Here is a 53,783-nt window from a genome sequence, read left to right as displayed (position 1 = left end):
CCACCCGATCACTCTAGCCTCAACGCCTCCGCCGCCCCTGGCCACAGTCGATACGTCGGACCTTCCGATCATCATGCCGCTTAAGTAAGCGGCATTGCCCTTCGGGCAGGCCATACGGGGAGGACGGAAAAGCCCAAAAGCGGGCGCGCTGCGCGCGCCGGAAGATCGAAAGCACGCGCTGCGCGCGATCGGGGCTGGGTCGAGTGGTTCTGGTGGGGCGGCGAAAGGCGGGTGGTGCCGCGTGGGGGAGGCCAGGGCCCCGCCGTTGGTCCTGGCCTCCACAGTTGACTACGGGATCACCCTAATAACGGTTCAATCCGTCACTCTGCGTAGCTGAGATCAACAGGCTGAGACCGGGAGATCACCCCGAGTGGCGGTTCGACCGTGCAGCACCAACGATTAGGTCACGTGCGGGCCGCCACGTGCGCAGTGGTCATTACTACGGGGTACGGTTCGCCACTCGGAACCCGACAACGCCGTCGGGAATGTCTGCTCGATGAGCAGGGAGGGAGACGAGCCGTGCGTCGTCGAATGCGTGGCATCGCGGTGGCCGCGATCGCGCTGACCAGCGTTCTGTCGATGGCCGCCTGTGCGAAGGACAACGGGGGCACCGGAACCGGGTCGACCAACAACGCGTCGGGTGGGTGCAAGCTGGCGGACAAGCCGGCTGCCGCCACCGCGACCTCGGGCAGCACGTCCGCCGACGAGAAGGTGGACGGCAGCGCCCTCAAGGTCGGCCTCGCCTACGACATCGGCGGCCGTGGCGACGCGTCGTTCAACGACTCCGCCGCGGCGGGCCTGGACAAGGCCAAGTCCCAGCTGGGCATCAAGGAGGTCAAGGAGCTGACCGCCGCGCCCAACGAGGCCGAGGACGCCAAGCAGACCCGTCTGCGCCAGCTCGCCAGCGAGGGCTACAGCCCGATCATCGGTGTCGGCTTCGCCTACGCCGAGTCGCTGAAGGTCGTCGCGCCGGAGTTCCCGAACGTCAAGTTCGCGATCGTGGACGGCGTCGTCGAGGGCGCCGCGAACGTCACCCCGCTGGTGTTCGCCGAGGAGCAGGGCTCCTTCCTCGCCGGTGTCATCGCCGCCTACCAGTCGAAGACCTGCCACGTGGGCTTCGTCGGCGGCGTGAAGATCCCGCTGATCGGCAAGTTCGACGCGGGCTTCGAGCAGGGCGCCAAGACCGCCGCGCCGGACATCAAGATCGAGAAGAAGTACCTGACTCCGGCCGGTGACTTCACCGGGTTCCAGGACCCGACCAAGGGCCAGGAGGCCGCGAAGGGCCAGATCGAGGCCGGCGCGGACGTGCTCTACCACGCCGCGGGCGCTTCCGGCAAGGGCGTCTTCTCCGCCGCGAAGTCGGCCAACGTCAAGGCGATCGGCGTCGACTCCGACCAGTACAACCAGGCCACCGTCGCCGAGTCCAAGGACGTGATCGTGTCGTCCATGCTCAAGCGCGTCGACGTCGCCGTGTTCGACTTCGTCAAGGCGGTCGCCAAGAACGACCTCGCGAGCCTGCCGAAGGTCTTCGACCTCAAGGTCGACGGCGTCGGCTACGCCGAGTCCGGCGGCAAGATCGACGCCGACCTGAAGGCGGTCCTGGAGGGCTACAAGGCCCAGATCATCGAGGGCAAGATCAAGGTCTCGGACAAGCCGACGAGCTGATCCTCGCCGTGCGCATGGGCCTCGCGAGCACCCACTCGCGAGGCCCATTGCGTGGTTTTAGGAGCCTGAATGAGCACTAGCACCCCTGCCGCCACCGACGCCGGCACGCCCGCCGTCGTGCTGTCGGGCATCACGAAGCGGTTCCCCGGCGTGGTCGCGAACAGCGACGTCCACCTGACCGTGCGGGCCGGTGAAGTGCACGCGCTGTGCGGTGAGAACGGCGCGGGCAAGTCCACGCTGATGAAGATCCTGTACGGGATGCAGCAGCCCGACGAGGGCACGATCGAGGTGGCGGGCTCCCCGGTCCGCTTCCGCAGCCCGGCGGACGCCATCAAGGCCGGCATCGGCATGGTGCACCAGCACTTCATGCTCGCCGACAACCTCACCGTGCAGGAGAACGTCGTCCTGGGCGCGGAGTCCCTGCACGGCATCGGCGGCAAGGCCCGCAAGGTGATCCAGGAACTGGCGAAGTCCACCGGGCTGACCGTGGACCCCGGCGTGCTGGTCGAGCGGCTCGGTGTCGCGGACCGGCAGCGCGTGGAGATCCTCAAGGTGCTCTACCGGGGCGCCAAGGTGATCATCCTGGACGAGCCGACGGCGGTGCTGGTGCCGCAGGAGGTCGACGAGCTGTTCACCACCCTGCGCGCCATGCAGGCGCAGGGCTTCACGTTCCTGTTCATCTCGCACAAGCTGGACGAGGTGCGCGCGATCGCCGACTCCGTGACGGTGATCCGGCGCGGCACCACGGTCGGCACGGCCGACCCGAAGGCGGTCAGCTCCCGCCAGCTCGCCGAGATGATGGTCGGCAGCGAGCTGCCGAGCCCGGAGACCCGCGAGTCCACCGTCACCGACCGGGTGGTGCTGCGCGTGGAGGACCTCGGCCTGGTCGCCGAGGAGGGCACCCGGCCGGTGCTCGACGCCATCGACCTGGTGGTGCGCTCCGGCGAGGTCGTCGGCATCGCGGGGGTCGAGGGCAACGGGCAGACCGAGCTGGTCGAGACGATCATGGGCATGCGCAAGGCGCACCACGGCCGCGTGCTGCTCGGGGACCGCGACCTGACCAGGCTGGGCACGCTGGCCCGGCGCGAGGCCGGCATCGGGTACATCCCCGAGGACCGCCACCGCCAGGGGCTGCTGCTCACGCAACCGTTGTGGGCCAACCGGATTCTCGGCTACCAGACCCGCACGCCGGTGTCCAAGGGCCAGTGGCTGGACCTCGCGGGCGCGAAGAAGGACACCCGGCGGATCGTCGACGAGTTCGACGTCCGCACCCCCGGCATCGACGTGCCCGCCGCCGCGCTGTCCGGCGGCAACCAGCAGAAGCTCGTGGTGGGCCGGGAGCTGTCCGGCGACCCGGTGCTGCTCATCGCGTCGCACCCGACGCGCGGCGTGGACGTCGGCGCGCAGGCGCTGATCTGGGACGAGATCAAGCGCGCCCGGGCCCGCGGGCTCGCGGTGCTGCTCATCTCGGCGGACCTGGACGAGCTGATCGGCCTGTCGGACACCATCAAGGTCATGCTGCGCGGCCGGTTGGTCGCCGACGCCGACCCCAGCACGGTGACCCCCGAAGACCTCGGCAGCGCGATGACCGGCGCGGGCGCCACGAGCCCCGCGGTGGAAGCCGTTCGCGGCGCGGACCTGGAAGGCGAGTGATGGGAATCCTGCGCGGCAAGCTGCTGCCGCCCGCCCTGGCGATCCTGTTCTCCGCACTGCTGTGCGGCATCGCGCTGGTGGTGTCCGGCGCGAACCCGGCGGAGGCGTTCGGCGCCATGGTGTCCCAGGTCGGCGAGGGCACGACCGCCGTGGACATCGTCAACAGCACCGGCACGTACTACATCGCGGCGCTCGCGGTGGCGATCGGGTTCCAGATGAACCTGTTCAACATCGGCGTCGAGGGCCAGTACCGGGTGGCCGCCGTGGTCGCGGCGGTGTTCGGCGGCTCGTTCGCCCTCCCGCCCGGCCTGCACGCCCTGGCGATCATCCTGGTGGCCGCGCTGGTCGGCGCGCTGTGGGCGGCGATCCCGGCGATCCTCAAGGTCACCCGGGGCGTGAACGAGGTCATCTCCACGATCATGATGAACGGCCTGGCCCTGGGCCTGGCCGCCTACCTGATCCGCGAGGACGTGTTCGGCGAACTGCGCGGCAACAACATCCGCACGCCGGAGATCCACGAGAGCGGCTGGGTGCCGGGCATCTCGTTCGGCGCGTCGGGCACGGTGTTCGGCCTGGTGTTCCTGGCCGCCGCGCTGGGCATCGGCTACTGGGTGATGATGAACCGCACCCGGTTCGGCTTCGAGCTCAAGGCCTCCGGCGAGTCCTCGACCGCCGCGGCGGCCGGTGGCGTGTCGGCGAAGAAGATGGTGTTGATCGCCATGCTGCTCTCCGGCGGCATCGCGGGCCTGGTGTCGATGCCCGAGATCCTCGGCCGCGACCACACCTACAACCTGAACTTCCCGGCGGGCATCGGGTTCTCCGGCATCGCGATCGCGCTGCTGGGCCGCAACCACCCGGGCGGCATCGCGTTCGGCGCGCTGCTGTGGGCGTTCCTGGACAAGTCGGGCCTGGCGTTGGACAACGTCGGCGTGCCGAGGGAGATCGTGACGATCATGCAGGGTGCGATCGTGCTGTCGGTCGTCGTCGCGTACGAGGTGGTCCGCCGGGTCGAGCTGGCCGCCGAGCAGCGCCGGGTCGGCAAGGAGCTGGGGACGGTGGCGGCGTGAGCGAGCTTGCGAGCGAACCAATGAACACAGTGCTTTGTGCTCTTGATCCGGCGAGCGTCAGCGAGGCGGCATCATGAGCACGTCTCTGATGAACCCGTCCGAGGCCCCGACCACGGTTCCGCCGCCGCGCAAGGCCCGGCGCATCCCGGGCTGGGCGACCGCGATGATCGGCGTGGCGGGTGCGGTGGTCCTGCTGTCCACCACCTCCTACCTGACCGGTGTGCCGCAGTTGACGTCCACCGGCACCATCCAGACCGCCGTGCGGCTGGCGCTGCCGATCCTGTTGGCCGGTCTCGGCGGTCTGTGGGCCGAGCGCGCGGGCGTGGTGAACATCGGCCTCGAAGGCATGATGATCATGGGCACGTGGGGCGCCGCGTGGGCCGGCTACCAGTGGGGCCCGTGGGCCGCGCTGCTGGCGGCGGCCGTGTTCGGCGCGCTGGGCGGCCTGCTGCACGCCATCGCCACGGTCACGTTCGGCGTCAACCACATCGTGTCCGGCGTGGCCATCAACCTGCTCGGCGCGGGCCTGACGAAGTACCTGTCCACGCTGATCTTCTTCCCGCTGTCGAACAACCCGCGCGAGTCGCCGTCGGTGCCGAAGTTCGACACCTACTCCGCCGCCGGGTTCTCCGACTGGCTGGGCGAGCTGGAGGCGCAGCAGCGGGTGGGCCTGTCCGACGTGGCGGGCATCCTGCGCGGCCTGGTGACCGGCGTGTCCCCGTTGACGATGCTCGCGGTGGCCCTGGTGATCGGCAGCTACCTGGTGCTGTGGAAGTCGCGGTTCGGCCTGCGGCTGCGCTCGTGCGGCGAGAACCCGGTGGCCGCCGAGTCGCTGGGCGTCAACGTCTACCTCTACAAGTACATCGGCGTCATCGGGTCCGGCGCGCTGGCCGGCATGGGCGGCGCGGCGCTGGTGCTCAACCCCGGCCAGCCCGGCTATCTGGAGGGCCAGACCAACGGGCGCGGCTTCATCGGCCTCGCCGCGATGATCTTCGGCAACTGGCGGCCCGGCGGCCTGCTCGGCGGCGCGGCGCTGTTCGGCTACGCGGACGGGTTGCAGCTGCGCAGCGGCGGCAAGACGTTCCTCGCGCTGATCTACGGCGCGGTGCTGCTGCTGGCCGTGATCGTGATCTGGCAGCTCGTGCGGCGGCGCTGGTTCGCGGCGGCGGGCGGCGTCGTCGCGGCGGTCGTGCTGTACGCGGTGTACTACAGCGTCGACGAGGTGCCCAGCGAGCTGACCACCTACGCGCCGCACCTGGTGACGTTGATCGTGCTCGCCGTCGCGTCGCAACGATTGCGGATGCCCGCGGCGGACGGTGTGGTGTACCGCCGTGGTTGACGTCGACTGGGACGACCTGAGGGCTCGGGCGGTCGCCGCCGCGCAGGCGGCGTACTGCCCGTACTCGGGCCTGAAGGTCGGGTCGGCGGCCGTGTGCGACGACGGGCGGGTCGTCGTCGGCTGCAACGTGGAGAACGCGTCCTACGGCGTGGGGCTGTGCGCCGAGTGCACGATGGTGGGCCAGTTGCGGCTGACCGGCGGCGGCCGGTTCGTCGCCGTGGCGTGCCGCGGCGGCGACGGCGAACTGCTCATGCCGTGCGGGCGCTGCCGCCAGCTGCTCTACGAACTGGGCGGCCCGGACTGCCTGGTGGACACGCCCTCGGGCGTGCTGCCGATGAGCCGCGTGCTGCCCGACGCCTTCGGACCAGGGGATCTGCCATGAGTTTCACCGCGGTCGACGTCATCCGGGCCAAGCGGGACGGCGGCGTGCTGTCCGACGCGCAGATCGACTGGGTGGTGGACGCCTACACCCGCGGCGCGGTCGCCGACGAGCAGATGTCCGCCCTGGCCATGGCGATCTTCCTCAACGGCATGACCGCCGCCGAGACCGCGCGCTGGACCCGGGCGATGGTCCTCTCCGGCGAGCGGTTGTCGCTGGACGTGGGCCGCCCGACCGTGGACAAGCACTCGACCGGCGGCGTGGGTGACAAGATCACCCTGCCGCTGGCCCCGCTGGTCGCGGCGTGCGGCGCGGCCGTGCCCCAGCTGTCCGGCCGGGGCCTGGGCCACACCGGCGGCACGCTGGACAAGCTGGAGTCCATCCCCGGCTGGCGCGCCCAGTTGTCCGTGGCCGAGGTGACCGCGCAGCTGCGCGACGTCGGCGCGGTGATCTGCGCGGCGACCGAGGGCCTGGCGCCGGCGGACAAGAAGCTCTACGCGCTGCGGGACGTGACCGGGACGGTCGAGGCCATCCCGCTGATCGCCAGCTCGATCATGTCCAAGAAGATCGCCGAGGGCGCCGAGGCGCTGGTGCTGGACGTGAAGGTCGGCTCCGGGGCGTTCATGAAGACCGAGGAGCAGGCGCGGGCGCTGGCGCAGGCGCTGGTGTCCATCGGCGTGAGCCACGACCTCGCCGTCTCGGCGGTGCTGACCGACATGTCGGTGCCCCTGGGGCGGGCCGTGGGCAACGCGGTCGAGGTCGCCGAGTCGGTGGACGTGCTGCGCGGGTCCGGCCCGGCCGACGTCGTGGAGCTGACCCTGGCGCTGGCGGCGGAGATGCTGGCGCGGGCCGGCGTGTCCGCCGACCCGGCGGCCGTGCTGGCTGGCGGTGAGGCGTACGAGGTGTGGTGCCGGATGATCCGGGCCCAGGGCGGCGACCCGGAGGCCCCGCTGCCGGTGGGCGCGCACAAGCACGTCGTCGAGGCCCCCGAGGACGGGTACCTGGTGGCGCTCGACGCGTACGCGGTCGGTGTGGCCGCGTGGCGGTTGGGTGCGGGGCGTGCGCGCAAGGAGGACGCGGTGCAGGCCGGTGCGGGGATCCTGTGCCTGGCCAAGCCGGGTGACCGGGTGTCGAAGGGCCAGCCGCTGCTGGAGTTGCGCACGGACACGCCGGATGCGGTTCCGGCGGCGTTGGAGTCGCTGGAGGGCGGCTGGTCGATCGGCGAGTCGGCGCCGGCGGGTCGGCCGCTGGTGATCGACACCATCCGGGGTTAGTCGTCAGTTCGCCGGACTGGTTCACCCGGCACGTCGGTGCGCCGCGCCGGACCGTCTCGGCCGGCGAGTCGATGGGCGGGGTGCGCCCCGCCTTCACCACCCACCCGACCGCACTGCCGCCGCGCACACTGCCGTTCTGGCCAACCGCCGCACACGCGAAAGGCCCGGCTTGCTCCCCTCCCAGGGAGGCCGGGCCTTGTCAGCGCGTCCAGGGGCCGGTCAGGCGCCTTCGGCGGTCAGATCGTCGTCGTCCACGTTCCGGTTGTCGGTCGGCTTCGGGCCGTTCTTCCGGGTGCGCCGCTGCGGGCGGGGCAGGGCGGTGGGGGGCGGGGGCGGGGTGGGGGAGCCGCCGCCGAGGATGAGTTCGGCGAAGGTCGCCATGGCCTCGTCCAGTTGGCCGCCGATGCGCAGTTCCGACTCCTGGTTGCTCTTGCGCACCATCTGCGCGAGCGAGTCGGAGTCCGGGCGCGCCGACAGGGTGCCCTCGACCTTCGCGATGCCCTGCTCCACGACACCGGTCAGCTCGCCCAGGCGCGCGGCGAAGTCGTCCTCGACCGCGTCCAGGCGGGTGGTCATGGTGTCCAGGCGCGAGGTGACCTGCTCCAGGCGGGCCGCCAGGGCCTCCAGGCGGTCGGTCGCGTCGACCTGCTCGCGGGTCTCGTCCAGGGCCGCGTGCAGCGCCTCGCGGGCCTCGTCGAGCTTGCCGTGGACGGTGCTGCGGGTGTCGGCCAGCGACGCCGCCAGGGTGTCGCGGGTCTCCGCCACCGAACCGGCCAGCGCGTCGCGGGTCTCCGCCACCGAACCGGCCAATGCGTCGCGCGTCTCGGCCAGCGAACCGGCGAGCTGCTCGCGGGTCTGCTGCAACGACGTGGAGAAGGACTCGCGGGTCGAGTTCAGGTTGTCGCGGGTCTCGTCCAGGCGGCCGTGCAGCGCCGACGACGAGTCGGCCACGGACCGGGCCAGCGCCTCGCGGGTGCCGTCGAGGTGCTCGTGCACGCCCTCGTCCACCTCGTCCAGGCGACCGCGCAGCGCGACCTCCAGCGCCTCGATCCGCTCCCGCAGGGGACCGGTCACCGCGCCCGGCACGGCCTCGACCTTGCCGTCCTGCTTGTCCAGGTGCAGTTCGAGGTCGTCGAGCCGCTTGTGGATGTGGGAGAGCTTGTCCTCCAGGCCGTCCATGCGGCCCGCGACGCCCTCGAACCGGCCGGCGACGCCGTCGAGGCGGCCGTCGAGCTGGGCGAACGGCTTGGCCAGCTTGTCGACCAGCCCGTCCACCGCGCGGCCGATGCCCTGCACGGCGTTGTCCTGGGCCTCCAGCTTGGCCAGCGCCTCGTCCAGGCGCTCGGCCAGCACGCTGACCTCGGTGCGGTCGGGCAGCTCGGACAGGCGCTTGCGAACGGAACCCAGCGACTCCAGCGGGGACATCCGCGCGTGGATCTCGTCCAGTGCATCGAAGATCTGCTGCTGTTCGCTCTCACGGATCTCCGCGGCGCGCGTCAGCATGTTGCGCATCCGATCGAAGGACATCGTGGAGTTGTTGTTCTCGTTCACGGCTTCGAATGCCTTCGTCCAGGGGAGGGGAGACCTCCGGGAGCCTAACCGCGTCGGGGGCCCCGGCTGTACCACCCCCCGGCCCGAACTGCCTCCTCGGCACAGGTCCGTACTCCGTTCGGGTGACGCAGGCCGACCCTACTCGAAGGTAACCGGAGGCGCACCCCCGAGTGCTGTGGGTGACGATCCCCCGGGCGAGTGACTCAAGCCCGTGGATCGGTCGCGGAAAGTTCTGCATCACGAGTGCACAACACCGAAAGGGCCATCCGAGAGGGTGGTTCTCGCCACGCGGGATGACTCCGCGATGATCATACCGGGCATGATCATCGCCACGGTGGAACCGTCACGGCGTGTCGCGGGTACGGTGACCGCCATGCCAACCCCGCTTTCCCCGGAGGCCCTCCGCCGCGCGCCCAAGGTCGTGCTGCACGACCACCTCGACGGTGGCCTGCGCCCCCAGACGGTGATCGAACTGGCCGAGGCTTCCGGCCACCAGGGCCTGCCGACGACCGACCCGGTCGCGCTGGGCGCCTGGTTCCGCGACAACGCCAACTCCGGCTCCCTGGTCCGCTACCTGGAGGGCTTCGCCCACACGTGCGGCGTCATGCAGGACGAGGCCGCGCTCGTCCGCGTCGCCTCCGAGGCCGCGCAGGACCTCGCCGAGGACGGCGTCGTCTACGCCGAGATCCGGTACGCGCCCGAGCTGTTCACCGGGAAGGGCCTGTCGCTGGAGCAGGCGGTCGAGGCCGTCCAGGAGGGCTTCCGCCAGGGCGAGGCCGCCACCGGCCACCGCATCCGGGTCGGCACCCTGCTGTGCGCGATGCGCCAGAACGACGGCTGGCAGCGCATCGCCGACCTGGTGGTCCGCTACCGCGACCAGGGCGTGGTCGGCTTCGACATCGCCGGGCCCGAGCTGGGCTTCCCGGCCGACCGCGAACTGCCCGCGTTCGAGTACCTGCGCGAGCAGAACGCCCACTTCACCATCCACGCGGGCGAGGCCGACGGCCCGGAGTCGATCTGGCGCGCGGTGCAGCACTGCGGCGCGGAGCGCCTGGGCCACGGCGTGCGGATCGCCGAGGACATCGACGGCGACAAGGTGGGCCACCTGGCCGCCTACGTGCGCGACCGGCGCATCGCCCTGGAGATGTGCCCGACCTCCAACATCCAGACCGGCGCGGTGGCCTCGCTCGCCGAGCACCCGATCAAGCGGCTGGCGGACCTGGGCTTCCGGGTCACGGTCAACACGGACAACCGGCTGATGAGCGACTGCACCATGTCCGGCGAGTTCGGCGTGGTGGTGGAGCAGTTCGGCTTCGGGTGGGACGACCTGCGCCGGTTCACGGTGGACGCGGCCGACTCCCTGTTCCTGCCGCTGGCCGAGCGCAAGGCGCTGATCGAGGACGTGATCACGCCCGGGTACGCCGCCCTCCAGCAGTAAGGGTCCGCTCGAACGACGAAGGGGCTCCCGCCGGTCACGTGGCGGGAGCCCCTTCGGGAGCGCCTCTAGTGGACGCGGAGCCGGTCTAGTGGACGCGGAGCCGGTCCTCGAAGGCCGCGACCAGCGTGCGCCAGGCCGCCACCTCCTTGTCGAACGGCGCGCTCGGCGCGAGCCGCGTCGGGTCCGGCTTGAGCACGTAGGACACCAGCCAGCCCAGCGACTCGGACTGGTTGAGCGCCACCTTCACGGTGTCGTCGTGCGCCCAGTCGCCCGCGTCCTCCAGCAGCTCCACCGCGAGGTCGAGCTGGGTCGGGTCCACGGCGTCCGGGCCCTCGGCGATGTCCTCGTCCAGGCCGGTGAACACGTACACGTTGTCCGGGTCCACCTCGACCTCCAGGTCGCCGCCGGTGGCCTTGACCACCAGCTCACCCCACGTGGACACCTCGGCCAGGTCGCTGTCGTCGGCCTCGACCACGAACCGGGACAGCGCGCGCGGCGAGCCGAACACGTCGATCTTGCCCTTGCGGCCCAGGAACAGCGGCTGGTCGTCGAGGTAGCAGCGCAGCGTGTAGTACTCGCCCGCCCCGGTGATGATCTTGATGGGGTCGATGCCGACCTCACCCCAGAAGCCGACCGGCTCGTCGCCGTCCTCGTCGTCCTCGTCGTCGTCGGAGTCCGAGGCGACCGCGACCGCGTTCTCCTCCTCGAACGCCGCGAGTTCCTCCTGCGCGACCTTCAACGCCGGCTCGTCCACGTCGGGTGCGGTGACGACCTCGTCGATCGCGTCGAGGACCTCGTCCCACTTCTCCGCGACGACCTCGGCCAGCTCCGTCCACAGCGCCTGGCCCTCGCGGCCGGTGAACGGCAGCGTGCCCTGCGGCAGCAGCGCGAAGCCCTCCGCCGAGTCGAGGATCTCGTGGACCTTCTCCAGGTCGCACACGTCGGCCAGCGACCGCACGATCGACACCACGTCGGCCAGCTCGCCGATGACCCAGGTGTCGGGCTCCTCGGCGACCAGCTCCGGCACGCCCACCAGGTCGAACTGGTGGTTGTCGTCGGGCGACAGCTCGCCGACGGACAGCCCCGGCACCACGTGCCACGCCGGGTGGTCGGTCAGGTCGTGCTCTTCGGCCGTGCGCACGAACGCCGCGAGGTGCGCGGCGTCGGGGAAGGCGTAGAGGTCGTCCTCGTGCCCGAGGAAGGCCTCCCACTCCTCGCCCTCTTCCCGCCAGCGGGGAGCCCACAGGGTGACCACATCACCCTGGGTGAGTCCCAGCTCGATCGGGACGATGTCCTGAGCCATCCGACCTCCCGGTCACGCCATGCCCCTTTGGATGCGGCCCAAAGCCTACGGGGTCGAGATCCACCTACCGCCGTTGACCACGGAAAGGGTCGGCGAAGAAGTCGTCATCGTCGTCGTCCTCGGGCGGCGGAGCCGGTCGGGACCTCGGCGCGGACGTCTGCTGCCCGGCCCACGGCGGAGTCGGGCGGCCCTGCTGAGCGGGTGCTCCCCGAGGCGGCTCACCCGGGATCGTCGGTGCCGCGTGAGACGATCGATCCGGGGGCCGGAGGCCGCCGCCCGGTGCGAACCCCGGCTGCGGCGCGAACCCGGGCTGCGGTGCGAACCCGGGCTGCGGCGCGAACCCGGGCGTCGGCGGTCCGGCGTGCTGCTCGGCTTCGGCTCGGCGGGCGAAGGGGGGCGGTCCGGCGAAGTCCTCGATCGCCATCGCCATGCTGTCGCCCAGCGACTTGGCCAGCTCGTTGTAGCTGGTCTGCACGGCCGCATCGACCGCCAGTCGCGCGGTCTCCGTCACCAACCTGCCCACGGCGTCCGGTCCGTGCCCCAGCGCGGCCGGCTGGATGCGGACCGCCTGGAGCGCCCCCACCGCCGACGCCGTCACGGTCACCAGCCCGGACGGGTGCGTCGCCGTCCCGACCACCCGCGCCAGCACGTCGGTCAGCCGGTCGGCCGCCGAGATCCGCTCCTCCTGCGCCGAAACCCCCGGCACGCTCACCGCGGCCCCCTCAGGTACGAGTCGCCGAAGTCGTCCTCGACGCCGCCCGCCGGGAACCCGATCTCGGTCAACGCCTTCGACGTCGCCGGGTCCACCAGCCGCGCCAACGACTGGTGCATGCGGGCCGCCGCGTCGGCCGCCGCCCGCGCCGCCACCCGCACGATCTCGGCGCCCAACGCGTCCGCGCCCATGTTCAGCGCGGCGGGGGAGATCCGCACCTCCCGCGGTGGCGCGCCGGGCGCGGTCACCACGGTCACCGCGCCGTCCGAAGAAGACGCCCGGCCGAGCACCGGCCCGGTGCGCGCGATGTGCCGCGACACCTGTGCTTCCACGTCCGCGACCCGCCGGGCCGCGCGCTGCGTCTCGTCCACGTCCTCAGCCCGTCGGTCGGTAGAAACCCATGAAGCCCATGCCGATGTTGTCCGTGCGGATGGGGTTCACCTGGACCGGGTCGCCCGCCTCCACCATCTGCCCGTTGCCGATCACCATGGCCACGTGCCCGTCCCACACGACCAGGTCGCCGGGCAGCAACTGGCCCGGCGGCACGGACGCGCCCATCGCCTGCGAGGACGCCGGCCGCGGGATGTCGAACCCCGCCTGCCCGTACGCCCACTGGGTCAGGCCCGAGCAGTCGGTGCCCTGCGGCGGGTTCGCGCCGCCCCACACGTACGGGGTGCCCAGCGCGGACAGCGCGGCCCGCACGGCCCTCGCCGCGGTCTCGTTGGGCGCTTCGGCGCTGCTGCCGTCGGGCAGGTTCACGCCCACGCCGGTGCCGGGCTGCGGCGGGATCGCGACCGGCAGGCGCGGACCCGACGGGCCGCCGCCCCCACCGCCACCCCCACCGCCGCCACCACCGCCGCCGCCACCGCCGCCGCCGGAGCCGCCACCGCCGCCGGGGGTGCCGGGCGAGGACGGGTCGCGCCCGCCGTCGTCGACCGACGACACCTTGGTGTCACCGCCGGACTCGACGCCCAGCGGGTCGCCCAGCCCCTTGAAGTCCGGCTCGGGCAACGCCTTGAGCCGGTTCGCCACGTTCGTCAGCTCGGTGCGGACGCGGTCGAGCTCCTGCTTCGACCTGCCCTCGTACTCGCGCGCCTTGGCCACCACGTCCGCCGCGACCGCGAGCACCGCGCCGATCCCGCCGAACAGCGACGCGGCGACGGCGGCGGCCAGCCGGGGCTGCGCGTAGCCGGTGAAGTCGTCGATCAGGCCCTGGATGGCGGTCTTGCCGGAGTTGACCGCGTTCACCGCCGTGGTGGCGGCGTCCTGGGTCGCGGTCGCGTTGCGGGACAACAACTGCACGCCGCTGGAGAACGACGTGACGCGCCCCTGGAACGCGGTCGCCTTCTCGCCGTACCAGGTGCCGAGCACGGTGTTGGCGGCGCTGGTGTGCCGCCCGTCGACCTCGGTCAGCGCCGAGGCGGCCCGCCCGAAGGAGTCCGCGGCGCGCGTCGCGCCACCGGTGTCGCCCTCCAGCTTGGCCAGGTCGTCCTTCATGGGCTGGATCAGGGAAGCCAGGAACCCGGCTACGTCGAACATCCGCTAGACCCGGTACGCGCGGTTGAGTGAAGCGCCCTGCTGCGCCTCCTGCTCGGTGTAGGCGGTGGCGGCCTTGGACACGGCCGTGGCGAACGCCGACAGCCCGCTCGACGCGGCGGCCACACCGTCCACTTGGGTCTGCGCCGCCTGCTGGAACGCCGCCCCCAGACCGACCTCGTCGCCGATCCTGCCGAAACTGCCCGCGGCGAGCGACGTGGTGCCGGCCAACGTGGACGTGCCGATCGCGCCGACCTCGCCCGCCAGGCCCGAAGCGGTGCCGCTGTAGGCCGTCAGCGCCGCGGTGTCGACGGCGAAACCCGAGTTCACCCAAACCCCCCTGCTGGTGCTGCTGACGACCGCGATCCTGCCCGATCCGACCCGGTCCCGTCGGGCATTCGGGCAGATCCTCCCCTGATGGGCGGTACCCCGCGCGCCGTCCGCACCTGATCATGGGTGCGTGGGAGCACTGCGCCATTGGGAGCGGATCGTGGCGTGGCTCGCCGACCACGCCACCTCGACCGCTGCCGCGTTCATCGCCCCCGAGGACGCCGCCGCCGTCGAGGCGCTGGAGGTGGCGAGCGGTCTCACGCCGCCCGAGGACCTGCGCGCGTGGTGGGCCGTGTGCGGCGGCACGCAGAACCTGGCGTTCGCCGAGGTGCTGCCCCCGTTCTACACGCCGCTGGGCCCCACGAACGCGCTGCGCTCGTGGCGGCTCAAGGAGCGGTTCTGGCCGGTCGACCTCGACTCCGAGGCGGGCACCCCCACGGTCGGCTTCCACCCGAAGTGGCTGCCGATCGCCTTCGACGGCTGCGGCGACGCCCTGGCGGTGGACCTGCGCCCCGGCGTGCTGTCCGGGTGCGTGGTCGAGTGGGACCGCGAGCGCGGCGAGATGCTCAAGCCCGAGTGGACCAGCCTGGACGAGATGCTCGACCAGGTGGCGACGGCCCTGGAGCACCGCGGCCGGCTCGGCCACTGCGAGCCGGTGATCACCACCGACGGCCGGTTGACCTGGCGGACGGACTGACGGCGGACACCACGTTCCGGTATCATCGAGGTTACGGGTTTTCGCTGGTCAGGCGCTGTGGGGGCGGGTATGGCGGACGTGCACGACGTGGCCGCGGCGGTGCTGCACGCCACCGGCCCCGAGTCGCCGATGAAGCTGCAGAAGCTGCTCTACTACGCCCAGGCCTGGCACCTCGCGAAGTACGACGAGCCGATGTTCGACGCCCGCATCGAGGCGTGGCGGCGCGGGCCCGTGGTGCCCGAGGTCTACCACCGGCACCGCTTCCAGACCCGGGTCGGCGAGTGGGACGAGGGCGACCCGCGCGGCCTGTCCGACCGCGAACGCGCGGTGGTGGACGACGTGGTCGACCGCTACGGCAAGTTCAGCCGCCACGAGCTGAGCGACATGGCCCACGCCGAGGGACCGTGGCGCGAGGCGCGCGGCGACCTGCCCGAGTCCGAGCCCAGCAGCGCCCCCCTGTCCAACGAGGCCATGGCCCGCTACTTCCGCCGCCTGTTCCGCGACCCGGAGCAAGCGTTTGCGGACGCCGTGGCCAGCGTGCGCCTGGAAGGGTTGGACGTCCCGGCGGAGACCGAGCGCACGATGCGCGCGGTCGCGGCGGGCGAGTTGACCGTCGAGGACGCCATCGCCCGGGAAATCGAGGCCATCCGCAACCGGTGACCTCGGCCGACCCCTACACCGACCCCACCACCGGCGTCCTCCGCAACCACTTCGGCCTCACCGACCGCGCGGAGTGCGACCGCGCCGAGGCCCGGCTGAGCGCCCTGCGCCTGGGCGAGCTGGCCATCACCCCGTTGCCGGGGCTGTACGACCTGGCCCACCTGCGCAAGTTCCACCGGCACATCTTCGGCGACCTCTACCCGTGGGCGGGCGAGGTGCGGCGGGTGAACATCACCAAGACCGCGACCTTCGCGGCGTGGCAGCAGGTCGAGCCCTACGCGCACTGGCTGTTCGGCGAGCTGAAGAAGGAGCAGTACCTGCGCGACCTGGCCGGACCGGCGTTCCTCGACCGGTTCACGCACTACTTCGCCGAGGTCAACGCGCTGCACCCGTTCCGGGAGGGCAACGGCCGCACGCAGCGGGCGTTCTTCGGGCAGTTGGCGCTGGAAGCGGGCTGGGTCGTCGGTTTCGGCTCGCTGGAACCGACGGCGTTCGGGTCGGCGTGCCGGGAGTCGATGAGCGGCTCCGCGGAGCCCCTGCGGGGGTTGCTGGCCGAGGTGACCCGCCCGGCACGGGCACAATGATCGCCATGCCGAAGGTCTTCGTCGCCGGACCCGTGTCGTGGAACCGCCTGGTCGAACTCGACCACCTGCCCGAGCCGCGCCCGCACACGGTCTTCGCCCGCGGCCACCGCACCACGCTGGGCGGCACGTCCGCCGGCAAGGCCCTCAACCTCGCGTACCTGGGCGCGGAGGTCACCCTGCGCACGGTCATCGGCGACGACGAGGAGGGCCGCCGGATCACCGAGGTGCTGACGTCGGCCGGGGTCGAGGTGATCGCGGAACGGGCGCCCGCCAGCGAGCAGCACCTGAACCTGATGACCCCCGAGGGCGGACGGCTGTCGATCTACCTCGAACTGCCCTCGCTGACCACCGCCGAGCACGACGCCCGCGCCCTCGCCGCCCTGGCCGCCGCCGACGCCGCCGTCATCGACCTGGCCGACCCGGCGCGGCCGTTCCTGGCGGCGGCCCGGGAGCGCGGCGTGCCGGTGTGGTGCGACGTGCACGACTACGACGGGAAGTCCGCGTTCCAGCAGGACTTCGTGGCCGCCGCCGACCACCTGTTCCTCAACGACGACGGCATGTCCGAGGCCGAGCTGCTCGCGTTCCTGGCCCGGCACGGCCGCGCGGTCGCCACCCAGGGCGCCAAGGGCGCGACGGCCGTGGTGGCCGGCGAGACCCACCACGTGGACGCCGTGCCGGTGCCCCGCATCGTCGACACCAACGGCGCGGGCGACGCGTTCTTCTCCGGCTACCTGGTCGCCCACCTGTCCGGCGCGGACACGCCCACGGCGCTGCGGGCCGGCGCGGAACAGGCCGCGCGCTGCCTGGCGTCCCCCGACCTCGCGCCCGCGAAGCCGGGGGACTGACCGGTCACACCCCGATCGGGTGCCAGACGGTCTTGGACTCGACGAACGCGCGGATGCGGGACAGGTCCGGCTCGCGGGTGAAGTCCTCGGCCGGGCGGGCGCGCAGCACGCGCTTGACCGTGCCCGCCGCCGACTGCTCCAGCTCCGCCCGCAGCGCCTCGGGCGCGCCGGTCAGGTCCAGGGCGTTCACGTCGGCGTGCGAGGCCAGCCACGGCGCGATCTCCGCCGTGCGCCCGGTCAGGACGTTGACCACCCCGCCCGGCAGGTCGGAGGTCGCGAGCACCTCGGACAGCGTCACCGCGGGCAGCGGCCGGTCCTGCGAGGTCACCACGACCGCGGTGTTGCCCGCCGCGATGACCGGCGCGACCACGCTGATCAGGCCCAACAGCGACGACTGCTGCGGCGCGAGCACCGCCACCACGCCGGTCGGCTCCGGCACGGAGAAGGAGAAGTACGGCCCCGCCACCGGGTTCGACGCGCCGAGCACGGTGGCGATCTTGTCCGTCCACCCGGCGTACCAGACCCACCGGTCGATCGCCGCGTCCACCAGGGCCTGCGCCTTCTTGACCGCCACGCCCTCGGCCGCGGCGACCTCGGTGGTGAACTGCTCGCGCCGGCCCTCCAGCACCTCCGCCACCCGGTACAGCACCTGGCCGCGGTTGTACGCCGTCGCGCCCGACCAGCCCGGGAACGCCTTGCGGGCGGCGGCGACCGCGTCCCGGGCGTCCTTGCGGGAACCCTGCGCCGCGTTGGCCAGGAAGGCGCCCTTGGTGTCGGTCACCGGGTACGAGCGGCCCGACTCCGAGCGCGGGAACGCGCCGCCGATGTAGAGCTTGTAGGTCTTCGCCACGGAAATCCGCTCAGACATCGAGGTACGCCTCCAGCCCCGTGCGACCGCCCTCGCGGCCGAAGCCCGACTCCTGGTAGCCGCCGAACGGGGCGGTGGGGTCGAAGCGGTTGAACGTGTTGGCCCACACCACGCCGGCGCGCATCTTCTGCGCCGCCCACAGGATGCGCGACCCCTTCTCGGTCCAGATGCCCGCGGACAGCCCGTAGGGCGTGTTGTTCGCCTTCGCCACGGCCTCGTCCGGCGTGCGGAACGTCAGCACCGACAGCACCGGCCCGAAGATCTCCTCGCGCGCGATCCGCATGGCCTGCGACACGTTGGAGAACACCGTGGGCGCGAAGTAGAAACCCTTGTCCGGCAACGGGCACGCGGACGTCCACCGCTGCGCGCCCTCGGCCTCGCCGGACGCGGTCAGCTCCTGGATCTTCGCCAGCTGCTCGCGCGAGTTGATCGCGCCGATGTCGGTGTTCTTGTCCAGCGGGTCGCCCACGCGCAGCGTCGAGACCCGCACCCGCAGCTTCTCCAGCAGCTCCTCGGCGACGGACTCCTGCACCAGCAGGCGCGACCCGGCGCAGCACACGTGGCCCTGGTTGAAGAAGATGCCGTTGACGATGCCCTCGACGGCCTGGTCCAGCGGGGCGTCGTCGAACACGATGTTCGCGGCCTTGCCGCCCAGTTCGAGGGTCAGCTTCTTGCCGGTGCCCGCGAGCTGCCGCTGGATGACCTTGCCGACCTCGGTGGACCCGGTGAACGCCACCTTGTCGACGTCCGGGTGGTTCACCACGGCCGCGCCGACGTCACCCGCGCCCGGCAGGATGTTGACCACGCCCGGCGGCAGGTCGGCCTGCTGGATGATCTCGGCGAGCACCAGCGCGGACAGCGGGGTCGTCTCGGCCGGCTTGAGCACGACGGTGTTGCCGCAGGCCAGGGCGGGTGCGATCTTCCACGCGGCCATGAGCAGCGGGAAGTTCCACGGGATCACCTGGCCCGCGACGCCCAGCGGACGGGGGTCGGGCCCGAGGCCCGCGTAGCCGAGCTTGTCCGCCCAGCCCGCGTGGTAGAAGAAGTGCGCGGCGGCCGTCGGGACGTCCACGTCCCGCGACTCCTTGATCGGCTTGCCGTTGTCCAGCGACTCCAGGACGGCCAGCTCGCGCGCCCGTTCCTGGACCAGGCGGGCGATGCGGAAGATGTACTTGGCGCGCTCGGCGCCGGGCATCTTGCCCCAGACCCGGTCGTAGGCGCGGCGGGCGGCCTTGACGGCCTTGTCCACGTCGGCGGTCGAGGCCGTGGAGACCTCGGCGAGCACCTCCTCGGTGCCCGGGTTGACGGTCTTGAGCGGCTCACCGCCGCCCTCGACGAACTGGCCGTCCACGAACATCCGGTAGTTCGGCTTGAGGTTCGCGATGTCCCGCGACTCGGGCGCGGGCGCGTATTCCCACATGATCAGTCCACCGTCACGTAATCGGGGCCGCTGTAGTGGCCTTCCAACTGGGTGCGCCGCTGCATCAGCAGGTCGTTGAGCAGCGTGGACGCGCCGAACCGGAACAGCTCGGGCGTCAGCCACTCCGGCCCGGCGACCTCGTGCACCGCCACCAGGTACTTGATCGCGTCCTTGGTGCTGCGGATGCCGCCCGCGGGCTTGACGCCGCGCAGCTGCCCGGTCTGGGTGTGCCAGTCGCGCACCGCCTGGAGCATCACGTGCGTCACCGGCAGGGTCGCGGCGGGCGTCACCTTGCCGGTGGAGGTCTTGATGAAGTCGCCGCCCGCGAGCAGGGCGAGCCAGGAGGCGCGGCGGACGTTGTCGTAGGTGGCCAGTTCGCCGGTCTCCAGGATGACCTTGAGGTGGGCGTCCCCGCAGGCGTGCTTGACCTGCACGATCTCGTCGAACACCTGGCCGTAGCGGCCGGACAGGAACGCGCCGCGGTCGATCACCATGTCGATCTCGGTCGCGCCCGCGTCCACCGCGAACGCCGTGTCCTCCAGCTTCACCTTCAGCGAGGACCGGCCGGACGGGAACGCGGTCGCCACGGACGCCACGTCGATGCCCGTGCCTTCGAGTTCGCCGACCGCCGTGGCGACCATGTCCGGGTACACGCACACCGCGGCCACCTTGGGCACCTCGGGCCGCTCCGGGTCGGGCCGCCGGGCCTTCGCCGCGAGCGAGCGCACCTTGCCGGGCGTGTCCGCGCCTTCGAGCGTGGTCAGGTCGACCATCGAGATGGCGGTGTCGATGGCCCACAGCTTGGCGGCCTTCTTGATGCTGCGCGTGCCCAGCCCGGCCGCGCGCTGTTCCACCCCGACCTGGTCGACCCCGGGCAATCCGTGCAGGAAGCGGCGCAGCGAGGCGTCGTCGCGCACCGCGTCCGCGAGCGCCGGCGGCAGCGACGGCGCAGTCGATGTGGCAGCCATGGCCCGAGTCTAAGCGGATTGGGACGCCCGTCCTAAGTGAAGCCGTCCGCGCTGGTCAGCGGCTTTTGTCGGGGGTTGTTCGTACGATCGGGGCAGGCTTTTCGCACCGTCCCGGACTAGGAGTCGCCATGACCACCCTGCCCGACCGGCCCCACACCGCGCTGCTCGTGATCGACGTGCAGAAGGGCGCGGTCGACGCCGCCCACGACCGCGACGCGGTGGTGGCCAACATCCGCACCCTGGTCGACCGGGCGCGCGCCGAGTCGGTGCCCGTGGTGTGGGTGCAGCACTCCGACGACGACATGCCGGAGGGCAGCGAGAGCTGGCAGTACGTGCCCGAGCTGGAGATGCGCGCCGGCGAGCCCGTGGTCCACAAGAACTACGGCGACTCGTTCGAGGACACCGACCTGGAGGCCGTGCTGGCGGCCCGCGGCGTGGGCCGGCTGGTGGTGGCCGGGGCGCAGACGGACGCGTGCATCCGGTCCACGCTCCACGGGGCGCTGGTCCGCGGCTACGACGCCACGCTGGTGGGCGACGCGCACACGACCGAGGACCTCAGCGCCCACGGCGCGCCGCCGCCCGCCCAGGTGATCGCGCACACCAACCTGTACTGGAAGTACCAGAGCGCGCCGGGCCGCAAGGGCGGGACGGTCAGCACGCAGGAGGTCACCTTCACCGGCTGACCGCCCGCGTCAGGGCCTGCGGATGGGCGCGGTGACGGGGTCCTCCAGCAGCGGTTCGGGGGCGGCCTGGGCGGCCGTCCCCGTGCGCTTGAGCTTCTGCCACGGCAGCCGGGCGCCGGCGATCGCGGTCACCACCGACTGGATCACCACCAGGTACATGAGCTGCCGGTAGACCACCGGCTGGAGGAGCACCGCCCACAGCGGGCGCAGGCTCTCCCGGTCCAGCCGGAACGCGATGACGGCCGGGACCAGTTGCAGGACCAGGAAGCCGAACCACGCCCACGCGCCGCGGGCCGGGTCGGTGAACAGGCTGAGCACCGCGAACACGTCGATCGCCGGCGCGAGCACGGGCAGCACCACCTGGTAGAGCGCCAGGTAGGGCAGGCCGCGCCGGCCCAGCCGACCGCCCAGGCCGCGCTCGAACACCGCGCCCCGGTGCTTCCACATCGCCTGCAACGTGCCGTAGCACCACCGGTACCGCTGCCGCCACAACTGGCCCAGCGACGCCGGCGCCTCGGTCCACGCCCGCGCCGACTCCCGGTAGGTGACGGCCCAGTCCGCGCGTTCCAGGGCCATGGTCAGGTCGGTGTCCTCGGCCAGGGTGTCCTCGGGGACGCCGCCGACCTCGCGCAACGCGCTCAACCGGAACCCGCCCACCGCGCCCGGCACCGTCGGCATGCACTGCATGACGTCGTACATGCGCCGGTCGAGGTTGAAGCCGATCACGTACTCGATGTGCTGCCACCGGCCCAGCAGCCCGGTGCGGTTGCCGACCTTGGCGTTGCCGGAGACCGCGCCCACCCGGGGGTCGGCGAACGGCTGCACCAGCTCGTGCACGGTGTCCGGCTCCAGCACGGTGTCGCCGTCGACCATCACCACCAGCTCGGTCCGGCAGTGCCGCAGACCGGTGTTCAGGGCCGCCGCCTTGCCCGCGTTGGGCTGCCGGATCAACACCACGCGGGGCAGGGCCAGGCTCTGCACGACCTCGCTGGTCCGGTCGGTGGACCCGTCGTCCACGACGATGACCCGGACGTCCGCGGTGCTGGCCAGGATCGTCCGCAGGGTCGCCTCGATCCCGGCTTCCTCGTTGTACGCGGGCACGATCACGGTCACCGGCTGGGGCGGCAGGGCCCGCGCGTGCCGGCCGGGTTTGCGGCGGGCGTGGATGCCCGTGGTGCCCAGCAACAGCACGGCGCGCAGCAGGGCCAGGACCGCCGACACCACGACCAGCCAGCCCATCAGGTCGGTCGCGAACCCGGCCGCGCGCACCGCGAAGGACACCGCGACACCGGCGGACCGCTCCACCGGACCGGCCTCCTGCACGGCGTCGGTCAGGCCCAGCGCGTCGCTCGCGGTCCGGAACTGGCGGCCCTGCTCCTTCAACGCCGGCACCAGCCGGTCCAGCGCGGCCACGGTCTGGGCGCGGTCGCCGCCGCCGTCGTGCATCAGGACCACGGCGCCGCGGTCGTCCTTCGGCGTCGCGGCAGCCGCGATGGCGTCCGCGCCGGGGTTGCGCCAGTCCTCGGTGTCCAGGTCCGACAGCAGCACCAGGTGCCCGGACGCCACGACCCGTTCCACGGCGGCCAGGTCGTCGTTGTCCAGCGCGTCCGGCGTCGCCGAGTACGGCGGGCGGACCAGCGTGCTGGTGCGGCCCACCGCGCCCGCCAGCGCGAGCCGCGTCTGGTCGAGTTCGAGGCTGGTGCGGGTCTCGCCGATCTGGCTCAGGTCCACGTGGGTGAACGTGTGCAGGCCGACCTCGTGGCCGTCGGCGACGATGCGTTCGAGCAGGTCCGGGTGCTGCGCGGCGGCCACGCCGGTGACGAAGAAGGTGGCCTTGACGTCCTCGCGGCGCAGCACGTCGAGCACCTGCGGCGTCCAGCGCGGGTCGGGGCCGTCGTCGAAGGTCAGCACGACCGTCCGGTCCGGCGCCGCGCGCGACACCAGTTTGTCGCCGTCGGTGCCGATCAACGGGCCGCCCGCGCGCAACGCCTCGGGCACGTGGTTCGCGGGCCCGGCGACCGGGGCCTCGCCCTGGCCGACCCGCTTCACCACGAACAGGTCCAGCAGCAGCAACGCCAGCAGCACCAGCATCGACAGCGTCAGCAGCACCCAGTGGGCGCGCGGCGACGGGCGGGCCATCAGCCCTTGCCGGGTGGTGTCGGCCGGTTCGACGCGCCCGGCGGGTCGGTGCGCTTGCTCCCGGGCGTGCTCGGCGGCGTCGGGTCGGCGGTCGTCGTGACCGCCGGCGCGCCCGCCGCGGTCTTCCGGGTGGTGGTGCCGGCCGTGGTGGCAGGCTTGGCCGCGTCGGTGGTCGTCGTGGTGGCCGGCGGCGCGGTGGTCGTGGTGGGCGCGTCCTCCGCGGCCGGGATCGGCAGCAGCGACGACGGCTTCACCGGGCCACCGGACAGCGCCACGACCAGCAGCGCCACGTAGACGAGCACCCCGGCGACGGCGACGCCGATGACCAGCCGCAGCACGCGGCGGCGGCGTCCGCTCGGGTCCACGAAGACCGGGGTCTGATCAGTGGTGGTCGTCATTCGACATCGCAAGGGGCGGGGGCGGGGACGCCGAAGACTAGCCCGTCACACGACCGGGTGAGAAGCGGGTCTCAGTCCTCCAACTCGTCGCGCTGGTGACCCTTGAGCTTCTTCCGCTTCGGCCGCCGCACCTCGACCCCGGCCATGATCGCCACGCCGGTGATGCGCACCTCGGGACCACCCGGCACGGTCGGCGTCTTGTAGGTGGTGTCCTCGAACGCGCCCATGATCCCGGCGCCGTCCACCCGCACGGTCACGTCCTCGGGCACGAAGATCTCCACGCCACCCCAGAACGCGAACACGTTGATCGTGGTGTGCTGCCCCACGAACCGCGCCCGCGTCAGGTCCAGCCGCACGCCGCCCATGATCGCGACGACGCTGTGCGTGGCCGGCACGACCCAGTCGCCCTTGCGGTCGATCCCCGACCAGAACGCGATGGACGTGGACGGCCCGGACGTGCCCGCGATCCGGTTCGACGGCAGGTGCGGCTGGTGGGGCTGGACCTGGTGCACGGGCTGCGGGACCGCGACCCCGGTCATGCCCAGGTCCGCGGTGAGCGGCACCAGTTCCCCGTAGGTCTTGGCGGCGTAGGCCTGCCCGAGCCGCTCGTCCAGCTCGTGCAGGTCCAGCCGACCCTCGCTGTGCGCTTTCTGGAGCACCTTGGCGACCTGCTCGCGGTCGGCGTCCGAGGCGCGCATCCGACTGGGGTCCGGCACCAACTCGTCACTCACCAGGGTGAGTCTAGGAGGGCCACTCCCGTTTGACGACCACTCGGGTGATCGGCCGGCGCGGGCCGACCGGTCACCCGACGAACCCCTTGCCGGGCAGCGGCTGACCCGGCCGGAGGCCGCGGAGGTGCGGGTAGTGCGGGTCGAGTTCGCCGGCTTCGAAGCGCACCCGCTTGACCGCCCAGAACACCCGCTCGTCGGTCCCCTTGTAGTGGCCGTCGGGCAGCAGGACGACCTCCCGTTCGCCGAGCACGACGGTCCCGACCTCCTCGCCGGTCGCGGCGTCCCAGATCCGCACGGTGCCGTCGTCGCCGCCGGTCGCGATCCGGCGGCCGCCGGGGGAGAACGCGACCGCCCCGGCCGCCGCCCGGTGGCCGTTCACCACGAACCGCGGCCCGCCCCCGACCTCCCACACCCAGGTGGAGCCGTCGGCCAAGGCCGCCGCGACGAGCGTGCCGTCCGGCGAGAACGCCAGTCCCCGCACCGCCGAGTCCCCCTCGATCGTGCTGACCACGCCGCCGTCCACGCCGGAAACGCGGACGCCGTCGGCCGCTCCGGTGGCCACCAGCCGGCTGTCGGGGGACACGGCGATCGCCCCGATCTCGAAGAGGTGGCCGGTCAACGGGCGGGCGGTCCCGCCGGTCATCAGCGTGGCGGACCCGTTGTCGTGGGCGAGCAGCACGTGCCGGCCGTCCGGCGAGTACCGGGCGAGGACCACGTCCACCGGCTCGTCCGGGCGCGGGAACGGGATGTGCGCGCCGGTGTCGCCGTCCCAGAACCCGATCGCCTCGTCGTCGTCCGCGGTGACGACGAGGAGGCCGTCCGGGGAGAACGCCGCCGACCGGAGGTGCGAACCCGGCAACCGCACCGCTCCGGTGGAGTCGCCGAGGAGCCAGATCGTCGCCTCCCCGGCGCCGTTCGTGGTCACCGCCTTCGAGCCGTCCAGCGCGAGGTCCAGCGTCCGGAGGTGGTCGTCGCGGTAGGCGAAGACCAGCTCACCGGTCACGAGGTCGAACACCCGGAGCAGGTCGCCGCACGCGATCACGAGCCGCCGACCATCGGGCGTGAACGCCACCCCCACCACCTGCCGCTCGGGCGTGGTCGGCTGCTCGATCACCACCGCGGCCGGGTCCCGACCCGCGACCGCCGCCTCCGCCAACTCCTCCTGCACCGCACCCCGGACACCCAGCAACGCCGCCCGCCGCCACCGGCTGCCGGCCAACAACGCGCCCTCCAGGCTGCCACCCACCACGACCACCCCGGACAGGTCGGCGTCGCGCAGATCAGCCCCGCTCAAGTCCTTGCCCACCAACCGCTGCCCGCTCAACACCGCCCCCCGCAGGTGCGCCCCCCGCAGGTCGAGCCGGCCCAGGTCGGTCGCCCGCAGGTCCACACCGGACAGTTCCAGCCGGGTGGGCGCGTTCAAGCGCTGCACCACCGCCGTCGCGTTCTGCTTCTCCACCGGGCCGGCGTCCACGTCGGCCAACACGCCCCGCGCCCACGCCACCGCGACCGAGTGCCCGGCCAGGTCGCACAGGAAGTCCACCATCAGCCGGGACATCCGCCGGTTCGTCACGCCCGGAGCCGCGCCCGCCCGCAGCCGGTCGGCCCCGGACAGCGCGACCAGCCACTCCACCACCGACTGGTGCACGAACGCGAACCCGTTCTCGGTGCGCACCAGCAACGTCCCCGAGCCCAGGGCGTGCGCGGCCTGGTCGATCGAATAACCCCGCTCCGCCAACCGGTTCAGCGTGGACACCACGGTGTCGGCCAGGTCGGCCGCCTGGATCGTGGTCGCGGTCGTCTCCCACAGCCGCAGCGCCAGCGCCGTGCACGCCGCCAGCCGTTCGGCGAACTCGAACGACGGCGTGCCGTGGCGGTGCTCCTGCCGCTTGGACTCGTACAACAGCCAGAAGTCCACCAGTTCGCGGTACAGCTCCGCCGCGCTGATCCGGCCGTGCTCCCGGCGGACGTCGAGCAGCCGGTCCTCGTCCAGGTCCGCGATGAACGACAGCATGCGCGGGTTGCGGGACAGGCCCAGCAAGTCGTTGATCGCGCCCAGCAACGCGAACCGCCGCCGCGCCCGCTCGGCGTCGCCGCGGTAGTGCCGGGTCAGGAAGTCCAGGATCTGGTCGTCGGTGAAGTCCTCCAGCACGACGCTGCGGCTGGCGCTCAACGCCGACACCTGCCGGCCCAGCGCGGTCAGCACCTGGCTGGTGGACCGGAAGTGCTGGCTGCGGCTGGTCAGCACGACCTTCGCCCGGTCCGTCACGGCCTTGAGCAGCGTGCCCAGGTAGTCGGCCGCGTTGTCGTAGCCGACCCGCAGCTCCAGCTCGTCGAACCCGTCGAACAGCAGCGCCAGCCGCCCGCTGCCGATCATGTACCGCAGCTTCGCGACGTCCACCGCCTCGACGCCCTCGCGCACGAGGTGCTGCGCCAGCAGCTCGTCCAGCGTCGGCGCCTTCTCCAGCGACCGCAGCTCGACCAGCACCGGCAGCACGCCGGGCAGGTGCCGCGGCAGCTCACGGGTCAACTGCCGCAACAGGAACGACTTCCCGCGCCCGAAGTCGCCCAGCACCACCACGAACCGCGCGGTCTCGCGGCCCAGCCAGTGGACCACCCGCGCCAGCACGTCCTCCCGCACCTCCGACGTGCCGACCACCGCGTACCGCTGCGGCACGTACAGCTCCGCCGGGTACACCAGGTCGTCGGCCAGCCGCCGCGCCTGCCGCGCGACCAGCGGGCGCAGGTCCAGCAACCCCTGGTACTCCACGAAACTGCGCAGCCGGACCCCCTTGCGCCGCGCCGCCAGGACCAGGTCGGCGGGCGCCGGCGGGCCGCCGTAGACCAGCTCGGACGGCACCGTCGGGTCCGCCGCCGCGAACGAGCTGTGCACGCCCGTCAGGAACGCGTCCAGCCGGTCCGGCGCGGCCTCCGCCACCACCCCGACCGGCCACTGCTCGAACCCGCCGCCCTCCCGCGGCTCGGACACCCGCAGGTAGGACAGCTCGGCGATCGGCGTCACGGTCGCGGCCGGGTGCGCCACCCGCGTCGCCTCCAGCACCCGCTCGAAGAACGAGTCCCGCGCCGGCGCGGCGGCGTCGAGCCGGCGGTCGCGCGGCCCGAACGTGCCGGTGAACGCGGGCCGGTCCGGGGTGTCGGCGACCCAGCGCCCGTCGTCGCGGTCGTAGTGGTGCGCCCGCCGCGTCGCGCCGTCCGGGCCGAAGGCCACCACGTCGAACCACGCGCCGTCGTCGCGCCCGCACAGCACGGCGTTGACGTCCAGCCTGGGCGGCGCGGCCCGGTGCACCACGCCCAGCCGCAGCCACGCCCGCCGCCGGAACTCCCGCAGCCGCCGGTTCAGCCGGGTCACCTGCGCCTCGCCGGCGTCCGGCACGGAGTTCTCGTGGCTGAGCGGGATCGTCGAGTTCACCCCGGCGACGACCACGGAGATCCCGGCCAGTCCGAACACCGACCACGGCTCGTCCGGCGTGAACGTCGCCGCGCCGTCGTAGAACGCGTCGAACGCCGCCGCGAACGGACCCCACTTCGGCCAGTACGGCGGCACGGGCGTCCGCTCCAGCGCCTCCTCCTGCGCGAAATAAGCCCTGCACGCCAACAGGTTCACGTCCCGCGCGCCCGGCACGACCACCACCCGCGACCGCGGCAGCTCCACCGCCTCCGCCAGGTGCGCCAGGAACCGGAACCCGCGCTCGAACTCGCTCGGCCGCGCCGCCGCGGTCAGGTCGCCGGAGAACACCACCAGGTCCGGCCGCACGTCGGCCACCGCGTCGTGCAGCCGCCCGAACCAGGGCGCCTCGTCGTCGCCGAACCGCGTCGCGCCGGTGTGCAGCACGGTCACCGCGTCCCCGCGCCGCTCCCGCCACCGCTCCGGCCACACCGACCGCAGCCGGTCCGCCGTGATCGCGTAGCTGTCCTGCCCGGCCGTGGTCACGACGACACCGACCACCCGGCCGGTCTCCGGGTCCCACACCGGCCCGCCGCTGTACCCGCGCTGCACCTTCAGCGCCGACACGCTGTCCAGCTGCAACAACCCGCCCGACACCCGCCCGCGCACGACCGCCCGCACCCACGCCCCGTCCGGCCGGTCGCGGGGGAACCCGAACACGTCCACCGGGTCGCCCGGCCGGGGCGGGGTGGTGACCAGGTGCGCGGGCTCGACGCCGTCCGGCGCGGCGAACGCCAGCACCGCCAGGTCACCGCCCGCCGAACCCTCCCGCTCCGGGGGAGGCGTCCACGACGCCACCGAGGCCATCGCCGCCGCGCCCGGCAACGCGGGGAACTCCACCCGCACCGCCGCCACCGGCCGCTCCTGGGCGTGCAGGCCCAGCCCGGCCGCGAGGTTGACCACGTGCGCGCAGGTCACGACGTGCGTGCGGCTCAACACCACACCGGCGCCGACGGTGCGTCCCGAGCCGTCCACGAACCGGGCCACGGAGGGCGGTAAGGAGCCGTCGGGCACCGCCTACCTGTACCACATACTGTCTGACCATGGACGTCCTCGTCGTCGATCACCCCCTGGCCCGGGCGCGGCTCACCACGATGCGCGACGCGCGCACCGACAACGCCGCGTTCCGCGCCGCGCTGCACGAACTGACCGTGATGCTGGTCTACGAGGCCACGCGGAACGCCCCGGTCGCCGAGGAGCGCGTGCACACGCCGGTCGCCCGGACCACCGGCTACCGCCTGGCCAACCCGCCGCTGCTGGTCCCCGTCCTGCGCGCGGGCCTGGGCATGGCCGACCAGGCGCACAAGCTGATCCCGGACGCCCAGATGGGCTTCGTGGGCCTGGCCCGCGACGAGGAGACGTTGCAGCCGACGCCGTACATGGAGTCGCTGCCGGAGTCCCTCGCGGGCCGCCCGGTCTTCGTGCTGGACCCGATGCTCGCCACCGGCGGCTCCATGGCCTACACGATCCGGCTGCTGACCGACCGCGGCGCGACGGACGTGACGGCGATCTGCGCCCTGGCCGCCCCGGAGGGCATCAAGCACCTGGAGGACTCCGGCCTGCCGGTCCGCCTGGTCACCGCGAGCGTCGACGAACGCCTGAACGACTCCGGCTTCATCGTCCCGGGCCTGGGCGACGCCGGCGACCGCCAGTACGGCGCGGTCTGACGGGAACCGCGCTGCGCACGCCCCGTGCGCAGCGCGGCCCCCGGGGTCAGGTCAGCTCGGCCCCGTGCGCAGCGCGGCCCTCCGGGGTCAGCTCAGCTCGGCCGCGTGCTCGGCCGCCCACTCGGTGAGCGTCCGGCCCCGCCGCCCCACGACCTCCTCGAACGTCGGCCACACCGCGGGCGGCTCCTCGTTGAACTGCGCGTGGTAGCCGAGGATGTACTCCGCCACGTCGTAGGGCAGCCCCACGTCCCGGATCAGGGACGCCCGCGCCTGCCCGTAGGTCAGCGCCTCGAACCCGATCTCCCGCCCGAGGCCCGCGCCGATCGCCGCCGCCTGCTCCCGGATGGTCAGCAACTCCGGACCGCTCAACGGGTACGCCTTGCCGGCGTGCCCGTCGTCCAGCAGCGCCCGCACGGCCACCTCGGCGATGTCGGCCTCGTGCACCGGCGCGCCGGGCGCGTCGGGGTAGGCGTGGCGGACCACGTTCTCGTGCTTGATGCTCGACGCCCAGATGAGCTTGTTCGACATGAACTCGCCGGGGCGCACGTGCGTCCACTCCTTGCCGGACGCCTCGATGGCCTTCTCCACCGACTCGTGCAACTCGTAGCTGCCGGGGCGCTGGTTGGTCACGGCGTCGCTGGACAGGAACACCACCCGCCGCAGGTCGCGCGCCCGGTCCAGCAACGCCGCCGCGAGGCCGGCCGCGTCGTCGGATTCCAGCACGGCCAGCAGGAACAACGCCGTCACGCCGTCCAGCGGCACCTCGTCCGGCCGCGCGAGGTCGCCTTTCACAGTCACGACGCCCGCCGGGAAGCCCGCCTTGTCCGGGTTGCGGCTCAACGCCCGGAAATCCGCACCTTCCTTCACCAACCGCGCCACCACGTGCCTGCCGACGTTGCCGGTCGCGCCGGTCACCAGGATCGTCACCGTTCCCCCTCGTGGATCGGGTATTCAAGTTTGAACACCGGCACGCTAGCGCGCCCGTCACACCCGGCGCACATGCAAACTTTTGCACCAACTGTGAACGGTGAGCCGAAGCGGAAGTGGTCGGGATGACCGGATTCGGCCGAACGGCCGTAGAGGTGGTCTAGACCTCAGCCCTACCGTGGTCTGGACCACACAGCCGCCGCCTCCACCCGCGAGGAGAAGCATGTCGAGCAGGAGATGGGTGCTCCCCGCCCTCCTGGCGTCCGCGCTCACCGTGTCGCTCGTGCCGCACGCCGCGGCGCACGACCGCGACGGGAAGCGGACGGTCGGCTACTACACGAACTGGGCGGGCTACGACCGGAACTTCCTGGTGAAGAACCTGGTCGACAACGGCACCGCGCCCCGGCTCACCCACCTGAACTACGCGTTCGGGTTCCTCGACGAGACCGGCAAGTGCGTCAGCTCCGACCCGTGGGCGGACTACCAGCGGCCGTTCTCCGCGGAGCAGAGCGTCAACGGCGAGGCCGACCAGGCGGGCCAGCCGCTGCTGGGCAACCTCAACCAGCTCAAGCAGCTCAAGGCCAAGCACCCGAAGCTGCGGGTCAACATCTCGCTCGGCGGCTGGACCGGGTCCAAGTACTTCTCCGACGCGGCGCTCACGCCGCAATCCCGTGCGGCGCACGTGAAGTCGTGCATCGACCTGTGGCTCAAGGGCAACCTCGTCGGCGCCGCGCCCGGCGCGGCGGCGGGCGTGTTCGACGGCATCGACCTCGACTGGGAGTGGCCCGCGAGCCCCGGCGCGCCGGGCAACGTGGTCCGGCCCGAGGACCGCGAGAACTTCACCGCCCTCCTGGTGGAGTACCGCAAGCAGCTGACCGCGTTGAGCTGGCGGACCGGCAAGCGCTACGACCTCACGGCGTTCCTGCCCGCCGACCCGGCCCAGGCCGACCGCGGCTTCGAGATCCCGAAGGTGTTCTCGCTGCTGACGTTCGCGACCATCCAGGGCTACGACTACCACGGCGCGTGGGACCCGTTGACCAACCAGCAGTCCGCGCTGCGGACGCCGGCGGCCGACCCGACCAGCCCGAAGTTCAGCACCCAGGTCGCGATCGACCACTACCTGCGCCGAGGTGCGCCGCGCGGCAAGACCGTGCTGGGCGTGCCGTTCTACAGCCGGGGCTGGACCGGTGTGCGCAACGAGAACAACGGCCTGTTCCAGCCCGCGGCCGGTCCCGCGCCCGCGACCTACGAGGCCGGGTACGAGGACTACCGCATCCTCAAGGCCCAACTGGGCAAGTTCACCGTGCACCGCGACCCGAAGGCCGGGCACGCGTGGCTGTTCGACGGCACGACGTTCTGGACGTGGGACGACCCCGTGGAGATCAAGCGCAAGGGTCGTTACGTGGCTGAACGCGGGCTGGGCGGCGCGATGATCTGGTCGCTGGACGGCGACACCGCCGACGGCGAGCTCATCCGCGCCCTCGAAGACGGGCTGTCCTGACCAGGACGGTCCACCGGGGTCCGGGGAGGTTTCGCGGCGGCCTCCTCCCCGGACCCCACCCTTTTCGCCGCTACGAGCGCTTGCGCCAGCCCTCGATGTGGGCGCGGATCGCGCGCTCGTAGGCGGGGGCGATCTCGACGCCCGGCGGCAGGTTGCCGTTCAGCTCCAGGCTGACCAGGCCGTGCACCATGCCCCACATGGCCAGCGCGATGTGTTCGAGCGGGGCGTCCACGAACAGGCCCGACTCGACCGCCCGGCCGACGTTGGCGACCAGCGGCGTGAACGTCTCCGCCGCGGCGGCGTTGGTTTCGTCCGATGGGGTGAAGTTCGGGACGACCTTGCTGAACATGACCAGGTAGAACTGCGGGTCGGCCAGGGCGCTCTCGCGGTAGGTGAGGCCGATCCGGACGATGTCCTCGACGGGGTCGTCGGTTTCCGGCAGTTCCGCGAGCCGGTCGCCGAAGCGCCGGAAGGCCTCTTCGTAGAGGGCGTCCAGGAGTGCCGGCTTGCCGCCGAAGAGCGAGTACACGGCCGTGGTGGACGTGTTGACATCCGCCGCGAGCCTGCGCAAGCTCAGTGCGCCCGGTCCTTCGGTGGACAGCAGTTCGCCCGCGCGGTCCAGGAGGCGGACGCGGAGGGCGTCGTCGTGGGTCTTCGGTCGCGGCACCCCCGCATTCTATCGCAACAGTGTTATAAAACTCGCTCTAGCCAGTGTGGTATCAGGTTGGTACCGTGCTGGACATGGCGATGACCCTGCGTCTGAGCGACGAGGAGAACCGGCGGCTCGATGAGCTGGCCGCGGCTGAGGGCCGGTCGAAGCAGGAGGTCGTGCGGCTGGCGCTGGCCGAGCGGTGGGCCAGGTTGCAGAAGGAGGAGCAGCTGTCCGAGGTGCTCGGGCGCGTGCTGCCGAAGTACCGCGGGCTGCTGGACCGCATGGGTTCGGCCTGAAGGTTCATCCATTCCCGATCGAGTGAAGTGCCCTGACGTTCGAACTGGTGTTCGATAGTCTGGGTTCATGCAGCTCAATCGACGTAGTCCTCTCCGTTCCCCCGTGGTCCGGTGCGAACGCGCCCGCCGCCGATGGGCACCCCGGTATGGTGCGCCGTTGAAGATCGGGCCGTGGCCGGCGTGCACCTCGGTGCGCCGCGCGGTCGACACCATCCCCGACGCCGGTAGTGCGTTCGGGTTACACGGACCTGAAGTGGTGGGTGGAGGTGCCGGAGGCATCCCGGACGAGGCGTGGCCGCGCCGAAGTCCCCGCCGCTCAGGACAGGGAGCGCGTCAAGCAGTGGTCAACTACCTCGACGCCGGCGACTTGCTCGTGCTGGCGACCGCCGTCACCGGCGGGGATCTGGTCGTGCGCGACTTAGGTCTCCTCGATTCCGCAGCGCACCGGCCCCGGGCCACAGTGCTCGGCGTCGAGGCATACGACACGCTCTGGCTGAAAGCCTCGGCCCTGCTGGACTCGATCGTGCGCACCCGGCCCCTGGCGGAGGGCAACTGGCGGCTGGGCTGGGTCGCGGCGGTGACGTTGTGCGACATCAACGGCTGGTGGATAGACGCGGAGGAGGACGAGGCCCTGGACCTGGTGCGGGCACTGGGCCGGGAACAGATCGACGTCCCGGGCATGGCAGCCCACCTGGAGGCGTGGAGCACCCCCAAGGACGACTGACCCACCCACACTCCACCACCGCACACACCGCACGGGTTACTCCGGCTCGGGCGGCGATGGGTCACGCGTGCGGGCGCGGGCGGCGATGACTCGCGCGCAGGCGAGCCGGCCTGCCGCGCCCATATCCGGCAACCGCCGCACAAGCCAACCGTCACTCGCCGCCCCGCGCTGCCGCCCTGCCCGCGCTGCCGCCCTGCCCGCGCTGCCGCCCTGCCCGCGCTGCCGCCCTGCCCGCGCTGCCGCCCTGCCCGCGCTGCCGCCCGTGCTCGCGCCCGCCCGCCCGCGCCGCCGCCCGCGCCCGTGCTCGCGCCCGCCCGCCCGCGCCGCCGCCCACAACCCGCCTGCCACCCGCCTCCCGCCGGCCCCCGCGATCAAAACCCAGGCGTGCCAACACCTTTCGGGTCATCGCCCGTTTTCTTCGCCTCTTGTCACTCACACGGATGGTTCACCGGCCCAACCGCCCTCCGCTGTGTTGCACTCGAAGTCGTAATCACCCGGACACCCACAGGAGTGTCCCTACCCGAGGAGAAACGCGATGGCCCTCCAAGCCCTGACCCTCCCGGTCGCCACCGCCGAGCAGTGCACCGCCCTCACCACCCTCATGGCCCCACCCGAGACCGCCGTCAGCGACGCCCCGCTCCACGAGCCCCACGCCGCCGGTGCACTCCTTCTCGGGCTGCTCATCTCGCCCCCCACACCGAAGGAGCCGAAGGACCGGTGACCACCCCCGCCCGGGGCACCCGCCGATGACGACCGGTGGCCGCCTCGCCGAGACCTCCCTGGCCGGTGCGGCCGACGTGCTCGCCGGCCAGGTGGTCGACGCCCTGCGCGGTCGGGAGCGGCCCGGGTTGGTGCGGCACGCCGACGCCGCCGACGACCGGACGCTCGTCCTCGGCGCGGTCCGGTTGGTGGGGGCCGACCTGTTCGCGCCGCACCTGCTCGCCGACCACCTGCTCGACCCGGGGGACGTCGAGGTCGTGTCCGACTCCTTCGCCTGCTTCCCCGTGGTCCGCGAGCCCGCCTCGCACGAGCAGCACGTCACGGCGTGGCGCGACTGGGCGACCGCGACCGCCCTCCTCCGCCTCGCCGACCCCTGCGAACCCGACCCGTGCCCACCGGGCGACGCGACCGCCGTGCTGGGCGACGCAAGCGCTTGGCAGGCCTGGTCGGTGCACGTCGCCCAGCTCGCGCCGCTGGCCCTGCCCAGCCTGGGCGGCCCGGTCGTGGCGACCGTGTTCGACCACGCCGAGGCGCTGGGTCGGGGCGTGACCCGGTCGGTGCTGCGCCGCGACTACGCGACCGCCGTGCGGCTGGCCCGCTGGGTCGCCCTGCTGCACCACGCCGGCGTCGACCAACCGCTCGACCCGGTCCTCCTCACCCGCCACCTCCACCTCTACGCGGGCACCGGACCACGCCTCGCCCTCGACCTCGCCGTGACCCGCCGGCTGCTGGAGGCCGCGTGACCGCGTCCGTGGCCCACCACGCCCACAAGCTCGCCGGCGCCGCCCTCGACTGGCTGCACACCCACCGCCGGCTCGGCGCGTTCCCGGAGGGCGCCACCGACATCGGCGACCCGGACCGCCACTACAAGCCCCTGGGCGAGACGGCGCTCGCCGCGTCCCTCGTGCTGCGCGAGGGCGTGGCCGGGCCCGCCACCCTCGCCCAGGCCCGTGAGCTGCTGGACTTCGCCTGGTCGGAGTTCCGCGCGGGCGACCTGCTCTACGAGCGCCAACTGCGGCACTGGCTGCTGACCGACCCGCTGGAGACCTACGCCCACTTCGCCCGCGCCGGCCTGCGCCACGACCGGCTGCACGCGCTCCTGCGGCACAGCGCCGCCGTCGGGGCCACCACGGAGGTCCTGCCGAACCGGAACCTCGCCGTCGCCAACGCCCGCCGCACCACGGGCATCGGCCGCGACCCGGACTGGCCGGCCCTGACCCGCGCCACCTGGCTGGGCCGCACGCCGGAGCCGTGGGCGATCGACTGGTCCACCGGCTACCACCTCACCCACACCGTCTTCCACCTCACCGACTGGGGCGCCCGCCCGCACGACCTCCCCGGCGACATCGCCGACTACCTGGCCATGTGGCTGCCGGCCTGGGTGGACGTGTGGGCCGAGGTGGCGCAGTGGGACCTCGTCGGCGAGCTGCTCATCGTCGGGGCCTGCCTGCCCGAACCGCACCTCGACCCGGCCGAGTGGCGGGTCCTGGCCGACGCCCAGCACGCCGACGGCCTCCTGCCCCGCGACAACGACCCCGTCGACGACGACCCCGCCACGCGGTTCGCCGACCACCAGCACCCCGCCGTTGTGGCCGTGATCGCGGGGACGCTCGCCCTGTCCCGCCTGCTCGGGGCCTGATGGACGAACACCTCGTCCCGCTGCTGTCCGCCGCACCGGGCGCGACCGGTGTCGCCGTGGCCGCGCGCCGCCGGCACGAGGACACCGTCCTGCTGTCCGGCACGACCGCCCGCGACGGCGACCCGCTCACCCCGACCACCCGGTTCGAGATCGGGTCGCTGACCAAGACGTTCACGGCGCTCCTGCTGGCCCGGATGGTCGCCGCCGGCGAGGTCGCCCACGACGACGAAGTGCGCCGCTACCTGCCCGGAGGAGCCCTCGCCGCCCCGATCACCCTCGACCAGCTGGCCACCCACACGTCCGGCCTGCCGAGGCTCCCGCCGGGCCTGCTGCGCACCGCGCTGCCCAGGTGGTTCAGCACCCCGTACGCGGCGTTCGGCCCGGACGACCTCCTGGCCGCCCTGCCGCGCACCAGGACCCGTCCGGGTTACCGCTACTCGAACTACGGCGTCGCCCTGCTGGGGTTCGCGCTGGCCCGCGCCGCCGGCGTCCCGTACGCGGAGCTGCTCGCCGACCGCGTGCTGCGCCCGTTGGGCCTGCACGACACCGACTGCACCGACACCCGCCAGGCGACCGGCCACTGGCACGGCCGCCCCCGTCCGCCGTGGGACATCCCGGGCCTGCCCGCAGCCGGCGCGCTCCGGTCCACCGCCCGGGACCTGCTGCGCTACCTGACCGCCCTGCTCGACCCGGACGCCACACCGCTGGCCGCCGCGCTGACCGACGTCGCCCGCCCGCGCGTCGTGCGGCCGGGCACCACGGACGACGTGTGCCTGGTCTGGAACCGCCGCGCCCGCCCCGGTCGGACGCTGCTGTTCCACGCGGGCGGCACGCGCGGGTTCACCGCGTTCGCCGGGTACAGCCCGGACACCGGGACGGCGCTGGTCGCGCTGGCCAACTCGGGTCCGGGCCTGCGCGACCCGTTCGTCCAGCGCTCCTACGAGGCGCTGCGCGCGCTGGCGACCGCGTGATCATGGTTGCGGCGCTCTATTCTGGACATCTAATATCCAGATATGCGGATGGGCGAGGGCGTCGAGTGGGCGGTGCACTGCTGCCTGAGCCTGGCCTGGGTGGGTGAACGGGCGATCCCGGCGACGCGCCTGGCCGCCTACTACGACCTGCCCGCCGCCTACCTGAACAAGCAGCTCCAGGCACTGGCCAGGGCGGGCGTGCTGACCTCGACCCCCGGGCCGAGGGGCGGCTTCCGCCTGGCCCGGGCACCCGAGCGGATCACGCTGATGGACGTGGTCAGCGCCGTGGAGGGCCCCGAACAAGCCTTCCGCTGCACAGAAATCCGCCACCGAGGCCCCGCAGCCGGCCCCGACCCCGCCACCCCGGCCAGCCCCACCACCCCGGCCGGCCCTGCCGACCCGCCCGACCCGCCCGACCCCGACCCCGGCCCTGCCGACCCGGCCGGCGACCCCGGCACCACCCCCGCCGACGACGGCCGGTGCGCCATCGACCTCGCCATGAGCGCGGCGGAGTTGGCGTGGCGGCGGGAGTTGGCCGCGCGGACCGTCGCCGACCTCATGGCGACCGTCGAGCGCACCAACCCCGACGTGCCCGAGCGCGTCCGCCGCCACTTCACGACCTGACAGGAGAGACCATGCGCGTCACCAACCCCGAAGGCCTGCACGACCCGGTCCCGTTCGGCTACAGCCACGTCGTCTCGGCCCGCGCGACCGAGGTCGTGTTCATCGCCGGCCAGTACGCGTCCGGGCCGGACGGGCACGTGGTGTCCGACGACTTCGCCGAGCAGGTCGCGAGGTCCCTGGACAACCTCCGGATCGCGCTCGCCGCCGAGGGCCTGGGCTTCGGCGACGTCGTCCGCATCGGCAGCCACGTCGTCGACCACGACGAGACCAAGCTCGCCATCTGGGCCAAGGCCGTGAACGAGGTCTGGGGCGACAAGCCGCCCGCGCAGACCCTGGTGGGCGTGGCCGCGCTCGCGTTGCCGGACATGAAGTTCGAGGTCGACGCGATCGCCGTCCGGAGCTGACCCGGGCGGCCACGAGCCGAGGCGGTTCGCGAATCGGGTTGACCTGGAGTGCACTCCAGCTCCTACGGTCGTGGGGTGACTTACTCGATCGCTCAAGCGGCCGAGCGCAGTGGGTTGTCGATCGACACGCTGCGCTACTACGAACGGATCGGGCTGGTCGACCCCCCTGCTCGGGACTCCGGAGGTCGGCGCTCCTACAGCGACGACGACCTGAGCTGGCTCGTCTTCCTCACCCGTCTGCGCACCACCGGCATGCCCATCCGGATGATGCGCGAATACGCCCAGTTGCGGCACCGCGGCGCGGCCACCGCGGGCAGGCGCAAGCAGATGCTGTTCGAGCACCGCGCGTCCGTCCGTGAGCGCATCGCCGAACTCCAGTCCTGCCTCGACGTGCTGGAGTACAAGATCGCCCATTACGAGCAGATCGAACACACTTTCGTGGAAGGGGTCACCGCGTGACGCTCCTGGGAACGCTGGAGGTCGGGCCGCAGGGCCTGGGCTGCATGGGGATGAGCCAGTCCTACGGCCCCGGTGACGAGGCCGAGTCGATCCGCACCGTCCACCGCGCCCTGGACCTGGGCGTGACGCTGCTGGACACCGCGGACGTCTACGGCCCGTTCACCAACGAGGAACTGCTCGGGCGCGCGCTGCGGGACCGCCGTGACGAGGCCGTGCTCGCCACGAAGTTCTCCCTGGCCGACCCGGACCGCCGCCCGCGCGGCGACGCGGCCTACGTGCGGCAGGCGTGCGAGGCCTCGCTGCGGCGGCTGGGCGTGGACCACGTCGACCTGTACTACCAGCACCGCGTGGACCCGACCGTCCCGATCGAGGAGACCGTCGGGGCGATGGCCGAGCTGGTCGCCGAGGGCAAGGTCCGCCACCTGGGGCTGTCCGAGGCGAGCGCCGCGACGATCCGGCGGGCGCACGCGGTGCACCCGATCACGGCGTTGCAGAGCGAGTGGTCGCTGTGGTCGCGGGACATCGAGGAGACCGTGGTCCCGACGTGCCGCGAACTGGGCATCGGCATCGTCCCGTTCTCCCCGCTGGGCCGGGGTTTCCTCACCGGCGAGGTCAAGCGCGAGGCGCTGGGCGACGACGACGCCCGCCGGGCCATGCCCCGGTTCTCCGGCGACAACTACGACCACAACCTCCGCATCGTCGAGGCCCTGCGGGCGCTGGCCGCCGAACGCGGCGTCACCGCGGCCCAACTCGCGTTGGCGTGGGTGCACCACCAGGGCGACCACGTGGTTCCGATCCCCGGCACCAAGCGGGTGAAGTACCTGGAGGAGAACGTCGCCGCGCTCGACATCACCCTGACCGCCGACGACCTGAAGGCCATCGAGGACGCCACCCCGACTCCCGCCGGCGACCGCTACCCACCCGAGATGCTCCGCCTGTCCAACCGCTGACGAGCCGTCCGCGGACACCCGCCGCCCGTCCCCGACCCCGCGGCGACTCGCGTCAGAGCAGCTCGTCCAGCAGCGCCCGACCCGCGGGCCAGTCACCCGCGCCCTCGGCGACGGTGAGGTGCCCGACCGGTCCGACGTCCACCAGCTTCGCGCCCCACGCGTCGGCGAACTCGCGGGCGCGTTCGGGCGTCATCCACCGGTCCGTGCGGCTGGCGGCGAGGATCGTCGGGAACGGCAGGGGCGTGCGGGGAAGGGGCGCGAACCCCCGGATGGCGGGGTCGGGGTTGCGCTCGACGTCGGCCGGCGTCACCAACAAGGCCCCCTTGACCGGGATCGCCCCGCCGCCCTCGACCCAGTGCGCGACGGTCAACGTCCCGAGGCTGTGCGCGACCAGGACCGGCGGTTCGGACTCCTCGGCCAGCACCTCGTCCAACCGCCGCACCCACAGGTCGCGCCGCGGGGTGTCCCAGTCGTCCTGCACGACCCGCCGCGAGCGGGCCAGGCCACGTCCCCACAGCTCCTGCCAGTCGCCCGGGTCGGGCCCGAACCAGCCGTCCACGAACACCACCGTCATGGGGCTCATCCCATCAGGGACGCGGCCACCGTCGCCCCCAACTCCCAGCACCGCTCCAACGCGCCCTTGTCCGGCCCGCCCATCACCTCGACGGTCTCGACCACCGGCTTCCAGCCCAACCCGCCGGTGATGTCCCGGATCGCCTTCACCGCGCCCTCGGTCCCCTGGTTGCCGTGCACGTACGCGCCGAACGGCCGCCCGCGCGTGGCGTCGAGGCAGGGGTAGTAAACGGTGTCGAAGAAGTGCTTCAACGCCCCGCTGATGTACCCGATGTTGGCCGGCGTCCCCAGCACGAACCCGTCGGCCGCCAGCACGTCCGACACGCTCGCACCCAGCGCCGGCCTGCGCACCACCTCGACGCCGACGATCTCCGGATCCGAAGCCCCCTTCACCACGGCCTCGAACAGCTCCTGCATCCCCGGCGACGGTGTGTGGTGGACGATCAGCAACCTCTTCGACACGCGGCCAGCCTGCCGGCCCCCACGCCCCGACGCCTCACCAGTCGTACTCGTGGCCCTCCCGGCTGGGCGGGGTGTCGTCCACCCCGATCGCGCGCAGGTCGTCGGAGGTGAACACCTCCGCGCCCGGCCGCACCGAGGCCAGCAGTTTCACCACGAAGTCGACGTGCGCCTCCTTGGACGCCGCGTTCAGCTCCACGATGCGCTCGACCGGAGCGAGCCCGTCGGTGCCCAGCACCCGCTCCAGCAGCCCGATCTCGCCGTACCCGCTGAACGGCGACCTGATCGCGCCGTAGGACCGGGCTGTGCTCTCGAACACCATGCGGTGCAACGGGTCCGCCCGCAGGTCGAGGTCGAACAGCCGTTGCAGGCCCGCCAGCACGGCCTTCCGGTGGGCGCGCAGCGCGGCGTCGTAGCCGCTCATCCCGGACGAGTACCCGTGCTCGCACGCGTCGTGGGCGTCGAGGTGGAGCCGGGCGAAGGCGCGGCGGTCGTAGTCCACGGCCGGCACCGTAGTCGGGAACCGATAGCGTGGAGCGTGGAACCGACAACGGCGTCGCGCGTCTCTGTAGGTGACCGGGAGGGAGAAATGGACACTCGTAGCATCGCCACGATGAGCCGGAACCGGAAGATCACGTGGGGTGGTGGCGTCGCGGTCGGGGTGGGGCTCATCGGGTTGCCGCTGGTGTTCATCGCGTTGTGGCCAGGGGTGGACCACAGCCCCTGGGACGTCAACACGATGATCCTCGCGCTCGGTGTCTCCCTGAGCACCGTGAGTTACATCTCCGGGCGGATCGCGGTGTCCGCGTTCACCCAGAACCGGGTCAGCCCGCCGACCAGGCGGCCGTACGTGGTGGCGGGCGTGTCCCTCGTCGTCGCGGTGCTCTGCCTGTTGATCGCCTTCATGGCGTGAGCAGCTCGGACACCTGGGCGCGCAACGCGGCCAACCGGTCCGCGCCGCGCACCCTGGCCTCCGCGAGGTCGCCGGACACCGGTTCGACGACCTCCAGGTAGGCCTTCAGCTTCGGCTCCGTGCCGGACGGCCGCACGACCACCCGCACGCCCTCGGCGGTCAGCCGCACGACGTCCGCGTCCGGCAGCAGGTCCTCGAACGCGAAACCCGCCGGCGGGTTCGCGCGCAGCCGGGCCATCAGCGCGCCGATCCGGCTCAGGTCGGTGAACCGCAGCGACACCTGGTCGGTCAGGTGCAGGCCGTGGTCGAGGGCGAGCTGGTCCAGCGCGTCCAGCAGGGTGCGCCCGGTCGACTTCAGGCCCGCCGCCAGGTCGCACGCCAGCACGGCCGCCGAGATGCCGTCCTTGTCGTTGACGTGCTCGGGGTCGACGCAGTTGCCCAGCGCCTCCTCGTACGCGAACACCAGCCCCTCGCCCGCGCGCACCAGCCACTTGAAGCCGGTCAACGTCTCCGCGTACCGCGCGCCGTGCGCCGCCGCGACGGACTTCAGCAGCGACGACGAGACGATCGTGGTCGCCACCAACGGGTCCGGCTTGTCCACAGTGGACAGCACCAGCGAGCCGAGCAGCACACCGGTCTCGTCGCCGCGCAGCATCCGCCACGACCCGTCCCGCTCCCGGACGCCCAGGGCGCACCGGTCGGCGTCCGGGTCGAGCGCGATGGCCAGGTCGGCGTCCTCCTCGGCGGCGAGCTTGAGCAGCTCGTCGGCCGCGCCCGGCTCCTCCGGGTTGGGGAACGCGACGGTCGGGAAGTCCGGGTCCGGCACGGCCTGCGACCGCACCACCCGCACGTCGGTGAACCCGGCGCGGCGCAGGGCGTCCACGGCGAACCGCCCGCCGACACCGTGCATCGGGGTCAACGCGACCCGCAGGTCACGGGCGGTGCCGCGGGGCAGCGACGCGACCCGTTCGAGGTACTCGTCCACCTCGGCGTCCGACACCGGCAGGTAGTCGTTCGACAGCGGCACCGACACGGCCGCCGGCACCGCCGCGATGGCGGCCTCGATCTCGCGGTCGGCGGGCGGCACGATCTGGCCGCCGCCGGCGAGGTAGAGCTTGTAGCCGTTGTCCGCGGGCGGGTTGTGCGACGCGGTGATCTGCACCCCGGCGACCGCGCCGTGCCTGCGCACCAGGAACGCCAGCACCGGCGTCGGCAGCGGACCGGGCAGCACCCGCACAGCGAACCCGGCGCCGGCCAGCACGGCCGCGGTGGCCTCGGCGAACTCCTCGGACCCGTGCCGGGCGTCGCGGCCGACGAACACCGTGCCGGCGTGGCCCTTCGCGCGCAGCCAGGCGGCGAGGCCCGCGGTGGTCCGGACGACGACCGCCCGGTTCATGCCGTTCGACCCGGCCCGCACGGGCCCGCGCAGGCCGGCCGTGCCGAAGGTCAACGTCCCGGCCATCCGGTCGGCCAGGTCCTCGACCGCGCCCGGCTCACCGCCCATCGCCCGCGCCAGCACGCCCTGAAGCTCGGCGCGCGTGTCGGGTGACGGGTCGTCGGCGATCCACCGGAACGCGGCGTCGCGCAGCGCCGGGGTCAGCGTCATGCGCGGGCCACCAGCTCGTGCAGCAGGGTGCCCATCCGGCTGGCGGCGGCGGCGCCGGCCTCCAGGACCTCCTCGTGGTTGAGCGGCTCGCCCGTGATGCCCGCGGCGAGGTTCGTCACCAGCGACAACCCGAAGACCTCGACGCCCTCGGCGCGTGCGGCGATGGCCTCCAGCACGGTGGACATGCCGACCAGGTCGGCCCCGAGCGTGCGCAGCATCCGGATCTCGGCGGGTGTCTCGAAGTGCGGCCCCGGCAGGCCCGCGTAGACGCCCTCTTCGAGCGAGGGGTCGATCTCGCGGGCGATCTCGCGCAGGCGGGTCGAGTACAGGTCGGTCAGGTCCACGAACCGCGCGCCGACCAGCGGCGACGCGGCGGTGAGGTTCAGGTGGTCGCTGATCAGCACGGGCTGCCCGACGAACATGCCCTGCCGCAGGCCGCCCGCGGCGTTGGTGAGGATGACCGACCGCACACCGGCCGCGGCGGCGGTGCGCACGCCGTGGACGACCTTCGCGACGCCCTTGCCCTCGTAGCCGTGGGTGCGGCCGAGCAGGACGAGGACGTTCTTCTCCCCGACGGGCACGGAGCGCACCGTGCCGCCGTGCCCGACGGCGGTCGGCTTCTCGAACCCGGGCAGGTCGCCCATGGGCACCTCGGCGGCGGGCTCGCCGATGAGGTCGGCGGCCGGCCGCCACCCGGACCCGAGCACGACGGCGATGTCGTGCCGAGCCACCCCGGTCCTCTCGGCGAGCACGGCGGCGGCGTGCTGCTCCAGGGTGCTGTCTCCGGTGAGGTCTTCACTGATGGCGGTCACGCCGCGAGCCTAATAGCCCGCAACGCCCCCTGCCGCCACACACCCGCGCACCCCACCCGGACCGGGGGAGGGGCGGGCGGACGAGGGACGACGACGGCCGCGGCGAGGCCGGCGAGCGGCGCTGGGGGCGGTGCTGGGCGAGCGGTGCTGGGGCGGTGCTGGGCGGGCGGCGGTGGGGGCGGTGCTGGGGCGGTGCTGGGCGGGCGGTGCTGGGCGAGCGGCGCTGGGGGCGGTGCTGGGGCGGTGCTGGGCGGGCGGCGGTGTCGGGTGTGGCGGCGGGGTGGCTCTGGGTGCGGGGCGCGGGGTGGGCGGTCAGGAGGAGACGGTGAAGGTTTGCGCGATCGGGTTGAACAGCGTGTCCCGCCCCGTCTCCTCCTGCTCGGTCGGGAACACGACCTCCACCACCCACAGGTCCGTCCCCCGGGGCAGCACGCGCGAGTACCGCGAACGCCGCAACGGCTCCTCCCGCCCACCGGCCACGGTCGCCCGCTCCACCGTCCGGTAGCTGAACTGCACCGCCTCCTCCGGTCCCCCGACCGGCAACGGCGGCGTCTGCTCGACCACCTCGCCGAAGTACATCTCCTGCGCCCACCGCGACCGCACCAGCTCCACGTAGTCCTTGATCTTCCGCCTCGGGTAGAAGTCCGCGAACCGCTGCACGGTCACCTCGTACACCCCGGTCGGCGCGACCAGGTGCACGACCGTGCTCGGCACCAACCCCTTGTTCGTGCGCTGCTCCAGGAAGCTCGTCCAGTCCACCCCGACCTCGATGGTGAACTCCGCCCCCTGCTCACCCTTCGCCGTCGCCGCCGACGCCGTGGTGGGCCGCAGCGACACCGTCGAGGAGATCGCCGGCAGCGCCGGCCCCGGCACGTCCGGCGGCGGCAGCAGGGTCGCGCCGGCCAGGGTCCGCGTGATCGCGAACCCCGCGCTGCCACCGATCAGGAACAACACCACCGCGAACACCGCCACCACCCAGTACGGCGTCCGCCGCGCGGGAAGGTTGTGCGTGAACGGCAGCGGACCGGGGTCGGCGGCCAGCGGGGTGTCGCCGGGCACGGGGGTCTTGACCAGCGGCGGGCGGACGACCTCCACCACCGGCCGGGTCTCCTCGGACGCCGGGAACACGTCGGTGCCCGGGTCGGGCAACAGGAACCGCACGGCGCGGCGCACCTCGGACAACGGCATGCGCTCGGCCGGGTCCTTCGTCATCAGCCCCGCCACGACCGGCGCCAGCTCACCGCACACCGCCGCCGACGGCACCTCGCCGTGCACGACCTGGTTGATGGTCTGCAGCACGTTCGCGCCCTCGTACGGCTGCTGCCCGGTCATCGCCGCGAACAGCGAAGCGCCCAACGACCACTGGTCCGCCGCCGGCGACACCGCACCGCCCGCCGCCACCTCCGGCGCGATGAACGCGGGCGTCCCCAGCGTGATGCCCCGGCTGGTCAGGGTGGCTTCGGCGACGTTGCGCGCGATGCCGAAGTCGGTCAGCTTCACCCGCCCGTCGTCGGCCACCAGCACGTTGCCCGGCTTCACGTCCCGGTGCGTGATCCCCGCCCGGTGCGCGGCCTCCAGAGCAGCCGCCACGGCGTCCGCGACGACCGCGCCCTGAACGGCGGACAGCGGACCCCGCCGCCGCACCACGTCCGCGAGGGACTCCGACGGCACCAGTTCCATCACCACGTACGGGTCACCGTCGACCTGCTGCACGTCGTAGAGCGTCACCACGTTCGGGTGAGCCAACTGCGCGACCGAGCGCGCCTCCCGCAGGGTGCGTTCGCGCAACAGCTCCGCCTCGGTGTCCGGGGTGCCCGGCGGCACCAGGACCTCCTTCACGGCGACGTCCCGGCGCAGCACCTCGTCGTGCGCGGCCCACACGGTGCCCATGGAGCCGCGCCCCAGGACGTGGTGCAGGCGGTAGCGGCCGGCGATCAGGCGCTCGGTTTCCACCAGGCCATTGTTCACCGCTCAAGGCGCGTACAAGGACGCACTGGTAGACACGACTGCATCGTTCACGGCGGTGAACCTCACATAGCCGCCGCACTACTGCTGAGTAACACTGCGGAGCATGATGGAGCCGACTGGCGAACTGGCGCTGGCCGCCGAATTCCCTGCGCCCGACCGGGAGCAGTGGCTGGAACTGGTCCAGGGCGTGCTCCGCAAGTCGGGCGCGGTCTTCGACTCCCTGGTGACCACGACCTACGACGGCATCCGCCTCGAACCCCTCTACACCGCCGACGACACCGCGCCGCCCGCCGGCTTCCCCGGCCTGGCCCCGTTCACCCGGGGCGGCAAGCCGCAGGGCGCGGTCGAGGGCTGGGACGTCCGGCAGCTGCACCGGGTCGCCGACCGCAACGCGGTCATGGCCGACCTGGAGAACGGCGTCACGTCCCTCTGGTTGAAGACACCGAAGGACAAGCTGGACGACGTCCTCGCCGAGGTCTACCTCGACCTCGCCCCGGTCGTCGTGGACGCGGGCGCGGACTTCCGCGCCACCGGCCTGGAGATGCTGCGGATCTGGGACCGGCGCCCGGTGCTGGCGAGCCAGGTCCGGGGCAACGTCGGCGCGGACCCGATCGGCGTGCAGGCCCGCACCGGGCAGCAGGCCGACTTCGAAGCGCTGAAAGACCTGGTGGAGAAGGCCAAGGACTTCCCCGACCTGCGGGTGGTCGTGGTCGACGGCCTGCCGTTCCACGAGGCCGGCGGCTCGGACGCGCAAGAGCTGGGCGCCTCCCTCGCGGCGGGCGTGGCCTACCTGCGGGCGCTGACCGACCTCGGCCTCTCGCCGCAGAACGCCGTGCGGCTGCTGGAGTTCCGGTACGCGGCGACCGCCGACCAGTTCCTCACCATCGCGAAGTTCCGGGCCGCGCGCCGGCTGTGGGCGCGGGTCACGGAGGTCGCCGGCGCGCCGGCCCCGCAGGTCCAGCACGCGGTCACCTCGCCCGCGATGATGACCCGCCGCGACCCGTGGGTGAACATGCTGCGCACCACGGTCGCCGCGTTCGGCGCGGGCGTGGGCGGCGCGGACTCGGTGACCGTGCTGCCGTTCGACCACGCGATCGGCCTGCCCGACGACTTCGCCCGCCGCATCGCCCGCAACACCCAGTCGCTGCTGCTGGAGGAGTCCCGGGTGGCGGGCGTGATCGACCCGGCCGGCGGCTCCTGGTACGTGGAGAAGCTGACCGACGACCTGGCGCACGCGGCCTGGGCGTGGTTCCGCGAGATCGAGGCCGTGGGCGGCCTGCCGAACGCGTTCCCGCTGGTCACCGACAAGATCGCCGAGACGTGGGCGAAGCGGTCCGAGAACCTCGCCGACCGCACCGACGCCATCACCGGCGTCAGCGAGTTCCCGAACCTGACCGAGCAGCCCGTCAAGCGCGAGAAGGCCCCGGAGGAGCCGTCCGGCGGTCTCCCGCGCATCCGGTACGCGCAGGCGTACGAGGTGCTGCGGGACGCCGCCGACGCCGCCCCGGAGCGGCCGAAGGTCTTCCTGGCCACGCTGGGCCCGGTCGCCGCGCACACCGCGCGCGCCACGTTCGCCGCGAACCTGTTCCAGGCCGGCGGCATCGAGACCCCGGCGGCCGGCGCGACCAAGACCGTCGAGGACGTGGTGAACGCCTTCAAGGCGAGCGGGGCCCGGATCGCCTGCCTGGCGGGCAGCGAGACGAGCTACGCCGAACTGGCCGCCCCGGTCGCGGACGCGCTGCGCGCGGCGGGCGCCGAGCGGGTACTCCTGGCGGGCAAGAAGTCCGACGCGCGAATCGACGAGTACGTCTACACCGGTTGTCCGGCGCTGCGGGTGCTGGAGCACACCTTCGAGTTCCTCGGAGTACAGCGATGATCCCGAACTTCGCCGACGTCGAGCTGGGCGAGCCGACCGCGGCCACCGCCGAGCAGTGGCACGAGGCGCTGCACCAGACCACCGGCAAGGGCCCGGACGCCCTGGTGTGGGAGACGCCGGAGGGCATCGGCGTCAAACCCGTCTACACCGCGGCCGACACCGAGGGCCTGGACTTCCTCCGGACCTACCCGGGCATCGCGCCGTTCCTGCGCGGCCCGTACCCGACGATGTACGTCAACCAGCCGTGGACGATCCGCCAGTACGCGGGCTTCTCCACGGCCGAGGAGTCCAACGCCTTCTACCGCCGCAACCTCGCGGCCGGCCAGAAGGGCCTGTCGGTCGCGTTCGACCTGGCCACCCACCGCGGCTACGACTCCGACCACCCGCGCGTCGCCGGTGACGTCGGCATGGCGGGGGTGGCGATCGACTCGATCTACGACATGCGCCAGCTGTTCGACGGCATCCCGCTGGACAAGATGTCGGTGTCCATGACGATGAACGGCGCGGTGCTGCCCGTGCTCGCGCTCTACGTCGTGGCGGCGGAGGAGCAGGGGGTGGCGCCGGACCAGCTCGCGGGGACCATCCAGAACGACATCCTCAAGGAGTTCATGGTCCGCAACACCTACATCTACCCGCCCCGGCCGTCGATGCGGATCATCTCGGACATCTTCGCGTTCACCTCGCGGAACATGCCGAAGTTCAACTCGATCTCGATCTCCGGCTACCACATGCAGGAGGCCGGCGCGACGGCCGACCTGGAGCTGGCCTACACGCTCGCCGACGGCGTCGAGTACCTGCGGGCGGGCCGGGACGCGGGCCTGGACATCGACGCGTTCGCCCCGCGCCTGTCGTTCTTCTGGGCCATCGGCATGAACTTCTTCATGGAAGTGGCCAAGATGAGGGCCGCTCGCCTGTTGTGGGCGAAGCTGGTCAAGGGGTTCGACCCGAAGTCGCCGAAGTCGCTGAGCCTGCGCACGCACTGCCAGACCTCCGGCTGGTCGCTGACCGCGCAGGACGTGTTCAACAACGTGGCCCGCACGTGCGTGGAGGCGATGGCCGCCACCCAGGGCCACACCCAGTCCCTGCACACCAACGCGCTGGACGAGGCGCTGGCGCTGCCCACGGACTTCTCCGCGCGCATCGCCCGCAACACCCAGTTGCTGCTCCAGCAGGAGTCCGGCACCACCCGCGTGATCGACCCGTGGGGCGGCAGCGCGTTCGTCGAGCGCCTGACCCACGACCTCGCGCACCGCGCGTGGGCGCACATCACCGAGGTCGAGGCCGCCGGCGGCATGGCGCAGGCGATCGACGCGGGCATCCCGAAGCTGCGCATCGAGGAGGCCGCGGCCCGCACCCAGGCGCGCATCGACTCCGGCCGCCAGCCGGTGATCGGCGTGAACAAGTACCAGGTGGAGTTCGACGAGCAGATCGAGGTGCTCAAGGTCGACAACGCCGGCGTGCGCGCCCAGCAGCTCGCGAAGCTCCAGCGCCTGCGGGAGGAACGCGACCAGTCCGCAGTGGACAGTGCCCTGGCCGCGCTGACCAACGCGGCCGGCGCGGACGGCAACCTGCTGGAGCTGGCCATCGACGCGGCCCGCGCCAAGGCCACCGTCGGCGAGATCTCCGAGGCCCTGGGCAAGGTGTGGGGCCGGCACTCGGCGCAGATCCGCACGATCACCGGCGTCTACCGGGAGGAGGTCGGTTCGGTGTCGAACGTCGACGCCACCCGGCGGGTGGTCGAGGAGTTCGCGGAGGCGGAGGGCCGCCGCCCGCGCATCCTGGTCGCCAAGATGGGCCAGGACGGCCACGACCGGGGCCAGAAGGTGATCGCGACCGCGTTCGCCGACCTCGGCTTCGACGTGGACGTCGGCCCGCTGTTCCAGACGCCGGACGAGGTCGCCCGCCAGGCCGTCGAGGCGGACGTCCACATCGTCGGCGTGTCCTCGCTGGCCGCCGGGCACCTCACGCTGGTGCCCGCGCTGCGCTCGGCGCTGGCCGAGCTGGGCCGCGAGGACATCATGATCGTGGTCGGCGGCGTCATCCCGCCGCAGGACTTCGACGACCTGCGCGCGGCGGGCGCGGCGGCGATCTTCCCGCCCGGCACGGTCATCGCCGACGCGGCCGGTGACCTGCTGCGGAAGCTGTCGGCGCAGCTCGGGCATGCCTAGGCCGCTCGACGTCGGCGAGTACGCCAAGGGCGTGCTCGCCGGCGACCGCGGCACGCTGGCCCGCGCCATCACGCTGGTCGAGTCGACCCGCGCCGACCACCGGCGGCTCGCGCAGGAGCTGCTGGTGGAGCTGCTGCCGGCCTCCGGCGGCGCGCACCGGATCGGCATCACCGGCGTGCCGGGCGTGGGCAAGTCGACGTTCATCGACGCGTTCGGGTCGATGCTGACCGAGCGGGGCCACCGGGTCGCGGTGCTGGCGGTGGACCCGTCGTCCACCCGGACCGGCGGGTCGATCCTGGGCGACAAGACCCGCATGGCGCGGCTGGCCGTGGACCCGGCGGCGTTCATCCGGCCATCCCCGACCTCCGGGACGCTGGGCGGCGTGGCCAAGGCGACCCGCGAGACGATCGTCCTGGTCGAGGCGGCCGGGTTCGACGTGGTGCTGGTGGAGACGGTCGGCGTCGGCCAGTCCGAGGTGGCCGTCGCGAACATGACCGACTGCTCGCTGTTCCTGACCCTCGCGCGCACCGGCGACCAGCTCCAGGGCATCAAGAAGGGCGTGCTGGAGCTGGCCGACGTGATCGCGGTGAACAAGGCGGACGGCCCGTTCGAGCAGGACGCGCGCAAGGCGGCGCGGGAGCTGGCGGGCGCGCTGCGGTTGCTGCGCGCGCCGGACGCCGTGTGGAACCCGCCCGTGCTCACGTGCAGCGGGCTCACCGGGGCCGGGCTGGACACCGTCTGGCAGCAGATCGTCCAGCACCAGACCGCGCTGCGGGACTCCGGAGAGCTGGCCGAGCGGCGGCGGCGTCAGCAGGTCGAGTGGACGTGGGCGATGGTCAACGACCGGTTGTTGACCGGCCTGCGCGCCAACCCGGCGGTGAAAGCCCTGGTGCCGGAGCTGGAGCGGCAGGTGCGCGACGGTGAGCTGACCGCCACGCTGGCCGCCGAACGCATCCTCGCCGCCTTCACAGCCGGTGAAGACCACACCGGTTTGGACGACCGCTGACCGAGGTAACCATCGGCTAGTCTTGGTGACCATGTGGCGATCTGTGCTCGCGGTGTGCCTCGTCGTGCTGGCCGGAGCCTTCACCGTGACGGGAGTGGCGAACGCCACAGACCACGTGCACGTCGCCGCCGTCCAGCCGACCGACACGGTCTCACCTGGGCCGGACATCAACGCGCCGCAGCAACCCGACACCGGCGTGAACCCCGAGACGCGCAGGAAGTTGTGGATCGGTGGTATCGCGCTGGTGCTGTTCGCCCTCGTTTACTGGCGTAACAAGAAGCGGTGGGACAAGTGGCGGAAGGCCAAGAAGGGCTGACCGCTCGTCGTCCGCCGCGCAACGGCGCGGGACCCGACCGCCTGAGGGTCGGGTCGCAGTCCGGTCGCAGGCCGCTGGGGGACGGCTGTATCCCAATAGATGGGATACGCCGGTCGTTATATGGTCTCCTGCTGTAGGAGCGCCTGCGTGGACTTGATCGGTCTGACCGAATCCCGCGCACCGCTTGGCGCAGCCGCGCGACCGGCCGGCGTTGATCGACGTCGTCGGCCCACGGCCTGCCGACACGTGATGCAGGATGGACGCAAATGGGTACCGACTTCGAGGTGAGAACGCGCTCGGCCATCGAGCGGTACTCGAATGCGCTGGTAGAGCTCTCGCACAGCATCCACGCCGAGCCTGAACTGGCCTTCGCCGAGCACCGCAGCGCCGCCAAGGTGGCCGACCTGCTCGCCGCCGAGGGCTTCGAGGTCGAGCGCGGCGTGGCCGACCTGGACACCGCGTTCACGGCCTCGTTCGGCTCCGGCGACCTCGTGCTCGGTCTGTGCGCGGAGTACGACGCGCTGCCCGAGGTCGGACATGCTTGCGGACACAACGTCATCGCCGCCGCGTCCGCCGGGGCCGCCCTGGCGCTGCGGGACGTGGCCGACGAGTTGGGCCTGACGGTCCGGGTGATCGGCACGCCCGCCGAGGAGGTCGGCGGCGGCAAGGTGCTCATGCTGGAGCGCGGGGTGTTCGACGACGTCTCCCTGTCGATGATGGTCCACCCCGCGCCGTACGAGGCCATCGCCGCCCGCTCGCTGGCCATCACCGACGTCGAGGTCCACTACAGCGGCCGTCCCTCGCACGCCGCCGCCGCGCCCCACCTGGGCGTGAACGCCGCCGACGCCATCACCGTCGCCCAGGTCGCCATCGGGCTCGCCCGCCAGCACCTGGAGCCCGGCCAGATGGTCAGCGGCATCGTCACGCGCGGCGGCACGGTCCCCAACGTCGTCCCCGACCGCACGTCGGCCATGTTCGACCTGCGGGCGGAGGACATGGAGTCCCTGCACCGCCTGGAGCAGCGCATCAACCGCTGCTTCGAGGCCGGCGCCCTGGCCACCGGGTGCACGCACGAGGTCGTCAAGGTCTCGCCCGTGTACGCCGAACTCACCCCGGACCCCTGGCTGGCCGACGCCTACCGGCGCGCGGCCACCGCACTCGGCCGCACGCCGCTCAGCGCGGAGGAAGAACGCGGCCACAAGATCGGCAGCACCGACATGGGCAACATCACCCGCGCACTGCCGGCCATCCACCCGACCATCGCCATCGACTGCGGAGACGCGGTGAACCACCAAATCGAGTTCGCGACCGCCTGTGCCTCGGCTTCGGCCGACCGAGCCGTGCTCGACGGGGCACTCGCCCTGGCCTGGACAACGATCGCCGCGGCGTCCGACGACGCGCAGCGGGCAAGGCTGCTGGGCGGTGCGGCATGACGGTTCTCGACTCGCGCCTGCCGTCGGGTGAGGAGGGCTCCGAGGTGCTGTTGACGGAACGCGGGGTCAGCATTGCCCCTGTGGAAGATCCGGGAGCGGGGCGCGGCCCCTCGTGGCTGGACGACTGGCTCACCGCCAACGCGTCCGAGGTGGTGGCCTGGCGCCGCCACATCCACGCGCACCCGGAGCTGTCCCGCAAGGAGTTCGCGACCACCGAGCTGATCTCGGACGTCCTGCGCTCGGCGGGCCTCAAGCCCCGCGTCCTGCCCGGCGGCACGGGCCTGGTCTGCGACGTGGGCAGCGGCCCGCGCTGCGTGGCCCTGCGCGCCGACATCGACGCGCTGCCGGTCACCGAGAACACCGGCGCGCCCTACGCGTCCACAGTGGACGGTGTGGCGCACGCGTGCGGTCACGACGCCCACACGACGATCCTGCTGGGTGCGGCCCTGGCGCTGGCCTCGGCCACCGAACTGCCCGGCCGGGTGCGCCTGGTGTTCCAGCCGGCGGAGGAGGTCATGCCCGGCGGGGCGCTGGACGTGCTCGCCGCCGGTGGCCTGGACGGCGTGGAGCGCATCTTCGGCCTGCACTGCGACCCGAGGCTCCCGGTGGGCCGCATCGGCACCCGCATCGGCGCCATCACCTCGGCCAGCGACCTGCTGGAACTCCGCCTGACGTCCCCCGGCGGGCACACGTCCCGCCCGCACCTGACGGCGGACCTGGTCCACGCCCTGGGCACGGTCATCACGGGGCTGCCGATGCTGCTGTCGCGGCGGGTGGACCCCCGTTCGGGAACGGTGCTGGTCTGGGGCGCCGTGCACGCGGGCGAGGCCGCCAACGCGGTGCCGCAGGACGGCGTCCTGCGCGGCACCCTGCGGACCGGCGACCGGGACATCTGGGCCGAACTGGAGCCGTTGATCAAGGAGCTGACCGGCGCGCTGCTGGCCCCGACCGGGGTCGGGTTCGACCTGCACCACCGCCGCGGCGTGCCGCCGGTGGTGAACGACCGCGAGTCGACCATGCTGCTCCGGGCCGGCATCGAGGCGGCGTTGGGCGAGGACGCCCTGGCCGGCACCGAGCAGTCCTCGGGTGGCGAGGACTTCGGGTGGTACCTGGAGCACGTGCCGGGTTCGTTCGCGCGGCTGGGCGTGTGGAACGGGGTGGAGAAGCAGCGCGACCTGCACCAGCCCGGGTTCGACCTGGACGAACGAGCACTGCTAGTCGGTGTCCGAGTCATGGTCCACGCCGCTCTAGCCGCCCTCGCCTGACCAGATCGGCCGTGCAGCGGCGAGAGCCGCAGTTGCTTTTCCTTTTGGCTGTTGAGCCAAAGGAAGGGCTTCGGTTCGTCCCCCGTACGGCCTGGGCGCAGCCCAACCACAGATCGCCGGGGTCGGCCTGAAAAAGTTTCGCGAGGAA

General features: G+C 72.6%; 52 protein-coding genes. 31 read left to right on the top strand and 21 right to left on the bottom strand.

Annotated elements, in window-relative coordinates; genetic code table 11:
• The first annotated feature begins 531 nt into the window (after window positions 1-531).
• The 6 genes from ABD126_RS37325 to ABD126_RS37300 all read left to right on the top strand — a co-directional run bounded on the left by ABD126_RS37325 (window position 532) and on the right by ABD126_RS37300 (window position 7,377).
• Window positions 532-1,665, top strand: a complete 1,134-nt coding sequence (locus tag ABD126_RS37325; RefSeq protein ID WP_343940152.1) for a BMP family lipoprotein — start codon at window positions 532-534, stop codon at window positions 1,663-1,665.
• Window positions 1,666-1,734: 69 nt separating this feature from the next.
• Entirely contained in the window at window positions 1,735-3,318 is a 1,584-nt protein-coding gene (locus ABD126_RS37320; RefSeq protein ID WP_343940140.1) for an ABC transporter ATP-binding protein, read from the top strand.
• Window positions 3,318-4,385, top strand: a complete 1,068-nt coding sequence (locus tag ABD126_RS37315) for an ABC transporter permease (RefSeq protein ID WP_343940138.1) — start codon at window positions 3,318-3,320, stop codon at window positions 4,383-4,385. Before ABD126_RS37320 ends, ABD126_RS37315 begins: the two co-directional genes overlap by 1 nt.
• Window positions 4,386-4,458: 73 nt before the next feature.
• Entirely contained in the window at window positions 4,459-5,724 is a 1,266-nt protein-coding gene (locus ABD126_RS37310; RefSeq protein ID WP_343940136.1) for an ABC transporter permease, read from the top strand.
• Window positions 5,717-6,106, top strand: a complete 390-nt coding sequence (locus ABD126_RS37305) for a cytidine deaminase (protein ID WP_343940134.1) — start codon at window positions 5,717-5,719, stop codon at window positions 6,104-6,106. The genes ABD126_RS37310 and ABD126_RS37305 overlap by 8 nt, the downstream gene beginning before the upstream one ends.
• Window positions 6,103-7,377 (top strand): thymidine phosphorylase, encoded by a 1,275-nt coding sequence (locus ABD126_RS37300; RefSeq protein WP_343940132.1) that lies wholly within the window; start codon window positions 6,103-6,105, stop codon window positions 7,375-7,377. Before ABD126_RS37305 ends, ABD126_RS37300 begins: the two co-directional genes overlap by 4 nt.
• A gap of 219 nt (window positions 7,378-7,596) precedes the next feature.
• Here ABD126_RS37300 and ABD126_RS37295 read toward each other — a convergent pair whose 3' ends face one another.
• The gene (locus ABD126_RS37295) at window positions 7,597-8,928 is read right to left on the bottom strand and encodes a hypothetical protein (protein ID WP_343940130.1); all 1,332 of its coding nucleotides are present in this window, start codon (window positions 8,926-8,928) and stop codon (window positions 7,597-7,599) included.
• Between the two features lie 373 nt (window positions 8,929-9,301).
• On the opposite strand from ABD126_RS37295, the gene ABD126_RS37290 reads away from it, so the two are divergent.
• Window positions 9,302-10,366 (top strand): adenosine deaminase, encoded by a 1,065-nt coding sequence (locus tag ABD126_RS37290; protein ID WP_343940128.1) that lies wholly within the window; start codon window positions 9,302-9,304, stop codon window positions 10,364-10,366.
• Between the two features lie 85 nt (window positions 10,367-10,451).
• Here the strand turns inward: ABD126_RS37290 and ABD126_RS37285 are convergent, their stop codons facing one another.
• The 5 genes from ABD126_RS37285 to ABD126_RS37265 all read right to left on the bottom strand — a co-directional run bounded on the left by ABD126_RS37285 (window position 10,452) and on the right by ABD126_RS37265 (window position 14,247).
• The gene (locus ABD126_RS37285; protein WP_343940126.1) at window positions 10,452-11,669 is read right to left on the bottom strand and encodes a primosomal protein; all 1,218 of its coding nucleotides are present in this window, start codon (window positions 11,667-11,669) and stop codon (window positions 10,452-10,454) included.
• Window positions 11,670-11,733: 64 nt separating this feature from the next.
• Window positions 11,734-12,381, bottom strand: a complete 648-nt coding sequence (locus ABD126_RS37280) for a YbaB/EbfC family nucleoid-associated protein (protein WP_343940124.1) — start codon at window positions 12,379-12,381, stop codon at window positions 11,734-11,736.
• A complete protein-coding gene (locus ABD126_RS37275; RefSeq protein ID WP_343940122.1) occupies window positions 12,378-12,752 on the bottom strand; it encodes a hypothetical protein in 375 nt (124 codons plus the stop codon). The genes ABD126_RS37280 and ABD126_RS37275 overlap by 4 nt, the downstream gene beginning before the upstream one ends.
• Before the next feature lie 4 nt (window positions 12,753-12,756).
• Complete coding sequence (locus ABD126_RS37270; protein ID WP_343940120.1) at window positions 12,757-13,920, bottom strand: bifunctional WXG100 family type VII secretion target/C40 family peptidase; 1,164 nt, start codon at window positions 13,918-13,920, stop codon at window positions 12,757-12,759.
• A gap of 3 nt (window positions 13,921-13,923) precedes the next feature.
• Window positions 13,924-14,247, bottom strand: a complete 324-nt coding sequence (locus ABD126_RS37265) for a type VII secretion target (protein WP_343940119.1) — start codon at window positions 14,245-14,247, stop codon at window positions 13,924-13,926.
• A 130-nt stretch (window positions 14,248-14,377) separates the two neighbouring features.
• Between ABD126_RS37265 and ABD126_RS37260 the strand changes: the two genes are divergently transcribed.
• The 4 genes from ABD126_RS37260 (at window position 14,378) to ABD126_RS37245 (ending at window position 17,033) form a co-directional block, all read left to right on the top strand.
• The gene (locus ABD126_RS37260) at window positions 14,378-14,944 is read left to right on the top strand and encodes an SMI1/KNR4 family protein (RefSeq protein WP_343940118.1); all 567 of its coding nucleotides are present in this window, start codon (window positions 14,378-14,380) and stop codon (window positions 14,942-14,944) included.
• A 69-nt stretch (window positions 14,945-15,013) separates the two neighbouring features.
• A complete protein-coding gene (locus ABD126_RS37255) occupies window positions 15,014-15,604 on the top strand; it encodes a type II toxin-antitoxin system antitoxin SocA domain-containing protein (RefSeq protein ID WP_343940116.1) in 591 nt (196 codons plus the stop codon).
• Window positions 15,601-16,188 carry a Fic/DOC family protein gene (locus tag ABD126_RS37250; RefSeq protein WP_343940114.1) on the top strand — a complete coding sequence of 196 codons (588 nt, stop codon included), beginning with the start codon at window positions 15,601-15,603 and terminating at the stop codon, window positions 16,186-16,188. Before ABD126_RS37255 ends, ABD126_RS37250 begins: the two co-directional genes overlap by 4 nt.
• 5 nt (window positions 16,189-16,193) lie before the next feature.
• Window positions 16,194-17,033: a carbohydrate kinase family protein gene (locus tag ABD126_RS37245; protein WP_343940112.1), complete on the top strand. Its 840-nt coding sequence runs from the start codon at window positions 16,194-16,196 to the stop codon at window positions 17,031-17,033.
• A gap of 4 nt (window positions 17,034-17,037) precedes the next feature.
• Here the strand turns inward: ABD126_RS37245 and ABD126_RS37240 are convergent, their stop codons facing one another.
• The 3 genes from ABD126_RS37240 to deoC are packed head-to-tail and all read right to left on the bottom strand — an operon-like array spanning window position 17,038 to window position 20,289.
• The gene (locus ABD126_RS37240) at window positions 17,038-17,901 is read right to left on the bottom strand and encodes an aldehyde dehydrogenase family protein (protein WP_343940110.1); all 864 of its coding nucleotides are present in this window, start codon (window positions 17,899-17,901) and stop codon (window positions 17,038-17,040) included.
• A complete protein-coding gene (locus ABD126_RS37235) occupies window positions 17,894-19,327 on the bottom strand; it encodes an aldehyde dehydrogenase family protein (RefSeq protein WP_343940150.1) in 1,434 nt (477 codons plus the stop codon). The genes ABD126_RS37240 and ABD126_RS37235 overlap by 8 nt, the downstream gene beginning before the upstream one ends.
• Window positions 19,324-20,289 carry a deoxyribose-phosphate aldolase gene (deoC, locus tag ABD126_RS37230; RefSeq protein WP_343940108.1) on the bottom strand — a complete coding sequence of 322 codons (966 nt, stop codon included), beginning with the start codon at window positions 20,287-20,289 and terminating at the stop codon, window positions 19,324-19,326. The genes ABD126_RS37235 and deoC overlap by 4 nt, the downstream gene beginning before the upstream one ends.
• 128 nt (window positions 20,290-20,417) lie before the next feature.
• Between deoC and ABD126_RS37225 the strand changes: the two genes are divergently transcribed.
• Window positions 20,418-20,972 carry a cysteine hydrolase family protein gene (locus ABD126_RS37225; RefSeq protein ID WP_343940106.1) on the top strand — a complete coding sequence of 185 codons (555 nt, stop codon included), beginning with the start codon at window positions 20,418-20,420 and terminating at the stop codon, window positions 20,970-20,972.
• 9 nt (window positions 20,973-20,981) lie between these two features.
• Here ABD126_RS37225 and ABD126_RS37220 read toward each other — a convergent pair whose 3' ends face one another.
• The 4 genes from ABD126_RS37220 to ABD126_RS37205 all read right to left on the bottom strand — a co-directional run bounded on the left by ABD126_RS37220 (window position 20,982) and on the right by ABD126_RS37205 (window position 28,693).
• Window positions 20,982-23,111, bottom strand: coding sequence for a polysaccharide deacetylase family protein (locus ABD126_RS37220; protein ID WP_343940104.1), 2,130 nt, complete (start codon window positions 23,109-23,111; stop codon window positions 20,982-20,984).
• Entirely contained in the window at window positions 23,111-23,509 is a 399-nt protein-coding gene (locus tag ABD126_RS37215; protein ID WP_343940102.1) for a hypothetical protein, read from the bottom strand. Before ABD126_RS37215 ends, ABD126_RS37220 begins: the two co-directional genes overlap by 1 nt.
• Window positions 23,510-23,580: 71 nt before the next feature.
• The gene (locus ABD126_RS37210) at window positions 23,581-24,240 is read right to left on the bottom strand and encodes a DUF1707 SHOCT-like domain-containing protein (protein WP_343940100.1); all 660 of its coding nucleotides are present in this window, start codon (window positions 24,238-24,240) and stop codon (window positions 23,581-23,583) included.
• 70 nt (window positions 24,241-24,310) lie between these two features.
• Window positions 24,311-28,693 carry a trypsin-like peptidase domain-containing protein gene (locus ABD126_RS37205; protein ID WP_343940098.1) on the bottom strand — a complete coding sequence of 1,461 codons (4,383 nt, stop codon included), beginning with the start codon at window positions 28,691-28,693 and terminating at the stop codon, window positions 24,311-24,313.
• A 56-nt stretch (window positions 28,694-28,749) separates the two neighbouring features.
• Between ABD126_RS37205 and upp the strand changes: the two genes are divergently transcribed.
• The gene (gene upp / locus ABD126_RS37200) at window positions 28,750-29,373 is read left to right on the top strand and encodes a uracil phosphoribosyltransferase (RefSeq protein ID WP_343940096.1); all 624 of its coding nucleotides are present in this window, start codon (window positions 28,750-28,752) and stop codon (window positions 29,371-29,373) included.
• Between the two features lie 87 nt (window positions 29,374-29,460).
• Here upp and ABD126_RS37195 read toward each other — a convergent pair whose 3' ends face one another.
• Entirely contained in the window at window positions 29,461-30,300 is an 840-nt protein-coding gene (locus ABD126_RS37195; protein ID WP_343940094.1) for an SDR family oxidoreductase, read from the bottom strand.
• Window positions 30,301-30,523: 223 nt separating this feature from the next.
• On the opposite strand from ABD126_RS37195, the gene ABD126_RS37190 reads away from it, so the two are divergent.
• Entirely contained in the window at window positions 30,524-31,801 is a 1,278-nt protein-coding gene (locus ABD126_RS37190; protein WP_343940092.1) for a glycoside hydrolase family 18 protein, read from the top strand.
• 70 nt (window positions 31,802-31,871) lie between these two features.
• Here the strand turns inward: ABD126_RS37190 and ABD126_RS37185 are convergent, their stop codons facing one another.
• Window positions 31,872-32,468 carry a TetR/AcrR family transcriptional regulator gene (locus ABD126_RS37185; protein WP_343940090.1) on the bottom strand — a complete coding sequence of 199 codons (597 nt, stop codon included), beginning with the start codon at window positions 32,466-32,468 and terminating at the stop codon, window positions 31,872-31,874.
• 74 nt (window positions 32,469-32,542) lie between these two features.
• Between ABD126_RS37185 and ABD126_RS37180 the strand changes: the two genes are divergently transcribed.
• From ABD126_RS37180 to ABD126_RS37135, 10 genes are all read left to right on the top strand, one after another.
• Entirely contained in the window at window positions 32,543-32,749 is a 207-nt protein-coding gene (locus ABD126_RS37180) for a type II toxin-antitoxin system VapB family antitoxin (RefSeq protein ID WP_343940088.1), read from the top strand.
• Window positions 32,750-33,089: 340 nt separating this feature from the next.
• Window positions 33,090-33,473, top strand: a complete 384-nt coding sequence (locus ABD126_RS37175) for a type II toxin-antitoxin system death-on-curing family toxin (RefSeq protein ID WP_343940086.1) — start codon at window positions 33,090-33,092, stop codon at window positions 33,471-33,473.
• A 535-nt stretch (window positions 33,474-34,008) separates the two neighbouring features.
• Window positions 34,009-34,194 (top strand): hypothetical protein, encoded by a 186-nt coding sequence (locus ABD126_RS37170; RefSeq protein WP_343940084.1) that lies wholly within the window; start codon window positions 34,009-34,011, stop codon window positions 34,192-34,194.
• A 25-nt stretch (window positions 34,195-34,219) separates the two neighbouring features.
• Window positions 34,220-34,936 (top strand): hypothetical protein, encoded by a 717-nt coding sequence (locus ABD126_RS37165; protein ID WP_343940082.1) that lies wholly within the window; start codon window positions 34,220-34,222, stop codon window positions 34,934-34,936.
• Window positions 34,933-35,832, top strand: a complete 900-nt coding sequence (locus ABD126_RS37160; protein ID WP_343940080.1) for a DUF6895 family protein — start codon at window positions 34,933-34,935, stop codon at window positions 35,830-35,832. The genes ABD126_RS37165 and ABD126_RS37160 overlap by 4 nt, the downstream gene beginning before the upstream one ends.
• Window positions 35,832-36,803, top strand: coding sequence for a serine hydrolase domain-containing protein (locus tag ABD126_RS37155; RefSeq protein WP_343940078.1), 972 nt, complete (start codon window positions 35,832-35,834; stop codon window positions 36,801-36,803). The genes ABD126_RS37160 and ABD126_RS37155 overlap by 1 nt, the downstream gene beginning before the upstream one ends.
• Window positions 36,804-36,845: 42 nt before the next feature.
• Window positions 36,846-37,427, top strand: a complete 582-nt coding sequence (locus ABD126_RS37150; protein ID WP_343940076.1) for an RrF2 family transcriptional regulator — start codon at window positions 36,846-36,848, stop codon at window positions 37,425-37,427.
• A gap of 11 nt (window positions 37,428-37,438) precedes the next feature.
• On the top strand, window positions 37,439-37,831 hold the full coding sequence (locus ABD126_RS37145; RefSeq protein WP_343940073.1) for a RidA family protein: 393 nt from the start codon (window positions 37,439-37,441) through the stop codon (window positions 37,829-37,831).
• A gap of 75 nt (window positions 37,832-37,906) precedes the next feature.
• A complete protein-coding gene (locus ABD126_RS37140) occupies window positions 37,907-38,290 on the top strand; it encodes a MerR family transcriptional regulator (RefSeq protein WP_343940070.1) in 384 nt (127 codons plus the stop codon).
• A gap of 44 nt (window positions 38,291-38,334) precedes the next feature.
• The gene (locus ABD126_RS37135; RefSeq protein ID WP_343940148.1) at window positions 38,335-39,240 is read left to right on the top strand and encodes an aldo/keto reductase; all 906 of its coding nucleotides are present in this window, start codon (window positions 38,335-38,337) and stop codon (window positions 39,238-39,240) included.
• A 52-nt stretch (window positions 39,241-39,292) separates the two neighbouring features.
• On the opposite strand, the gene ABD126_RS37130 is transcribed toward ABD126_RS37135, so the two are convergent.
• From ABD126_RS37130 to ABD126_RS37120, 3 genes are all read right to left on the bottom strand, one after another.
• Window positions 39,293-39,814, bottom strand: coding sequence for an RBBP9/YdeN family alpha/beta hydrolase (locus ABD126_RS37130; protein WP_343940068.1), 522 nt, complete (start codon window positions 39,812-39,814; stop codon window positions 39,293-39,295).
• Window positions 39,815-39,819: 5 nt separating this feature from the next.
• The gene (locus ABD126_RS37125) at window positions 39,820-40,230 is read right to left on the bottom strand and encodes a flavodoxin family protein (protein ID WP_343940146.1); all 411 of its coding nucleotides are present in this window, start codon (window positions 40,228-40,230) and stop codon (window positions 39,820-39,822) included.
• Window positions 40,231-40,309: 79 nt separating this feature from the next.
• Window positions 40,310-40,774, bottom strand: coding sequence for a hypothetical protein (locus ABD126_RS37120; protein ID WP_343940066.1), 465 nt, complete (start codon window positions 40,772-40,774; stop codon window positions 40,310-40,312).
• A gap of 111 nt (window positions 40,775-40,885) precedes the next feature.
• On the opposite strand from ABD126_RS37120, the gene ABD126_RS37115 reads away from it, so the two are divergent.
• On the top strand, window positions 40,886-41,185 hold the full coding sequence (locus tag ABD126_RS37115; protein ID WP_343940064.1) for a hypothetical protein: 300 nt from the start codon (window positions 40,886-40,888) through the stop codon (window positions 41,183-41,185).
• On the opposite strand, the gene ABD126_RS37110 is transcribed toward ABD126_RS37115, so the two are convergent.
• The 3 genes from ABD126_RS37110 to ABD126_RS37100 all read right to left on the bottom strand — a co-directional run bounded on the left by ABD126_RS37110 (window position 41,175) and on the right by ABD126_RS37100 (window position 45,556).
• Window positions 41,175-42,791: a phospho-sugar mutase gene (locus ABD126_RS37110; RefSeq protein ID WP_343940062.1), complete on the bottom strand. Its 1,617-nt coding sequence runs from the start codon at window positions 42,789-42,791 to the stop codon at window positions 41,175-41,177. The genes ABD126_RS37115 and ABD126_RS37110 overlap by 11 nt on opposite strands.
• Window positions 42,788-43,603 carry a purine-nucleoside phosphorylase gene (locus tag ABD126_RS37105; RefSeq protein ID WP_425542957.1) on the bottom strand — a complete coding sequence of 272 codons (816 nt, stop codon included), beginning with the start codon at window positions 43,601-43,603 and terminating at the stop codon, window positions 42,788-42,790. The genes ABD126_RS37110 and ABD126_RS37105 overlap by 4 nt, the downstream gene beginning before the upstream one ends.
• A gap of 312 nt (window positions 43,604-43,915) precedes the next feature.
• The gene (locus ABD126_RS37100; protein ID WP_343940060.1) at window positions 43,916-45,556 is read right to left on the bottom strand and encodes a serine/threonine-protein kinase; all 1,641 of its coding nucleotides are present in this window, start codon (window positions 45,554-45,556) and stop codon (window positions 43,916-43,918) included.
• A 121-nt stretch (window positions 45,557-45,677) separates the two neighbouring features.
• Between ABD126_RS37100 and ABD126_RS37095 the strand changes: the two genes are divergently transcribed.
• The 6 genes from ABD126_RS37095 (at window position 45,678) to ABD126_RS37070 (ending at window position 53,635) form a co-directional block, all read left to right on the top strand.
• Entirely contained in the window at window positions 45,678-47,447 is a 1,770-nt protein-coding gene (locus ABD126_RS37095) for a methylmalonyl-CoA mutase family protein (protein WP_343940142.1), read from the top strand.
• On the top strand, window positions 47,444-49,615 hold the full coding sequence (gene scpA / locus ABD126_RS37090; RefSeq protein ID WP_343940058.1) for a methylmalonyl-CoA mutase: 2,172 nt from the start codon (window positions 47,444-47,446) through the stop codon (window positions 49,613-49,615). The genes ABD126_RS37095 and scpA overlap by 4 nt, the downstream gene beginning before the upstream one ends.
• Window positions 49,608-50,621, top strand: a complete 1,014-nt coding sequence (gene meaB / locus ABD126_RS37085) for a methylmalonyl Co-A mutase-associated GTPase MeaB (protein ID WP_343940056.1) — start codon at window positions 49,608-49,610, stop codon at window positions 50,619-50,621. The genes scpA and meaB overlap by 8 nt, the downstream gene beginning before the upstream one ends.
• 31 nt (window positions 50,622-50,652) lie before the next feature.
• Window positions 50,653-50,937 (top strand): hypothetical protein, encoded by a 285-nt coding sequence (locus ABD126_RS37080; protein WP_343940054.1) that lies wholly within the window; start codon window positions 50,653-50,655, stop codon window positions 50,935-50,937.
• Window positions 50,938-51,203: 266 nt separating this feature from the next.
• Window positions 51,204-52,370: a M20 family metallopeptidase gene (locus tag ABD126_RS37075; RefSeq protein WP_343940052.1), complete on the top strand. Its 1,167-nt coding sequence runs from the start codon at window positions 51,204-51,206 to the stop codon at window positions 52,368-52,370.
• On the top strand, window positions 52,367-53,635 hold the full coding sequence (locus tag ABD126_RS37070) for an amidohydrolase (RefSeq protein WP_343940050.1): 1,269 nt from the start codon (window positions 52,367-52,369) through the stop codon (window positions 53,633-53,635). Before ABD126_RS37075 ends, ABD126_RS37070 begins: the two co-directional genes overlap by 4 nt.
• The last annotated feature ends 148 nt before the right edge of the window (window positions 53,636-53,783 follow it).

Origin of the sequence: Saccharothrix mutabilis subsp. mutabilis, from assembly GCF_039521145.1 — a bacterium.
Classification (GTDB): domain Bacteria; phylum Actinomycetota; class Actinomycetes; order Mycobacteriales; family Pseudonocardiaceae; genus Actinosynnema; species Actinosynnema mutabilis.
The sequence above is the reverse complement of the archived record's forward strand: the minus strand, read 5'-3'. Positions and strand labels throughout refer to the sequence as shown.

What these genes read in the sequence shown, in the direction of transcription:
- ABD126_RS37255 (WP_343940116.1), top strand. Translation starts at nt 15,014, where the DNA reads ATGGCGGACGTGCACGACGTGGCCGCGGCGGTGCTGCACGCCACCGGC.
- ABD126_RS37290 (WP_343940128.1), top strand. Translation starts at nt 9,302, where the DNA reads ATGCCAACCCCGCTTTCCCCGGAGGCCCTCCGCCGCGCGCCCAAGGTC.
- ABD126_RS37310 (WP_343940136.1), top strand. Translation starts at nt 4,459, where the DNA reads ATGAGCACGTCTCTGATGAACCCGTCCGAGGCCCCGACCACGGTTCCG.
- upp (WP_343940096.1), top strand. Translation starts at nt 28,750, where the DNA reads ATGGACGTCCTCGTCGTCGATCACCCCCTGGCCCGGGCGCGGCTCACC.
- deoC (WP_343940108.1), bottom strand. Translation starts at nt 20,289, where the DNA reads ATGGCTGCCACATCGACTGCGCCGTCGCTGCCGCCGGCGCTCGCGGAC.
- ABD126_RS37155 (WP_343940078.1), top strand. Translation starts at nt 35,832, where the DNA reads ATGGACGAACACCTCGTCCCGCTGCTGTCCGCCGCACCGGGCGCGACC.
- ABD126_RS37245 (WP_343940112.1), top strand. Translation starts at nt 16,194, where the DNA reads ATGCCGAAGGTCTTCGTCGCCGGACCCGTGTCGTGGAACCGCCTGGTC.
- ABD126_RS37150 (WP_343940076.1), top strand. Translation starts at nt 36,846, where the DNA reads ATGCGGATGGGCGAGGGCGTCGAGTGGGCGGTGCACTGCTGCCTGAGC.
- ABD126_RS37070 (WP_343940050.1), top strand. Translation starts at nt 52,367, where the DNA reads ATGACGGTTCTCGACTCGCGCCTGCCGTCGGGTGAGGAGGGCTCCGAG.
- ABD126_RS37285 (WP_343940126.1), bottom strand. Translation starts at nt 11,669, where the DNA reads ATGGCTCAGGACATCGTCCCGATCGAGCTGGGACTCACCCAGGGTGAT.
- ABD126_RS37325 (WP_343940152.1), top strand. Translation starts at nt 532, where the DNA reads ATGCGTGGCATCGCGGTGGCCGCGATCGCGCTGACCAGCGTTCTGTCG.
- ABD126_RS37215 (WP_343940102.1), bottom strand. Translation starts at nt 23,509, where the DNA reads ATGACGACCACCACTGATCAGACCCCGGTCTTCGTGGACCCGAGCGGA.
- ABD126_RS37240 (WP_343940110.1), bottom strand. Translation starts at nt 17,901, where the DNA reads ATGTCTGAGCGGATTTCCGTGGCGAAGACCTACAAGCTCTACATCGGC.
- ABD126_RS37165 (WP_343940082.1), top strand. Translation starts at nt 34,220, where the DNA reads ATGACGACCGGTGGCCGCCTCGCCGAGACCTCCCTGGCCGGTGCGGCC.
- ABD126_RS37080 (WP_343940054.1), top strand. Translation starts at nt 50,653, where the DNA reads ATGTGGCGATCTGTGCTCGCGGTGTGCCTCGTCGTGCTGGCCGGAGCC.
- ABD126_RS37220 (WP_343940104.1), bottom strand. Translation starts at nt 23,111, where the DNA reads ATGGCCCGCCCGTCGCCGCGCGCCCACTGGGTGCTGCTGACGCTGTCG.
- meaB (WP_343940056.1), top strand. Translation starts at nt 49,608, where the DNA reads ATGCCTAGGCCGCTCGACGTCGGCGAGTACGCCAAGGGCGTGCTCGCC.
- ABD126_RS37135 (WP_343940148.1), top strand. Translation starts at nt 38,335, where the DNA reads ATGGGGATGAGCCAGTCCTACGGCCCCGGTGACGAGGCCGAGTCGATC.
- ABD126_RS37315 (WP_343940138.1), top strand. Translation starts at nt 3,318, where the DNA reads ATGGGAATCCTGCGCGGCAAGCTGCTGCCGCCCGCCCTGGCGATCCTG.
- ABD126_RS37125 (WP_343940146.1), bottom strand. Translation starts at nt 40,230, where the DNA reads ATGCAGGAGCTGTTCGAGGCCGTGGTGAAGGGGGCTTCGGATCCGGAG.
- ABD126_RS37145 (WP_343940073.1), top strand. Translation starts at nt 37,439, where the DNA reads ATGCGCGTCACCAACCCCGAAGGCCTGCACGACCCGGTCCCGTTCGGC.
- ABD126_RS37225 (WP_343940106.1), top strand. Translation starts at nt 20,418, where the DNA reads ATGACCACCCTGCCCGACCGGCCCCACACCGCGCTGCTCGTGATCGAC.
- ABD126_RS37110 (WP_343940062.1), bottom strand. Translation starts at nt 42,791, where the DNA reads ATGACGCTGACCCCGGCGCTGCGCGACGCCGCGTTCCGGTGGATCGCC.
- ABD126_RS37300 (WP_343940132.1), top strand. Translation starts at nt 6,103, where the DNA reads ATGAGTTTCACCGCGGTCGACGTCATCCGGGCCAAGCGGGACGGCGGC.
- ABD126_RS37115 (WP_343940064.1), top strand. Translation starts at nt 40,886, where the DNA reads ATGAGCCGGAACCGGAAGATCACGTGGGGTGGTGGCGTCGCGGTCGGG.
- ABD126_RS37270 (WP_343940120.1), bottom strand. Translation starts at nt 13,920, where the DNA reads ATGTTCGACGTAGCCGGGTTCCTGGCTTCCCTGATCCAGCCCATGAAG.
- ABD126_RS37320 (WP_343940140.1), top strand. Translation starts at nt 1,735, where the DNA reads ATGAGCACTAGCACCCCTGCCGCCACCGACGCCGGCACGCCCGCCGTC.
- ABD126_RS37180 (WP_343940088.1), top strand. Translation starts at nt 32,543, where the DNA reads ATGGCGATGACCCTGCGTCTGAGCGACGAGGAGAACCGGCGGCTCGAT.
- ABD126_RS37130 (WP_343940068.1), bottom strand. Translation starts at nt 39,814, where the DNA reads ATGACGGTGGTGTTCGTGGACGGCTGGTTCGGGCCCGACCCGGGCGAC.
- ABD126_RS37170 (WP_343940084.1), top strand. Translation starts at nt 34,009, where the DNA reads ATGGCCCTCCAAGCCCTGACCCTCCCGGTCGCCACCGCCGAGCAGTGC.
- ABD126_RS37075 (WP_343940052.1), top strand. Translation starts at nt 51,204, where the DNA reads ATGGGTACCGACTTCGAGGTGAGAACGCGCTCGGCCATCGAGCGGTAC.
- ABD126_RS37190 (WP_343940092.1), top strand. Translation starts at nt 30,524, where the DNA reads ATGTCGAGCAGGAGATGGGTGCTCCCCGCCCTCCTGGCGTCCGCGCTC.
- scpA (WP_343940058.1), top strand. Translation starts at nt 47,444, where the DNA reads ATGATCCCGAACTTCGCCGACGTCGAGCTGGGCGAGCCGACCGCGGCC.
- ABD126_RS37095 (WP_343940142.1), top strand. Translation starts at nt 45,678, where the DNA reads ATGGAGCCGACTGGCGAACTGGCGCTGGCCGCCGAATTCCCTGCGCCC.